This window comes from Mycobacterium sp. E2733, assembly GCF_001667585.1.
Taxonomy (GTDB): Bacteria; Actinomycetota; Actinomycetes; order Mycobacteriales; family Mycobacteriaceae; genus Mycobacterium.
Genome location: NZ_LZJZ01000021.1, coordinates 1 through 56,891, shown reverse-complemented (window position 1 = coordinate 56,891; position 56,891 = coordinate 1). Strand labels below are relative to the sequence as shown.

The 56,891-nt window shown below is 66.9% G+C and carries 53 protein-coding genes (1 of these 53 running past the window's edge); 24 read left to right on the top strand and 29 right to left on the bottom strand.

Annotation, left to right across the window (positions count from 1 at the left end; genetic code table 11):
- Positions 1-145 carry the final stretch of an SDR family NAD(P)-dependent oxidoreductase gene (locus A5678_RS04420; RefSeq protein ID WP_068039001.1) on the top strand. Its footprint begins 620 nt before the window's first position, so the window shows 145 of its 765 coding nt (coding positions 621-765); its start codon lies beyond the left edge, outside the window; it ends in the stop codon at positions 143-145.
- A 4-nt stretch (positions 146-149) separates the two neighbouring features.
- On the top strand, positions 150-1,430 hold the full coding sequence (locus tag A5678_RS04415) for a hypothetical protein (protein WP_068038998.1): 1,281 nt from the start codon (positions 150-152) through the stop codon (positions 1,428-1,430).
- A 1-nt stretch (position 1,431) separates the two neighbouring features.
- Here A5678_RS04415 and A5678_RS04410 read toward each other — a convergent pair whose 3' ends face one another.
- The 6 genes from A5678_RS04410 to A5678_RS04385 form a co-directional block, all read right to left on the bottom strand.
- Entirely contained in the window at positions 1,432-2,742 is a 1,311-nt protein-coding gene (locus A5678_RS04410) for an HNH endonuclease signature motif containing protein (RefSeq protein WP_068039352.1), read from the bottom strand.
- Between the two features lie 129 nt (positions 2,743-2,871).
- The gene (locus A5678_RS04405) at positions 2,872-3,984 is read right to left on the bottom strand and encodes a Xaa-Pro peptidase family protein (RefSeq protein WP_068038996.1); all 1,113 of its coding nucleotides are present in this window, start codon (positions 3,982-3,984) and stop codon (positions 2,872-2,874) included.
- Complete coding sequence (locus tag A5678_RS04400; protein WP_068038992.1) at positions 3,974-5,206, bottom strand: Xaa-Pro peptidase family protein; 1,233 nt, start codon at positions 5,204-5,206, stop codon at positions 3,974-3,976. Before A5678_RS04400 ends, A5678_RS04405 begins: the two co-directional genes overlap by 11 nt.
- Positions 5,206-6,384 (bottom strand): amidohydrolase family protein, encoded by a 1,179-nt coding sequence (locus tag A5678_RS04395; RefSeq protein WP_068038988.1) that lies wholly within the window; start codon positions 6,382-6,384, stop codon positions 5,206-5,208. Before A5678_RS04395 ends, A5678_RS04400 begins: the two co-directional genes overlap by 1 nt.
- Positions 6,378-7,601 carry a cytochrome P450 gene (locus A5678_RS04390; protein ID WP_068038985.1) on the bottom strand — a complete coding sequence of 408 codons (1,224 nt, stop codon included), beginning with the start codon at positions 7,599-7,601 and terminating at the stop codon, positions 6,378-6,380. The genes A5678_RS04395 and A5678_RS04390 overlap by 7 nt, the downstream gene beginning before the upstream one ends.
- Before the next feature lie 38 nt (positions 7,602-7,639).
- The gene (locus A5678_RS04385) at positions 7,640-8,317 is read right to left on the bottom strand and encodes a TetR/AcrR family transcriptional regulator (protein WP_068038982.1); all 678 of its coding nucleotides are present in this window, start codon (positions 8,315-8,317) and stop codon (positions 7,640-7,642) included.
- Between the two features lie 146 nt (positions 8,318-8,463).
- On the opposite strand from A5678_RS04385, the gene A5678_RS04380 reads away from it, so the two are divergent.
- Positions 8,464-8,958 (top strand): nitroreductase family deazaflavin-dependent oxidoreductase, encoded by a 495-nt coding sequence (locus tag A5678_RS04380; RefSeq protein WP_068038979.1) that lies wholly within the window; start codon positions 8,464-8,466, stop codon positions 8,956-8,958.
- Here A5678_RS04380 and A5678_RS04375 read toward each other — a convergent pair.
- From A5678_RS04375 to A5678_RS04365, 3 genes are all read right to left on the bottom strand, one after another.
- On the bottom strand, positions 8,955-9,446 hold the full coding sequence (locus A5678_RS04375; protein WP_068038976.1) for a DUF2231 domain-containing protein: 492 nt from the start codon (positions 9,444-9,446) through the stop codon (positions 8,955-8,957). The two genes, A5678_RS04380 and A5678_RS04375, sit on opposite strands and share 4 nt — an antisense overlap.
- Before the next feature lie 33 nt (positions 9,447-9,479).
- Positions 9,480-10,100, bottom strand: a complete 621-nt coding sequence (locus A5678_RS04370) for a hypothetical protein (RefSeq protein ID WP_068039349.1) — start codon at positions 10,098-10,100, stop codon at positions 9,480-9,482.
- Between the two features lie 117 nt (positions 10,101-10,217).
- Positions 10,218-11,042, bottom strand: coding sequence for a SigB/SigF/SigG family RNA polymerase sigma factor (locus A5678_RS04365; protein WP_068038973.1), 825 nt, complete (start codon positions 11,040-11,042; stop codon positions 10,218-10,220).
- A gap of 686 nt (positions 11,043-11,728) precedes the next feature.
- On the opposite strand from A5678_RS04365, the gene A5678_RS04360 reads away from it, so the two are divergent.
- From A5678_RS04360 to A5678_RS04350, 3 genes are all read left to right on the top strand, one after another.
- Positions 11,729-12,628: an SDR family NAD(P)-dependent oxidoreductase gene (locus tag A5678_RS04360; protein ID WP_068038971.1), complete on the top strand. Its 900-nt coding sequence runs from the start codon at positions 11,729-11,731 to the stop codon at positions 12,626-12,628.
- 188 nt (positions 12,629-12,816) lie between these two features.
- A complete protein-coding gene (locus A5678_RS04355; RefSeq protein WP_068038968.1) occupies positions 12,817-13,602 on the top strand; it encodes a heavy metal-binding domain-containing protein in 786 nt (261 codons plus the stop codon).
- Positions 13,602-13,982, top strand: a complete 381-nt coding sequence (locus A5678_RS04350; protein ID WP_068038964.1) for a DUF5073 family protein — start codon at positions 13,602-13,604, stop codon at positions 13,980-13,982. Before A5678_RS04355 ends, A5678_RS04350 begins: the two co-directional genes overlap by 1 nt.
- Before the next feature lie 15 nt (positions 13,983-13,997).
- Here the strand turns inward: A5678_RS04350 and A5678_RS04345 are convergent, their stop codons facing one another.
- The 3 genes from A5678_RS04345 to A5678_RS04335 form a co-directional block, all read right to left on the bottom strand.
- Positions 13,998-14,624, bottom strand: coding sequence for a cutinase family protein (locus tag A5678_RS04345; RefSeq protein WP_068038963.1), 627 nt, complete (start codon positions 14,622-14,624; stop codon positions 13,998-14,000).
- A 97-nt stretch (positions 14,625-14,721) separates the two neighbouring features.
- Positions 14,722-15,198: a hypothetical protein gene (locus tag A5678_RS04340; protein ID WP_068038960.1), complete on the bottom strand. Its 477-nt coding sequence runs from the start codon at positions 15,196-15,198 to the stop codon at positions 14,722-14,724.
- 37 nt (positions 15,199-15,235) lie between these two features.
- Positions 15,236-15,907 (bottom strand): TetR/AcrR family transcriptional regulator, encoded by a 672-nt coding sequence (locus A5678_RS04335; protein ID WP_068038957.1) that lies wholly within the window; start codon positions 15,905-15,907, stop codon positions 15,236-15,238.
- Between the two features lie 177 nt (positions 15,908-16,084).
- Here A5678_RS04335 and A5678_RS04330 point away from each other — a divergent pair, with 177 nt between their 5' ends.
- On the top strand, positions 16,085-17,851 hold the full coding sequence (locus tag A5678_RS04330; RefSeq protein ID WP_068038955.1) for an amidohydrolase family protein: 1,767 nt from the start codon (positions 16,085-16,087) through the stop codon (positions 17,849-17,851).
- Positions 17,852-17,869: 18 nt separating this feature from the next.
- Here A5678_RS04330 and A5678_RS04325 read toward each other — a convergent pair whose 3' ends face one another.
- The gene (locus tag A5678_RS04325) at positions 17,870-18,433 is read right to left on the bottom strand and encodes a TetR/AcrR family transcriptional regulator (protein ID WP_197502027.1); all 564 of its coding nucleotides are present in this window, start codon (positions 18,431-18,433) and stop codon (positions 17,870-17,872) included.
- Between the two features lie 201 nt (positions 18,434-18,634).
- Between A5678_RS04325 and A5678_RS04320 the strand changes: the two genes are divergently transcribed.
- Positions 18,635-19,195 carry a bifunctional 2-polyprenyl-6-hydroxyphenol methylase/3-demethylubiquinol 3-O-methyltransferase UbiG gene (locus tag A5678_RS04320; protein WP_068038949.1) on the top strand — a complete coding sequence of 187 codons (561 nt, stop codon included), beginning with the start codon at positions 18,635-18,637 and terminating at the stop codon, positions 19,193-19,195.
- A 90-nt stretch (positions 19,196-19,285) separates the two neighbouring features.
- Positions 19,286-20,131, top strand: coding sequence for an enoyl-CoA hydratase/isomerase family protein (locus A5678_RS04315; protein ID WP_068038944.1), 846 nt, complete (start codon positions 19,286-19,288; stop codon positions 20,129-20,131).
- Here A5678_RS04315 and A5678_RS04310 read toward each other — a convergent pair.
- Genes A5678_RS04310 through A5678_RS04275 form a run of 8 tightly spaced genes read right to left on the bottom strand, consistent with a single transcriptional unit; the run spans position 20,128 to position 28,759 of the window.
- Positions 20,128-21,825: an FAD-binding protein gene (locus tag A5678_RS04310; RefSeq protein ID WP_068038941.1), complete on the bottom strand. Its 1,698-nt coding sequence runs from the start codon at positions 21,823-21,825 to the stop codon at positions 20,128-20,130. The two genes, A5678_RS04315 and A5678_RS04310, sit on opposite strands and share 4 nt — an antisense overlap.
- On the bottom strand, positions 21,822-23,213 hold the full coding sequence (locus A5678_RS04305; protein WP_197502026.1) for an SRPBCC family protein: 1,392 nt from the start codon (positions 23,211-23,213) through the stop codon (positions 21,822-21,824). Before A5678_RS04305 ends, A5678_RS04310 begins: the two co-directional genes overlap by 4 nt.
- Positions 23,214-23,217: 4 nt before the next feature.
- On the bottom strand, positions 23,218-24,753 hold the full coding sequence (locus tag A5678_RS04300) for an acyl-CoA synthetase (protein WP_068038937.1): 1,536 nt from the start codon (positions 24,751-24,753) through the stop codon (positions 23,218-23,220).
- Positions 24,754-24,774: 21 nt separating this feature from the next.
- A complete protein-coding gene (locus tag A5678_RS04295; protein ID WP_068038934.1) occupies positions 24,775-25,644 on the bottom strand; it encodes an enoyl-CoA hydratase-related protein in 870 nt (289 codons plus the stop codon).
- A gap of 20 nt (positions 25,645-25,664) precedes the next feature.
- Entirely contained in the window at positions 25,665-25,901 is a 237-nt protein-coding gene (locus A5678_RS04290; RefSeq protein WP_068038931.1) for a lipoyl domain-containing protein, read from the bottom strand.
- On the bottom strand, positions 25,894-26,904 hold the full coding sequence (locus A5678_RS04285; protein WP_068038928.1) for an alpha-ketoacid dehydrogenase subunit beta: 1,011 nt from the start codon (positions 26,902-26,904) through the stop codon (positions 25,894-25,896). Before A5678_RS04285 ends, A5678_RS04290 begins: the two co-directional genes overlap by 8 nt.
- Positions 26,905-26,906: 2 nt before the next feature.
- The gene (locus A5678_RS04280) at positions 26,907-27,890 is read right to left on the bottom strand and encodes a thiamine pyrophosphate-dependent dehydrogenase E1 component subunit alpha (RefSeq protein ID WP_068039342.1); all 984 of its coding nucleotides are present in this window, start codon (positions 27,888-27,890) and stop codon (positions 26,907-26,909) included.
- Between the two features lie 5 nt (positions 27,891-27,895).
- Positions 27,896-28,759, bottom strand: coding sequence for a mycofactocin-coupled SDR family oxidoreductase (locus A5678_RS04275; protein ID WP_068038925.1), 864 nt, complete (start codon positions 28,757-28,759; stop codon positions 27,896-27,898).
- Positions 28,760-29,035: 276 nt separating this feature from the next.
- Between A5678_RS04275 and A5678_RS04270 the strand changes: the two genes are divergently transcribed.
- From A5678_RS04270 to A5678_RS04260, 3 genes are all read left to right on the top strand, one after another.
- Positions 29,036-30,262, top strand: coding sequence for a CaiB/BaiF CoA-transferase family protein (locus A5678_RS04270; RefSeq protein WP_068038921.1), 1,227 nt, complete (start codon positions 29,036-29,038; stop codon positions 30,260-30,262).
- 125 nt (positions 30,263-30,387) lie between these two features.
- On the top strand, positions 30,388-31,752 hold the full coding sequence (locus tag A5678_RS04265; RefSeq protein ID WP_068038918.1) for a wax ester/triacylglycerol synthase domain-containing protein: 1,365 nt from the start codon (positions 30,388-30,390) through the stop codon (positions 31,750-31,752).
- 239 nt (positions 31,753-31,991) lie between these two features.
- A complete protein-coding gene (locus tag A5678_RS04260) occupies positions 31,992-32,279 on the top strand; it encodes an ANTAR domain-containing protein (protein ID WP_068038914.1) in 288 nt (95 codons plus the stop codon).
- A 93-nt stretch (positions 32,280-32,372) separates the two neighbouring features.
- Here the strand turns inward: A5678_RS04260 and A5678_RS04255 are convergent, their stop codons facing one another.
- Positions 32,373-33,119 carry an IclR family transcriptional regulator gene (locus A5678_RS04255; protein ID WP_068038912.1) on the bottom strand — a complete coding sequence of 249 codons (747 nt, stop codon included), beginning with the start codon at positions 33,117-33,119 and terminating at the stop codon, positions 32,373-32,375.
- A 67-nt stretch (positions 33,120-33,186) separates the two neighbouring features.
- Here A5678_RS04255 and A5678_RS04250 point away from each other — a divergent pair, with 67 nt between their 5' ends.
- Complete coding sequence (locus A5678_RS04250; RefSeq protein ID WP_068038909.1) at positions 33,187-34,527, top strand: FAD-binding oxidoreductase; 1,341 nt, start codon at positions 33,187-33,189, stop codon at positions 34,525-34,527.
- The gene (locus tag A5678_RS04245; RefSeq protein WP_068038905.1) at positions 34,527-35,357 is read left to right on the top strand and encodes a hypothetical protein; all 831 of its coding nucleotides are present in this window, start codon (positions 34,527-34,529) and stop codon (positions 35,355-35,357) included. Before A5678_RS04250 ends, A5678_RS04245 begins: the two co-directional genes overlap by 1 nt.
- A 23-nt stretch (positions 35,358-35,380) precedes the next feature.
- Here the strand turns inward: A5678_RS04245 and A5678_RS04240 are convergent, their stop codons facing one another.
- The gene (locus A5678_RS04240) at positions 35,381-37,138 is read right to left on the bottom strand and encodes a DUF4407 domain-containing protein (protein WP_068039339.1); all 1,758 of its coding nucleotides are present in this window, start codon (positions 37,136-37,138) and stop codon (positions 35,381-35,383) included.
- 194 nt (positions 37,139-37,332) lie between these two features.
- Between A5678_RS04240 and A5678_RS04235 the strand changes: the two genes are divergently transcribed.
- Both A5678_RS04235 and A5678_RS04230 read left to right on the top strand, forming a co-directional pair.
- Positions 37,333-37,890, top strand: coding sequence for a hypothetical protein (locus tag A5678_RS04235; RefSeq protein ID WP_068038903.1), 558 nt, complete (start codon positions 37,333-37,335; stop codon positions 37,888-37,890).
- A 119-nt stretch (positions 37,891-38,009) separates the two neighbouring features.
- Positions 38,010-38,438: an SRPBCC family protein gene (locus A5678_RS04230; RefSeq protein ID WP_082945377.1), complete on the top strand. Its 429-nt coding sequence runs from the start codon at positions 38,010-38,012 to the stop codon at positions 38,436-38,438.
- Positions 38,439-38,456: 18 nt separating this feature from the next.
- Here the strand turns inward: A5678_RS04230 and A5678_RS04225 are convergent, their stop codons facing one another.
- The 5 genes from A5678_RS04225 to malQ all read right to left on the bottom strand — a co-directional run bounded on the left by A5678_RS04225 (position 38,457) and on the right by malQ (position 44,432).
- Entirely contained in the window at positions 38,457-38,738 is a 282-nt protein-coding gene (locus A5678_RS04225) for a hypothetical protein (protein WP_068038900.1), read from the bottom strand.
- Between the two features lie 109 nt (positions 38,739-38,847).
- Positions 38,848-40,590: a molybdopterin-dependent oxidoreductase gene (locus A5678_RS04220; protein ID WP_068039333.1), complete on the bottom strand. Its 1,743-nt coding sequence runs from the start codon at positions 40,588-40,590 to the stop codon at positions 38,848-38,850.
- Between the two features lie 323 nt (positions 40,591-40,913).
- On the bottom strand, positions 40,914-41,378 hold the full coding sequence (locus A5678_RS04215; protein WP_068038897.1) for a nuclear transport factor 2 family protein: 465 nt from the start codon (positions 41,376-41,378) through the stop codon (positions 40,914-40,916).
- Positions 41,379-41,383: 5 nt separating this feature from the next.
- Entirely contained in the window at positions 41,384-42,265 is an 882-nt protein-coding gene (locus A5678_RS04210) for an LLM class F420-dependent oxidoreductase (RefSeq protein WP_068038894.1), read from the bottom strand.
- Between the two features lie 4 nt (positions 42,266-42,269).
- Positions 42,270-44,432 carry a 4-alpha-glucanotransferase gene (gene malQ, locus A5678_RS04205; protein WP_068038891.1) on the bottom strand — a complete coding sequence of 721 codons (2,163 nt, stop codon included), beginning with the start codon at positions 44,430-44,432 and terminating at the stop codon, positions 42,270-42,272.
- 401 nt (positions 44,433-44,833) lie between these two features.
- On the opposite strand from malQ, the gene eccB reads away from it, so the two are divergent.
- Positions 44,834-46,351 carry a type VII secretion protein EccB gene (gene eccB / locus A5678_RS04200; protein WP_068038888.1) on the top strand — a complete coding sequence of 506 codons (1,518 nt, stop codon included), beginning with the start codon at positions 44,834-44,836 and terminating at the stop codon, positions 46,349-46,351.
- Positions 46,348-50,517: a type VII secretion protein EccCa gene (gene eccCa, locus A5678_RS04195; RefSeq protein ID WP_068038885.1), complete on the top strand. Its 4,170-nt coding sequence runs from the start codon at positions 46,348-46,350 to the stop codon at positions 50,515-50,517. The genes eccB and eccCa overlap by 4 nt, the downstream gene beginning before the upstream one ends.
- A 32-nt stretch (positions 50,518-50,549) precedes the next feature.
- Here the strand turns inward: eccCa and A5678_RS04190 are convergent, their stop codons facing one another.
- Positions 50,550-51,722: a cytochrome P450 gene (locus A5678_RS04190; RefSeq protein WP_068038883.1), complete on the bottom strand. Its 1,173-nt coding sequence runs from the start codon at positions 51,720-51,722 to the stop codon at positions 50,550-50,552.
- Between the two features lie 247 nt (positions 51,723-51,969).
- Between A5678_RS04190 and A5678_RS04185 the strand changes: the two genes are divergently transcribed.
- From A5678_RS04185 to A5678_RS04160, 6 genes are all read left to right on the top strand, one after another.
- Positions 51,970-52,164 (top strand): ferredoxin, encoded by a 195-nt coding sequence (locus A5678_RS04185; RefSeq protein ID WP_066953924.1) that lies wholly within the window; start codon positions 51,970-51,972, stop codon positions 52,162-52,164.
- Between the two features lie 504 nt (positions 52,165-52,668).
- Positions 52,669-53,934, top strand: coding sequence for a PPE family protein (locus A5678_RS04180; protein WP_068038881.1), 1,266 nt, complete (start codon positions 52,669-52,671; stop codon positions 53,932-53,934).
- 167 nt (positions 53,935-54,101) lie between these two features.
- Complete coding sequence (locus A5678_RS04175) at positions 54,102-54,401, top strand: PE family protein (RefSeq protein ID WP_068039328.1); 300 nt, start codon at positions 54,102-54,104, stop codon at positions 54,399-54,401.
- A 7-nt stretch (positions 54,402-54,408) separates the two neighbouring features.
- Positions 54,409-55,641, top strand: a complete 1,233-nt coding sequence (locus tag A5678_RS04170) for a PPE family protein (RefSeq protein ID WP_068038878.1) — start codon at positions 54,409-54,411, stop codon at positions 55,639-55,641.
- A gap of 491 nt (positions 55,642-56,132) precedes the next feature.
- Positions 56,133-56,432, top strand: a complete 300-nt coding sequence (locus A5678_RS04165) for a PE family protein (protein WP_068038872.1) — start codon at positions 56,133-56,135, stop codon at positions 56,430-56,432.
- A 286-nt stretch (positions 56,433-56,718) separates the two neighbouring features.
- The coding region (locus tag A5678_RS04160) for a WXG100 family type VII secretion target (protein ID WP_197502025.1) at positions 56,719-56,891 on the top strand (173 nt) is incomplete at its 3' end.

Below are 56,891 nucleotides of genomic sequence, written 5' to 3'. Positions count from 1 at the left end.
GCGGGAGGCCTTCGAGCGCCAGACCGCCGGGATGGTCATGCTGCGCCCCGAGGACATCGCCGACGCGGTCCTGTTCATGGTGACCCGTGACCGCCGGGTGGCCGTCAATCACATGCTGGTGCGCGCGGCCGAACAAACCTGGTGAGCAATTGACTTCGCATTGGGCCGTCGGCGACCGGTACGGGTTGGCGTTTCCGGCCGACCCCGCGGCGCTGGAAAGTGGTGCGGCGCGGTTTCTCACCGAGGCGTTCCTCGCCTCGGGTGCGTTGCGCGACAACGGCGTCGCGCGCGTTTCCGGGTTTCGTGAGGTGGCCGGCGGTAGCACGGGACGCAAGACCATGCTCTCCGTCGAATACGCCAAGCCCGCCCCGGACCTGCCCGCCGACCTTTTCGTCAAGTTCTCGCGCGACTTCGACGACCCGGCGCGTGATCGCGGCAAGACCCAGATGGAGGCCGAGGTGTGGTTCGCCGCCCTGTCCCGGGCTCCGGAATTTCCGATCGCGATACCCCACGCGCTGTTCGCCGACTATCAGCGCCAGACCGGCACCGGAATACTGGTCACAGAGCGGATCCGATTCGGCTGCAACGGGATCGAACGGCAGTATCACAAATGCCTCGACTACGAGATGCCCGAGCCGCTCGGACACTATCGAGCGCTGCTCACCGCGCTGGCCCGGCTCGCCGGCACCCACCGATCCGGGTGGCTGCCCGCCGAGCTCACCGCACACTTCCCGGTGGACGTCGCGGCCGCGACGGTGGGGGATCGGGCGCTGCTGTCCACCGAGAAGCTGGAGCGCCGGGTGGACCGACTGGCGGAATTCGCAGAGATCCGCCCCGGGCTGCTGCCCGCTTGTTCACCGGAGCTCATCGCACGCATGCGCGCGGACGTGCCCCGGTTCGCGCGCCACGAGCACACGGTCGCGGGCCTGCTGGCCGACGACTCCGACTATGTCGCGCTGTGCCATTGGAACGCCAACATAGACAACGCATGGTTTTGGCGCGACGCCGACGACGGTCTACGCTGCGGCCTGATGGACTGGGGATGCGCCAGCCAGATGAATCTCGGCATGGCGATCTGGGGAGCCATGTCCGGCGCCGAAACCGACGTGTGGGACTCTTATCTCGACGAGCTGTTGCAGCTGTTCGTCACCGAGTTCCATCGTTGTGGCGGACCGGAACTCGATCCGGTTCGGTTGCTCCGACACACACTGTTGTACGCGGCGGCGATGGGCGTCGCCTGGCTGCTGGGCGTGCCGGCGTTGATCCGCAAGCGATTCGAAGCCATACCGGACAGTCGACGCCATCCACTGATCAGGGACGACGAGGGCATACGCGCGCCACTGCAGATGCTGTCGAACCTGCTGTTCCTGTGGGATCGGCATCGCATCAGTGATCTGCTCGACGAAGCGCTGGCAGGGACGAGCCCCTGAGCTACGGCTCGTCGTCGTCATCTTTATCGCGCAGCAGTTTCTCGGGGTGATGAAAAGTGTTGCTGCGCGGTCGGCCCCGGTCCAGATGTGGGGGTGGAAGCCACTCGGTGTCGCCCTTGGCATTCTTACGGGTTGTCCAGCCGCCGGGTTTGAGCAGGCGATGGTGGGGTCCGCAGGCGAAGGTGATGCCGTCGACGTCGGTGCGCCGACATTTGGCCCAGTCGGTGACGTGATGGACCTCGGAGTAGTAGCCCGGGACGGTGCAGCCGGGTGCAGAGCAGCCGCGGTCCTTGGCATACAGCACGATTCGCTGGCCGGGGGAGGCGAGTCGTTTCGTGTGATAGAGGGCCAGGGCTTTTCCCTTGTCGAAGATCGCCAAATAATGACGCGCGTGGCGGGCCAGCCGAATCACATCGCTCATCGGCAGGATGGTGCCTCCGCCGGTGAGGCCACGCCCGGCGGCGGCTTCCAGCTCTTGCAGCGTCGTGGTGACGACGATGGAGGCCGGCAAGCCATTGTGCTGGCCCAGCTTTCCCGACGCCAGCAGCGCACGGTTCGCCGCCAGTAGCGCGTCGTGGTTGCGTTGGGCCGCGGATCGGCCGTCACGGTCGATCGCATCCTGGCTGGGCGCGCCGTCCACGCAGGGCGCGTCGTCCAGTGGGTTGCACATGCCGGGCGCGGCGAGCTTGGCCAACACCGCCTCCACGGTGGCGCGGGCTTCGGGGGTGAGCAGGCCGCGCAACTCCGACATGCCGTCGGCTTGCTGCTTGCCCAGGGTCAGTCCACGACGCCGTGCCCGGTCGTCGTCGGTGTAGGTGCCGTCTGGGTTCAGGCAATCGGCGATGTGATCGGCGAGCTCTGCCAATTGCTCGGGGCGGTACCGCGTTCCGTGCGTTGCAAGGTCGGCTTCGACGGCCTGGCGCGTGGCGAAGTCCACCCAGCCGGGCAGCTGATGGAAGAACCTGCGGATCACCGCCACCTGTCCGCCGCCAAGCCTCCCATCGCGTTGGGCGGCGGCGGTGGCCGGCAGGATCGGATCCAGCGGTTCCCCGGTCAGCCCGCGCCGGGGACCCAGGTCGGTCGCCTCTTTGATGCGCCTCGACGCTTCGGCGCGGCTGACCAAAGTTGACTCGGCGATCGCGTGGGAGAGCTTGCCGCCCAGCTCCTCTGCGGTGGCCTGGCGGGTCAAGTTGTTGATCAGCGGATGCTCGATAGCCGGCAGCTGGCGGCGCACCTTCTCGCAGCGCTCCAACATCGCCAGCTGCTCCCGGGTGGCCAGATCGTCGCCTTCGTAGCCGACAAGATCGCCCATGGCAGCGTCGATGGTGTCGAATGCTGCCAACACGGCCTCGCGATCAATACTCACACCTTGAAACTATCGGCGCCCACCGACAAAAACCGCCTCGCTGAGACCGCTGGAGCTGAAGTGACACAAATGATTTCAGCGGTCAGACCACGACGGGCTGGTCGTCATCACCTCTACACCGTCCCCGGTGATGTGAACGGTGTCCCGCCGGAATACCGCCCCGACGCCGTCCTGCCACACGTAGCCGGTGATCGCCAACACCATGCCGGCCTCCAGCCGGTCGTGTTCGCCGGCGGCCAGCAGCGTTTGGGACACCACGGGTGGATCGAACCCCAGCCCCAACCCGTGCGCTATCGGCATCGGCGGAATCGGTTCGCCGGCCGCCTGATAGGCCGCCACCAAGTCCGAGGTGGCCGCGCCAGGTCGACAGGCCGCAAGCATGTTGTCGTACAACACATCCGAGCGGCCGAATAGCTCCGGGGCAGAATCACCGGCCGGCCAGGTGCGGCCCACCTCCGCGACATAGCCATTCGCCAGGGCCCCGGCGGCTAACGCGACCAGGTCGCCCGCTCGAACCTCGCCGGAACCGGCGCGGCGCCACGGCTCTTCCTTTGACGTCACCCAGGCGGCGTCCTGGGTGGCCGGCGTGCTCACCCCGCCCGCGGCCATGGCCTCCATCATGGCCCCGGCCAGCGTCCGCTCCGACACTCCCGGCGCGAATTCGGCCAGGGCAGCGGCGAGTCCGCGTTCGGCGACGCGCAGTGCGGTGTCCATCGCAGCGACTTCGTCGGGCGTCTTGATGCGCCGCGCCGCGCGCATCGCCGGCTCGGCGTCGACGAGCTCGGCGTTGGGGAACGCCTCCGGCAGCAGGGCGGCGAAAGTGGGTGTGATCGCATCGGTGCCGACCCGCCGAGCCGTGTCGGCACCGTCGATCTTCTTCAGCACGTCGATGAGCGTCATCGGGTTCCAGGCCAGTCCGTAGAGGTGATCGCGCCCGATCTCCTCCGGCACCCCCTCGTCGTCGGTGCTGTTGAGGTAGATGTCCCCGGAGGCGCGCACCACGGCACACATGGGACCGAACGGCCGCGTCCCGGCTATCCACAGCTGCGGTGCGCCGGTGACGTAACGGATGTTGGCCTGCCGCCCGAGCACCAGGATGTCGAGCCCGTGTGCGTCCATTTGGGCCAGTGCCCGCTCCCGACGGCCCGCCCGCAACGCGCGGGGGTCGGGCAAAACCTCAGTCGCCATAGGGGGAATAGGGGTAGTCGGTGATCGGCAGGTAGCCGTCTTCGGTGATCACCACGATCTCCTCACTGCGATAGCCGCCCGTGCCGTCCTCCCACACGACGGGTTCGAGAACCAGCACCATCCCCGGCGTGAAGACGAAGTTGTCGTCGAATTCTTCGCCGAGATCCGTTCCGATCATGGGCGCTTCGGCGGGGTAGGTGCCGATGCCGTGGCCCAGGTAGAAGTGCGGCAACCACGGTTTGCGGCCACCGTTGGCGGCGATCGCCGCCCGCGCCAGATCACCGGAGGTGACACCGGCTTTGGTCACCGCGAGCACCGCGTCCAGGATGGCGCGCCACTGCCGGAACTGATCCTGCTGCCGGGGCGTGGGCTGTTCGCCGACCACCCAGGTCCGGCCGAAATCGGAGCAGTAGCCGAGGTAGGTCATGCTGATGTCGGTCCAGAGCACATCCCCGGCGGCGAGTTCACGATCCGTGGGCAGCAGCGGCAGCGCAAGATCGCCATGCGTCGTCCACACCCCGGCTTCGCGCGAACTCGGCATGACCTGCCAGATGGCCTCGAGCATGTTGGTGGTGGCCCCCAACTCGAATGCGCGACGCACCAGCGTGGCCGAGAGGTCGATCTGCCGCACTCCCGGCGCCAAGGCCCGCTGCACATCCACGATCGCCTGTTCGGTGATGCGGGCCGCGCGGCGAAGGCAGGACAACTCGTCTCGAGTCTTCACCAGTTGCGCATTGCCGAGCACGATTGCCGCATCCGTCGGCACGCCCGCGGGAAACAGCGTGGGCCCGGCCCTGCGCATCGCCCCGGTCAGCTCGTCGACGGCGACGTTCGCACCCGGCGGGATCAGCCCGGCCAGCTCGCGCGCGAATTGCTCGACGCCATGGTCGAATTCGAGGTAGACAGGGCCGTGCAGATGATCGTCGGGTACTGGTGATGCCGCGGACGCTCCACCGCGGAAAGGCATGAACAGGTGCGGATGTTCGTCGTCGGCGAGCACGACCGCGACCGGGCGCTCCACATGTGAGAGGCCGGCATCCAGCAGCGGCCAGCTGGCACCGGTCGCGTACCCGACGTACCCGTTCATCAACAGGATCAAAGCGTCGACACCGTGGTCGGCCATCGCCGACCGCAGCCGCGCCCCGGTTTCTGCACGCATGCGCGCCCGGTCCGGCTCCTCCGGTATGTCGATCACCGCGCCACCAGCTGTGAAAGAAGTCATCACAGACCCAGGAAGTTTCTGATGTTTCCGCTGACGACGCGGACGGCGTCCTCGGGACCTACGGCGTCAACCACCGCGGCCAGCGACCGCTCCGAATAGCCAAAGGTGCTTTCGTTGTGCGGGTAGTCGGATGACCACATCGCCTTGTCGATGCCGATCTCGTCGATCTGGGCAAGCCCAAGGCCGTCCACCATGAACGAGGCGCACATGTGGGCGTCCCAGTAATGCCGGACCTCGCGTTCGGGCTGATGTGCGAGCATGTGTCGATACGAGGCCAGGACGTGCTCGGCGTCTTGCAAAGCCGGTGGGACCCAGGCGATACCGCCCTCGAACCAGCCGACCCGTAGCCCTGGATGACGGTCGAGGATGCCGCCGAAGACATACTTGGAGAACATCTCCCGGAACGAGTCGATGTTGACCATCATCGCCACCGCAACGCTGTTGACCTCGCTCGGAACCTTAGGCTGGCTCTCCCCGATGTGGTGGGTGAGCGGCAGCCCGGAGTCCTCGATTTCCTCCCACACCGCGCTCATCGCGGCACCCGAGAAGTCGATGGCGTGGCCGTTGTCGTCGATGCCGGGGCTTATCGGCATCAAAAACGTCTTGAGTCCCAAGGATTTCAGCTCGGTCAACGTGCGCCGGGTGCCGCGCGGGTCCCACCAGTTGATCAGGCCGACACCATAGCAGTGGCCGCAAGAGCGTTTCTGGAACGCGGCGATGTGCTCGTTGTAGATGCGAAAGATGCGCTCCCGCAGATCCTTATCGGGATAGTGGAACAACGCCAACACCGCGTTGGGAAACACGAGTTCCTTGTCGACGCCGTCTTCGGCGAGCTCACGCAGGCGGGCGTCGATGTTGCGGCTGACGGCTCCGGCCAGGTCGTCGTACTGCATCAGCACCGCGCTGAAATCACCGACCACCATCGACTGCCCCGGCCGGCCGAGCAGGTAGGCGCCGTCCTCGTACCAGATTCGCGGCGCGTAATCCTTCAGGTCGTCGGGGAAGTGTTCGTAGAAGATGTCATCGGCCACCGAGATGTGGTTGTCGGCGGAGAACACCTCGGTGCCGGGGGGCAGGCCGGTGCTGGCGCCGATAGCGTGGCCGCGACGGTGCTTGGGCGCTCCGATCACACCCTCCGGGTAAGGGGTGCGGGTCTGCAGCCGCCCCGCCTTCACCATGTCACCGGAAGCTCATAGAGCCCGTAGGCCAGCGCGTCGTGCTTGAACGGCAGCTCTTCCACCGGCACTGCGAGCCGCAACGTCGGGACGCGGCGCAGCAGGGTGGGCAGGACGATCTGCAGCTCCATCCGGGCCAGCTGCTGCCCGACGCACTGGTGGCGGCCGTAACCGAAGCCGACGTGCGGGCCGTCCTCCCGGCGCAGGTCGAGCCGCTCGGGATCGGGGAATTGGCGGGTGTCCCAGTTCGCCGGCGCGACGTCGAGGATGATGCCCTCGCCTGCGCGGATCGTCTCGCCGCCGACCTCGATGTCCTCGACGGCGATGCGGCGCTGTCCCGTCTGAATGATGCTGAGGTAGCGCATCAATTCCTCGACCGCGACCGCGATCGCCTTCGGATCGTCGCTGTCGCGCAGCAGCGCCAGCTGGTCGGGATGGTCGAGTAGGGCCGCGATGCTCAGGCTGATCATGTTGGCGGTGGTCTCGTGGCCGGCGATGAGCACGCCGGTGGCCAACTGCGCGGCCTCGCGTACGCTGAGCTCTTCGGCGTTGACCCGCTCGGCAAGGTCGGACACCAAATCTTCCGAGGGGCTTTGCATCTTGGCCCGCACCAGATTGGCCAGGTACTTCGCCAACGACGCGGCGCCCTGGGCCGTGTCCTCCTCGGTGGCGTAGCGGCCCATGCCCCGTTGGGCCTGGGCCTGGAAGAAGTCGGCGTCCTCGTAGGGCACGCCCAGCAATTGGCTGATGACCAGCGAGGGGACGGGCAGCGCCAACGTGCTGACGATGTCGCCCGGCTTCGGGCCGGCCAGCAACGCGTCGATGTGATCGTCGGTGATCTTCTGCACCGCCGGCCGCAGCGCCTCAACCCGCTTGAACGTGAACGGTTTTGACAGCATCCGCCGAAACCGGGTGTGTTCTTCGGCGTCGGAGGTGAACACCGACCGAGGGCGCTTGTGCACCGTCGCCAGCATGCCCTCGTTCCAATGCGGATATCCGGGCAGTCGGTCGTCGACGCTGGCGCGCGAGTCACTGAACAACGCCCGGATCGCCTCATAGCCGTGGATCAACCACGGTGTGCTGTCGTCCCAGATCCGGACGCGGCTCAGCTGCTTTTCGGCGTTGAGCTCCAACACTTCTGGCGGCGGGGCGAACGGGCAACCCGGCGCCCGCGACATCGGGAACTCCGGAATGTCCGTGGCGGTCGAGACGTCGGTCATCGTTCTCCTTGCTGCTGGCCTGTTCTGGTCTTGGTGGACTAGCCGGTTGCCGCGCCGACGTGGACCGGTGCGCGCCACAGGGCGACGATGGCGTCGACCAGGCCCTCGCCGGCGACCGGCCAGGCCGAACGTGAACGTGGTCCGTGCTCGGCCAGGGCGCTCTCGTGCTCGGCGCAGGTGTGCATGAGCAGGTTGCGCACCATGACCATGCGTTCGGAACGCACCCGCCTGGGCAGGTCGGGGAGGCAGCGATTGATGCCCTCGATGGTCCGCACCAGCAGCGGCGACGCGAGTGCGTCTTTGGTGACTACGTGGCGGTAGGTGGGGTCGGCCATGGCCTGAGCGGCGAAGCGGGCATACCAGCTGGGCGTGCCGAGCGCGTGCAGGTGATCGGTGAGCGGCCGCACCAACGCGCCAACCCAGTCACGCAGGTCGGTCGAACCGTCGATGGCGGTCAGCATCTGCGCCCGGAGTTCCTCGATGGGATCCCGATGCTTGCTCTCGATCGCCCGGAGCAGGTCCGTCCTCGTCCCGAAGTGGTAGCAAGCCGCGGCGTTGTTGCCCTGTCCGGCCGCCTCGCTGATTTGCCGGTTCGATACGGCATACATGCCGCATTCGGCGAACAGCACTTCCGCGGCCGACAGGATCGCGTCCCGGGTGCCGCTCGATCTCTCGGACCGGGCGATCCGCTCGGCGGTCATCGCCCCAGTGAACACGGCGTACCGGATTAAATCAAGCAATTTATTTAACCGGCGTGGCATTGTGGCGACGCGGTAGGCATCCGCAGTCGAATCCCCTTCCGGTCAAGGTGATTTCATCGCTCCGACGCCCAGACGGGGCCGCACGGGAATACAGTCACCGTATGAATCCGCTGCAGCGGGTGCTCGGGAACCCGACGGCCTACCGCCGGCTCGTCCTCAGTGGCCGGCCGGTCGCGGAAACCCTGGAGGCGCTGCCGCGGTTCGCGACGGGTGGGCGGCTCGGCGTCTTGGACCTCGCCGGCCTGCCGAACGTGCGGATCACCACGTCGGGTCGCAAAACGGGCCTGGCCCGCACGGCAACCGTGCAGTACGTGCCCGTCGGCAATGGGCTGTTGCTGATCGGTTCCAACTGGGGCCGGGACCGCCACCCGTCGTGGTCAGCGAACCTTAAAGCTAGGCAACGGGTTACCGTGCGCAGGCGCGGAGAGGGCTCCGTCGCGACCGTGCGGTTGCTCACCGGCGTGGAGCGCGACGAAGCGTGGTCGACGGTGCTGGCGCACTGGCCGAACTATCAACTCGCCCAAGAACGCGCGAGTCGGCGGCAGTTCCGCCTGTTTCTCCTCACGCCCACCCAACAGTGTCGCGGCGGGAACTAACCCGGATGCGGCTTTTTCAGATGCGCAATCTCGTCACCCCAAACCGATTGGGCCCCTGCATCACCCACGCGGTAGATCTGGACCATCGCAGCAACGGCGACGGCGAGCACCAGTATCGCGATAGTCGCCCGGACGACCACACGGCTCTTGTCCGAGCGGCGCTCGATCAGGCGCATCACCACTAGCACCAGCGCGGCCGCCAACAGTGCGGCGGCGAAGTAGGTCATCGTGCCGCCCAGGGAGGCGTGCTTTTGCAGGATGGCGCTGGGTTTTGCCCTCAGGTCGTAAAGCCATTCCCCTGCGTCTACCGTGATGGGCGTCAAAACCATGGTGGCGACAGCGAATATCAGTGCGAGCCACAACAACGGGCCCCGACGCGCCGTCGGCCAAAACACGCACACGATCTCCAGCACGGCGGTCAGCGGCACGAGCACGACCACGAAGTGCAGCAGCAGGACATGGGCGGGCATGCCGTTGATGACGGTCATTTGACTCCTTGGTGGGGGGAGGTCAGTTCGCGCTCAGCCGCCGAGCCCCTTCTTGATGGCCGCGTCTTGTTTCTGGCCCACGTCGTTGACGAAATCCGCGGGGGCCAGGGTGTCGGGCGGCCCGTCGAACTGCAGCGTGACCAAGGCCCTGCCCTCGGTGAACAGCAGGATCGTCACGCCCTTGCTCTTGTCCGGATTGTTACCCAACAACATCGTTCCGCCCGTTCCGACGTTGGCGGCTTGCGTTGTCGGGTTCTTGATCACGTCACCCTGAGCGCCCTTGGCCGCGTTCAACGCATCCGTGGCGGCGCCGGGGTCCGCGAAGACCTGAATAGTGTCCTTGATGACGTGGCTGCCGTCCTCGTCCTTGAACGTCGTCGCGACGCCCGGCTGACCATTCGGGTTGCTGGTCGGCGGGGTAGCGGTGAACGGTATCGGCGCGTTGATGTCGCTCGCCTGGATCAACAGTCCGGTGTACTCGCTCGGCTGCGCGGCGGCCGACAGAGGTGGTGTCGAGCTGTGCGCGCTACTAGTCGAGCTGGACGACGACGGCTTCGAGGGCGACGACGTCGGATTCTTGCCGCATCCCGCCACCGCCACCGCCAGCGCCGTCGTCACCGCGACGCCCGCGGCCACCGCCCGTGAAGTCGTCATCGCTCGAGCTCCCTTCCAGGCGGCCTCCGGCGCCACCGTCGAGTCGTTCCCGAATCGCACAGTACATTGCGGCGCGGCGCCACCGTGGCGCCGAAGGCCCTGGGGGAGATGGCCGGGCTAGTCCAGTTGGTCGCGTAGGCAGCGCAACGTGGCGGCCAGAATGCGGGAGACCTGCATCTGCGACACCCCGATGCGCTCGGCGATCTGGCTCTGCGTCATCGATTCGAAGAATCGCATCCGCAAGACCTCGCGTTCGCGCTCGGGGAGCTCGGCAACCAGGACGCGCAGCGCTTCCCGGTTGGTGATGTGCTCGATCTGCGGGTCGATGCCGCCGACCGCGTCAGCCACCAGCCGGGGTGTGCCCGAGCTATCGGTGCCCACCGGCGCGTCCAGGGAATCCAGCCGGTAGGCGTCGCCCGCCACCAGGCATTCCACGATTTCCTCGCGGGGAACTTCCAGCGCCTCCGACAGCTCGCCCGCGGTAGGAGCGCGCCCCAGCTTCTGGGCCAGATCACCGGTCGTCCTGCTGATCTGCACGTGCAATTCACGCAATCTCCGCGGTACTCGCATGCCCCAGCTGTAGTCGCGGAAGTACCGCCGAACCTCGCCCATCATGGTCGGGACCGCGAAGCCGATGAAGCTGGGACCCTTGTCAGGATCGAATCTGTTGATGGCGTTCATCAGCCCAAGTCGCGCCACCTGGATGAGGTCGTCGAGACCCTCCCCACGGCGGGCGAAGTGGCTAGCCACATGGTCGGCCAGGGGCAGGCATCGGGTCACGATTCGTTCGCGCTGGCGACGGTAGTCATGCGACTCGGCAGGCAGCCGACGCAGCAACACGAACATTTCGACAACGTCGTCGTAGGAATCGTCGGCTTTCTTATCGCGGCACGGAGGCGTAGGGGTGGAAGCAGGACGGGCGGGAGCAATCACACTGGTCATAGGCGCACGCGCCCGTTCTCGGCGCGGCTGATCCTGAAAACTCCTGTGCATAAATATTTTTGCATCACTTGACTCACTCCTCTGAGTCGTGTGCAGCGGGGGACCGGCAGCTATCGCACGGTCGCCTCACGGCACCTGTTCCGCAGGACTGGTCGTTCATCGAACGCGCGCGATCACCGAAGGGGAGATGACTCGGGTCTTTGATCGCCGGAGCCATGTCAAGCTCAGTAGCCGTGCGGCTGACTGGCCGCTTTGAGCTAAACGGCGACACGTCCATAACGGACTTCGTTTAAGACTATACGCCCCATCGCACGCCCCTGCGATCGCTTACCCCGACTCGGTCCCGAAGTCTTTTCGAAACCGTTGCCGCCGCACGAACGGACGGCATGACAGCAAACCGATCCGCTCGCCCGAGCTGCGGCCATCCGCCGGGTAGAACTGTGCTTTCCGGCTATCTGTGCTCTGACCCGCTGGGCGGCCGCAAACCACGCGGCCCTCCATCGGCCATTCAGCGTAGCCAGTTGCCACCGGGTGGCGCGGATGTCCCGTGCCCGTTGAAGGTGTCGACAGCGGTTCTCATTCCTGTCGCGGCTGGGTACTGTTCGCCTAATGTTCGTGACCAGTCTTCAGCGCCCCGCTCTCGGTCCTGGCCGAGAGTCGTTGGGGCACAACGTTTTCTGACAGCGATGGCGGTGAATGCCAACGGGCGCCTGCTGGACGGGCTCGGCGTGGTGGTGGTCGGCGGCAGCCGAGGGATCGGGCGGGCGGTCGTCGAACTGCTCTGCGACCTGGGCGCCGGCGTGGTCGTCAACGGGCGCGACGCGGACGCGGTCGAGGAAACAGTCGCCGCGGTCACGGCGTTGGGCGGGCATGCCAGCGTGGTGGCCGGACCCGCGAACGACGAGCGCATCGCCGGCGTTCTGGTCGACGACTGTGTGCGCAGGTACGGACGGCTGGACGCCCTGGTCAACTGCGCGGGCATCGCTGAGCCGCCGGGCTCCTCGATTCTGAACATCTCGCCGGATGACTTCGACCGCCTGATCAGCGCCCACCTCGGCACCGCCTTCCACACCTGCCGGGCGGCGGCTCGCGTCATGGCCGCGCAGGGGCACGGCGCCATAGTCAACACCAGTTCGGTCGCATTTCTCGGCGACTACGGCGGCACCGGTTATCCCGCGGGGAAAGGCGCCGTGAACGCCCTGACCATGGCCATCGCCGCCGAATTGAGGGGTCGCGGCGTACGAGCCAACGTGGTGTGCCCCGGCGCCCGGACCCGCCTGTCCACGGGCGCCGAGTACGAAGAGCACATCGAGGAGCTGCACCGCCGCGGATTGCTGGACGAAATGACCATGCGGGCCTCGCTCGACAGCGCCCCGCCCGCCTTCGTGGCCCCGCTATACGCCTATCTCGTGAGCGACCTGGCGAGGGCCGTGACGGGCCAGATCTTCGTTGCTGCAGGCGGATTCGTCGGCAGCTTCGACCGGCCGACGCCGCGCGTGCTGGGCTACCGCGACCACCACGACGCCGAACCGTGGTCGGTCGACGATCTGCACTCGATGATCGGGGCCGCGCAAGCCGCGCGCTGAGGGGCCCGAAGCCGGGCCACAGCAAATCGATCTCGGCGGCGCCGTGCCGGTTGACGCGAGGGCAGCGCCCGGCGCGTCCGAGTGTGCCGTTATTTCGCCACCGGTGCACCGAAAGTCGCACGTTGTGGGTGTGCGAGCCGGTCCGGCGGCCTACGCTGTCGTGCGAACCGCAGGAGGGTGTTTTGACAATGCAACCGAACCCGCTCGACCCAGTTGCCAGCGAACGGCTGTCGCACGCAGGCAACGTGTTCACCTCCGATCTGTCGATCAACGAATTCGCCCTGCTGCATGGGGCGGGGTTCGAGCCGATCGAACTGGTGATGGGTGTCTCGGTCTACCACGTCGGCTATCAGTTCACCGGGATCCGGCAACAATCCGAACTGCCCGTGCTCACCGACGCCACCTACCGGGCGCGCTGGAACGCGATGTCGCGGATGCAGGCGGAGGCAGATTCGCTGGGCGCGGACGGCGTCGTCGGCGTCCGCCTCGAATGGCGTCATCAGGGCGAGGGCGAGCATTTGGAGTTCATCGCCGTCGGCACCGCCGTGCGATACACGGAGAAGCCGGGCGCCTATCGACGTCCCAACGGGCAGGCGTTCACCAGTCACCTGTCGGGGCAGGACCTGACGACCCTCCTGCGGTCGGGATTCGCCCCGGTGGCGTTCGTGATGGGCAACTGCGTGTTTCACATCGCCGTACAAGGGTTCCTGCGCACGCTCGGACAGGTCGGGCGCAATGCCGAGATGCCCCAGTGGACGCAAGGGAGTTACCAGGCCCGCGAACTGGCGATGTCACGCATGCAGAGCGAGGCCGAGCGCGACGGCGGAAGCGGCGTCGTCGGGGTGCATTTCGCCATCTCCAACTATGCGTGGGGGCATCACACCGTGGAGTTTTATGTTGCGGGAACCGCGGTGCGTCGCGGCGGTGAGGCGCAGACGCTGACGCCGTCGTTCGTCCTGCCCATGAGCGATTGATGACGAGCCTCGATCACGAACGCGTCGGCCAGGCCATCGGAACCGCCTTGGCCGGCCCCGGGGGAGTCGGGCTGGTGCTCAGGGTCTTCTGCGGGGTTCCCGGGGTAATTCTCGTTCCCGCCCGCCGCGGCTTCTTCCGGTCTCAGCCGGAACGGGTGCAGATCGGTGACTGGCGTTATGAGGTAACCCCCGACGGCCGGCTGAGCGCCGCCCACCTGGTGAACGGCATCGTCCTGGCCGAGGAGGTCCTTGCCGCCGGCGCGGTCGGACCGCACATCGCTCGCGCCCTCGGGCAGCTGGTCACCGGCTACGGCCCGACGATCATCCCCAACATCGATGCGGCCCTCGATGTCCTCGAGGCCGGGGCCGGACCCCGCTGATGCGGGCCCGCCGGCCTACAGCCGGCCGGCGGCGAAATCGGCCGCTTGGTCGACCATGCCCGCCTCGACGTACTGGCGGTGCGCTACGGGGTTTGCCGCGTCCGAACAGATCGGGTCGCCGGGCACGCACAACTCGATGGTCTTGGCCGCGTACGGTAAGCCGATCGTCACGGGCGGCTCGTTGATGATGCTCATGAACTGGCTCGACGGCTTTCCGAAGAGCGCGACCGCCGCCACGTGGCTGGAGACCTCGGCCGGCATCGGCTGCAGTGCCTGGACCAGGTGTACCCCGTCCGGCACCGCGCTTTCGGTGACGAAACCAACCACGGCCGCGCCCTGAGAGTATCCGCCCAACACCATCCTCGTTCGGGGGCAGGAGACCGCCATGTGTTCGACGTGCCCGCCCGCATCGCTGATGCCATCCACGGCCCTCGGGAAGTCCGTGGTCGCCGGGTAGTCGACCGGATACACGCCCAGCGACCTGCCGCCGACGCGCGGGCGCAGGCTGTCGACGAAGCTCTGTCCGATACGGCCGACGCCGGGCGGCTCGTTGGTACCCCGGGCGAACACCACCTCGACATCGGGGCACGGCTCGGCGGTCGCGACGGGAACGGCCGGGAGCGCCCAAAACGGAGCCAACACAGCACAAATCAGACTGACGAGACGATGCGCCTTCACAGCGTGAGTTTGACACAGGGTGACAAAGTCCGCGCGTTATGCGGCCGCAGCCGCCGTCGTGCTAGCGCGGTGCGTCCGCACCATGGGCGCGGGGTCGCCTGCGCGTGAACGAACCGGCGGCGCGCAGCACGCCGCGGAATGCGTAGGCGGCGGTCACGATGGTCAGGATGATGAGCAGGACGAACATGGGCAGCCAGTTGCCCCTGCTGTGGTCGACCTCCCACCAGATGATGGTGAACAGCACCACGCAGAGCAGGAGCACCACGTCCCGCCAGTTCCCCCGGTAAGACAACGCCGCCTTGCGCAGGGCCCGGCTCCGGTCCGCGGTGTCGATCAGATCGTCGATGCGGGCGTCGATGGTGCGTTGCAGCTCGGCGCGCCTCTGGGCGGCCTCCGGCGGCAGCCGGTCCAGCAAGTCCATGTCTTGCTTGATCAGCTCCCGATAATCCGGGCCCCGGAATTGCCCGGCGGCGACGGCCAGCATCGCGCCACCGAACACGGGCGCGCTATTCAGGGCGATCTGTCCGAGACCCGTCATGCCCGCTCCTTACGGTCGTCGTCGATGTCGGCGGGGGTCAGGATGCCTTGAAGGGCCGCCGGCGCGTTCGCGGCGGCTCGGGGCTTTGCAGCGCGTCCATCGCGCGCGTCATCTGTGGGTAGGCGATCGCCGGTCCGAGCCAACGTGTGAGATAGCGCCGCAGATCGGCACCGCTGCGTGGTGGACGCCCCGGGTCGGCGAGGAACGAATGCAGCACCCGCAGGCTGAATTCGTTCAATTCGTCGAGGCCGGCTTCGTCGAAACCGTAGCTCTCCCAATCGATGTCGTAGCGATGCAACATCGACCGGCCGAACGCCAGGGCGGTGTCCGAAATGATCGAGACCTTCTGCCCGCCGCGGTGGCGTTGGTTGAGCACGAATTCAACCTGGTTGTCCGAGGCCAGCTCTTCGATCGCGAACGCCATTCCTTCGGTCATCGCGACGACCGGGTCGGTGACCCCCTCCAGGTGGGCCGCCATCCGATCCAGGAATCCGTCGGCCGACCGCATCGCCGATGCCACCAACAGCGCCTGCGTTCCGGGGAAGTACCGATACACGGTCTGCCGGGTCACCCCCAGCGCTCGTGCCACGTCGGCGATTCGCATCGCGTCGCCGCGTTCCTCGATGATCTTTTCGGCGGCATCCAGGATGCGCTCGATCGCCTCCTCGTCGGAGGCGGGCGTGTTTCCTGCCCAACCGTGACTGCGCATTTAACGGGTGGCAAACCCGTAGCCGGTGATCCCCACAGCTGGATCATAGCGTCCGGTGGAGGGCGATCGATGCTGGTTAACAGCACGCGGGCCGCGAGGGCCGTGGGCGGACACTTTGGAAACTATGTATGATCGCGGCGGATCTTCCAGCGTCCGGCGCGGCAGAGAGGCCGAACATTGCAGTACGACACCGTGATCTTGAACGGACGCTGGTTCGACGGCACGGGTGCGCCGTCGGCGCGCAGAAACATCGGTGTGCGCGACGGCCGGGTCGCCACCATCACCGCCGAACCACTCGACACGGCCGGCACCGACGTCGTCGACGCGACGGGCCAGTGGGTGATCCCCGGCATCATCGACATCCACACCCATTATGACGTCGAAATACTCTGCGAGCCTGAGCTTTCCGAGTCGCTACGGCATGGGGTGACCACCGTGATGCTTGGATCGTGTTCGTTGTCCACGGTCTACCTGGACAACGTGGACGCGGGTGACATCTTCGGCCGGGTCGAAGCGATTCCCCGGCGCTATGTCATCGAGCACCTGGACGCGGCCCGCTCGTGGAGCAATCCGGCGGAGTATGTCGCCGAACTCGACCGGCGAAACCTGGGTCCCAACGTCGCGGCCTTCATGGGCCACTCCGACATGCGGGCCGCGACGATGGGGCTGGACCGGGCAACTCGCAAGGACGTCCGGCCGTCGGCCACCGAGCTGGCTCGGATGGAGTCGATGCTGAACGAGGCGCTCGACGAAGGCTTCGTCGGGATGTCGTCGCAGCAACTGCTGTTCGACAAACTCGACGGCGAGGTCTGCCGGTCGCGCACCCTGCCGTCGACGTACGCGAAGTCCCGCGAACTGCGCCGGTTGAACGCTATCTTGCGGCGGCGCAACAAGATTCTGCAGTCGGGACCGGACATCAAGAATCCGCTGTCGGTGGTGTCGCAGCTCGCGACGTCGCTGGGGTTCGGCCGGCCCCGGTTGAAGACCAGCCTGCTCTCGGCGGCCGACATCAAGGCCATCCCGCCGGTGATCCACCTCATGGACTCCCTTGCCCGAGTCGTGAACGCGCTGGGCGGTGACTTCCGTTGGCAGCATTTGCCGGTGCCGTTCGAGGTTTACGCCGACGGGATCTCGCTGGTGGTGTTCGAGGAGTTCGGCGCCGGTGCCGCGGCGCTGCACCTGCAGGGCGAGATCGAGCGCAATCAGCTGATGCGCGACGAGGACTATCGCCGCTGGTTCCGCGAGGACTACGACCAGAGGTTCGGGCCCCGGGTGTGGCACCGCGACTTCTTCGACGCCGAGATCGTGTCCTGCCCGGACGCGTCGGTGGTCGGCAAGTCCTTCGGTCAGGTGGGGCTGGACCGCGGCGGGCTGCATCCCGTGGATGCGTTCCTCGACCTGGTCGTGGAGCACGGCGAAAAGCTGCGCTGGCGCACCACGATTTCGAATCACCGCCCCGAGGTGCTCAAGAAGCTGGCGCAGAGCGAAACCGTCCAGCTGGGCTTCTCGGACGCCGGCGCGCACCTGCGCAACATGGCCTTCTACAACTCGGGACTGCGTCTGCTGCGGCACGTGCACGAGGCGGAGAAGCACGGCACCCCGTTCATGTCGGTCGAGCGTGCCGTGCACCGGCTCACCGGCGAACTCGGGTCCTGGTACCGAATCGATGCCGGCACCCTGCGCGAGGGCGACCGCGCCGACATCGTCGTGATCAACCCGGACAAGCTCGACGGTTCGCTGGATCACTACGCCGAGCATCCGGTGCAGTCGTACGGCGGCTTGTCCCGGATGGTCAACCGCAACGACGAAACCGTCAGCGCTGTGCTGGTGGCGGGACGGTTCGCGTTCGGTGCCGGCCAGGCCGCCCCGGCGCTGGGCAAGCAGAAGTTCGGCCGCTTCCTGCGGGCGGGCCAGACATCGGGGAGCTTGACGCCGGTCGCTTGATCGTTGTTGCGCAGCGGTTTACGCCACGGACGCGCCCAGGATGAGGTTGACGGCCGCGTCGAGTTGTCCCGCAATCTCCTCGAAGCTGACGAAGCGGGCGGTCATCAGGGCCCCGGAGAAGGTCATCTGCAGCGTGGATTTCACGGCGCGCGGCCAGCCCGGGCCCAGCGCGGCGCTGATGCGGGTGGCGACTTCGTGGCCTATCTGCTCCCGAATCGGCTGCACCGCCGGGTCGTCGGCCATCAGGGCCGCGCCGCAGGCGGCGGTCAGCTCCGGCTCGTCGGCAACCACGACGGCCATGTCGCGCAGCGTGGCGCTGACCCGCGTCTTGGTGGTGCCGTTGATGTCTGTATGCAGCGGCAGTTCTCGGAGAAAGCGCAGGTACACCGCCGCGACCAGTGCGCTTTTCGATGGAAAGTAGGTGTAGGCGCTGGCCGGCGACACTCCTGCGCGACTCGCGACCGAGCGCATGGTCAGATTGGCATACGACGACGCGCGGAGCTCCTCCAGCCCGGCATCGAGGACCTTGCGGATCGTCTGTTTGGGCCGGCGATCGGACCGGCGAGCCGCATCTTTAGACACCCGTCCAGTGTAGGAAGGCGGAGAGAGCGTGGACAACTTTCCTCGGGGTCGTGCCTGGCGGCCTATTCGCGTCCGGCGCTGTCGTTTTGCTACCACGCGCCGAGGGCGGTCCGGTGCCCGCAGCAGCGATTTACAGACAGCTGTCCAGAACGACCGCCTGTGACGGCGCGGTGGCGCCGCGATTGGCTCTAGAGTGACGGCATGGCCGAGGCGGACCGGCAGCGCTGGGACGAGCGGTACGCGACCAAAGCGTCCCCGTCGGTGGACGCGGTTGGACCGCCCGACTTTCTGGCACCCCACGTCGATGTACTGCCCACTGCGGGAAGGGCTCTGGACCTCGCGTGCGGAGCCGGACTCGGCGCGGTGTGGCTCGCGATGCGCGGGCTCGAGGTGGTCGCCCTGGACGTCTCGCCTGTGGCGGTCGGCCAGGCGCGCGAACTGGCTCAGCGCGCCGGGGTGAGCGATCGGTGCCGCTTCGAAGTCGCCGACCTGGATGACGGCCTGCCGGCCGGACCGTCCGTGGACGTCATACTGTGCCACCGATTCCGGGACCGGCGCCTTGATCACGCGATCGTCGAGCGCCTGGCACCGGGTGGGTTACTGGCGATCGCCGTGCTGAGCGAAGTGGGAGCCGCCCCGGGGCCGTTTCGCGCGGCCGCCGGTGAGCTACCCGCGGCGTTCGCCGAACTCGACTTAGTGGCGGCCGGCGAAGGCGAGGGCCATGCCTGGCTGTTGGCCCGCGCGGGGCGCGAAGGTTGCTGAACCGCAAGCATTTTCGCGGCGGAAATTGCGGTCCATCGGGATCGCAATTGGCGGTGCCATTTTGGCTCCCAGCCCGGTAATGTCACGCGCATGGAGCGGCGTGTCCTCGAAGCGGTCATCTATGAGCGCGAGCCGCCGATTGCGCGGATCATCCTGAACCGCGTCGACAAGGCCAACACCAAGGACGCGGTCCTGGTCACCGAAGTCGACGAATGCCTGCACGAAGCCGACCGTGACAAGGACATCAAGGTCGTCATCCTGAAGGCCAACGGAAAAGGATTCTGCGGCGGACACGTGGCACGCTGGGGCCCCGACGAAAATCCGTATCCGGACTTCGGCGAGACTTTCGAGGACCTGTACAAAGGCACCGCCGACCTGTTCCTGTGGCCGACGCTGTACCTGTGGGAATTTCCGAAGCCGACCATTTCCGCGATTCACGGCTATTGCATGGGCGGCGGAATCTATCTCGGCCTGCTGACCGACTTCTGTGTCGCGTCCGAGGACGCGTATTTCCAAATGCCGCTTGCCCAAAGCCTCGGCGAGCCCGGTGGGCACACCATGATCGAGCCGTGGTTGCTGATGAACTGGCATCGCACCATGGATTGGCTGCTGCTGGCCCCGACGCTCTCCGCGCAGGAAGCCCTCGACTGGGGCCTGCTCAACAAGGTGGTGCCGCCCGAAGACCTCGAAGAAGTCGTCGAGGAGATGGCGCGCAAGATCGCCCAAATCCCGCTGACCACGCTGATGGCGGTGAAGAACAACGTGAAGCGCGCGTGGGAACTGATGGGCATGCGGGTGCACCTGCAAGTGAGTCACATCCTGACGAACATGGTCGGGGCCGCCTCCGACGTCCAGGCGCGGCGGGCCGAGCTGAAGCAATCGGGCATGAAGCCACGCGATTTCGTCGGCCGCGACGAAAAGGATGCGGGGGCCTAACGGCTCGTGTCGCCCGCGACACTCCGGCCGCCGGCGTGGCGGGCGGCGACGTAACCGAACACCATTGTGTAGGCGATGCTTCCACCGGCACCTAGATAATTGCGGCCCATCACCGTCGCGGTGATGTTGCCCGTCGCGTACAGTCCGTCGATCACGCGGTCGTCCTCGTCGAGCACCTGGGCGTACTCGTTGGTGATCACCCCGCCGCACGTTCCGACATCGGCCGGAACGACTTTGGTGGCGTAGTACGGTGACCGCTCTAGCGGGCCGAGCGCGGCATTGGGGCGATAGCCGGGATCACCCAGGCAGTCGTTATAGGCCGACTGACCGCGCCCGAAGTCGGGATCGAGCCCCTTGACCGCAAAACCGTTGAAGCGCTTGATCGTCTGCTCCAGCGCATCGCCAGGGACACCCATCTTGCGCGCGAGATCACCGATAGTGTCACCCCGTACGACCGCGCCCCGCGTGAAGAGTTCTTCGGGAAGGCGACGCTTCTTGAACGGGTTGGCCCCCGACACGTACCGGCTGATGTAGCCCTCGTCGAACACCATCCAGCACGGCACCGCCTTGTTTGCGTACATCGCCTTGCCGACCTCGACGTACGAGTTGGACTCGTTGCAGAACCGCCGGCCGGTTCCGTCGACGTAGATGGCGCCGGGGCGCTGCCGCCCGCTGCCCAGAGCCTTCGCAGCGTCACCTCCGTCGGCGATGAACACCGATGGCAGCCACCAGGCCTCGTCCATCAGGTCGGTCTTGGCGCCCAGCCGGATCGCGGTCTGCAACACCTCGCCGGTGTCACCGGCGTTCGCGATGGACCAGAGCCCCTCGTTGGGCTGCTCCCCGCTGTAGCGGCGGCGCATATCCGCGTTGCGGCTGAAGCCGCCCGCCGCGAGCAGGACGCCCTTGCGCGCCTGGACGTTCAGCGTCTCGCCGTGACGTGAGACGCGCGCGCCGACGACCCGGCCGTCCTCGACGACCAGGTCCTCCATTGCCGCGCCAGTCCAGATCGGCGGCTCGCCGCGCAGATCGATCAGCACCTTGAGCATCTGACCGATGAGCGACGCTCCGTTGGTGAGCATTTCCCGGCGGCGGAGCCGGGCGGCCCTGGTGCGCACGAAAACTCGCATCGCCACGGCGAAGGCTCGCGGTGAACGATTGAAGTACTGCACCGAACGCAGCTCGTTGGTCTTGAGGACGAATCCGCCGTAGGCCTTGGCCATCGAGGGCTGGACCTTGTCACGCCAGCTGCCCAGCGCGGCCGCATCGTAGGGGACGCACTCGATTGCGCGACCGGCCTCGTTGCCGCCCTTGTGGTTCGGGTAATAGTCGCTCCAGCCGGGGCACCGCACAAACCGAACACCCTTGCGGGTCAGGAAGTTGATCATTTCGTAGCCCGCGCTGAGGAACGTCTCGCGCCGGGCCGGCGACGAAGCCGGCCCGATGTCGCCGACGACGTCGTCGAAATAGGCCAGGCCGTCTTCGTGCGAGTCCGGGATGCCGTCGGCGCGCATGAGCGGGTTGTTGGGCAGCCACACCATGCCACCGGAAAGCCCGGTGGAACCGCCGACCAGGGGTTGTTTTTCGATCACCAGGGGTTCGATGCCTGAGTCGAGTGCCGCCAGCGCCGCCACCAGGCCGCCCCCGCCACTGCCCGCGATGAGCAGGTCGACGGAGCGGTCCCACCGGGTGGTCATCGTGCGCCCGCGCTGAAGCCGAGGTCGGCGACCGGGACGTCGATGGTGGTGTTGGTCTTCTGGATGGCGGGCACCAGGGCGTCGTACGGCAGGCCGGCGAGGAAGCCGTCTATCACGCGTTCGAAGTTGGAGATCAAGCCCTCGATGCGGCTGGACAGCCGCATGTACTCAAAGCCCTTGGAGTGCAGTCCTTTTTGTTGTCTAGGCAGGTTGGAGAAATCCTGGGCGGGTATCGGTGGCCAGCGCGGGTCGTCGGGTGCCATGGGTACGGGCGGCGTCGGCTTGGCCGTACTCTGCTCAGGTGGAATGCGGGTGAGTGACCAGATCTCGAAAAGCGTTTCCTCCGGACCCAGCGGCCGGATCCGGTATGACGAGGCGCTGCTGTACTGGGGAAGCAGAAAATAGTGGGGGAAAGCGAAATTGATCGCTTCGTCGATGCCGCGCCGCTGCAACTCGTTGAGGTCGGGAATGTCGCAGCCCCGGGCTCGGTGCCAGTGCACGATGGCGTCATTGAGGGTGCTGCGCCAGACGGCCATCGCCTCGGCCGGGTCGGCCGGCAGTTCCATGTCCTGCAGGCCCTCGGCGATGCGGACATCGTTCTCGTGGGTCATGCCGGCCATGCCTTCACCCAGGGTGCGCATGAAATACAGGTTGGTCTGGGCCAATCCGGGTGGTCGTGAGGTGTCGGGCCGCTTCGGCATGCTGGACGGCAGCAGTTGTGGGTGGGTCTGCGGGACGTGATAGCCCTCCATGAATGCGGCGGTCGCCAGTTTCCAGTTCACCGGCAACCGGCACGACTGCCACCACTCGACGCGCAGCGACTCCACTTTCCATGCGTCGTAGATCGATGCGAACGGCTCGAAGCAGTCGCGCAGCGGCGGTGCATCGTCGTCGAGGTTGATCCACGCGCACCCGCCCCAGACCTCGCACCGGACCGAGACCAAGCGAAGATCCTCCGGGTCCAGGTTGTGGTCGTCGAACTCTTCGGGCCTCAGCACGAAGGTGTTGCGTCCGTCGATGCCCCAGCACCATCCGTGAAACGGGCACACCAACGTGCGCCGGTTTCCATTGCCCTCCACAAGCTTCACCCCGCGGTGGCGACAGGCGTTGTGGTAGGCGCGTACGTTTTCCGCGTCCAGGCGGACCACGATGATCGACTCGTCAAGGATCTCGTACTCGACGTAGTCGCCGGGCTTGGGAATTTCTTCCAGACGGCAGGCCATTTGCCACACGCGCGGCCAGAGCTTTTCGGTTTCGAGGGCGTAGAACTCCGGGTCGTAGTAGCGCTGCTTGGGAATGCGATCGACGGCCTGGACCGCCCACGGCACCGGAAGCGGAGTCCAGTTGATTTGGCTGTCATGGGTGCTCTGGGTGGTGACCATTTTCATCCCCTCATAGGATCCGCGATGCCCGCCCCTGCCAGTAACGCTCGCGAATGCGTCTCTTGTACAGCTTTCCGTTCGGGTCCCGGGGCAATTCCTGGACGAACTCCACGGTGCGGGGGCACTTGTAGCCCGCCAGGTGCGCTCTGCAGTACTCGATGAGCTCGGCCTCGAGGGCGGGCCCCGCCGTGACGCCACCGACCGGCTGAACGACGGCCTTGACCTCCTCGCCGAACTCGTCGTTGGGAACACCTAAGACCGCCGCGTCGACGAGCTTGGGATGCATGATCAGCAAGTTCTCGACTTCCTGGGGGTAGATGTTCACCCCGCCGGAGACGATCATGAACGTGGACCGGTCGGTGAGGTAGAGGTAGCCGTCCTCGTCGACGTACCCCATGTCGCCCAGGGTGCGCCAGCCTCGGTCGTTGGACACCGAGGCGGTCTTGGCGGGGTCCTTGAAGTATTCGAAGTCGGGTCCGCCTTCGAAGAAGAGCTCGCCGGCGTGGCCGGCGGGCAACTCGACGCCGTCGTCTCCGATGACGTGCACCGGCGACATGGGTTTGCCCACCGAGCCGGGATGGGCCAGCCATTCCCCCGGGCCGATGGTCGTACCCGCGAACCCCTCGGTGCCACCGTAGTATTCGTGGATGATCGGCCCGAACCACTTCATCATGTGGTGCTTGACGTCGACCGGGCACGGCGCGGCCGCGTGGATGACGCAACGCAGGCTCGAGACGTCATACTTCTCCCGAACCGACTTGGGCAGCTTGAGCATTCGCACGAACATGGTGGGTACGAACTGTGCGTGCGTCACGCGGTGCGTCTCGATCAGCCGCAAGACGTTCTCGGCGTCGAACTTCCGCATGAGGATCGCCGCCGCCCCGACGCGGTTGACCGCCATGGTGTAGTTGACTCCGGCGGCGTGGTACAGCGGTGCAGGGGAGAGGTACACGCTTGACGGGCTCATCACGTACTTGTGGGTAAGCGCCAATTCCAGCACCGCCTGCGCCCAGGAGCCGTTGCCGTCGGTCGGGAGGGGCCGGCGGACGGCCTTGGGCCGTCCTGTGGTCCCCGACGAATACAGCATCTCCGATCCGTCCGACGCCGGCGGCGCGTCACCCGCGGTCGCCAGCGCGTCCTCGTACCCGCGCCAGCCGGGCAGGTCGCCCCCCACCACAAGGTGGGCGGTGACGGCGGCGTTGGCCGCGCGGACGTGTGCGGCCAGTTCGGGCATGGTCGCGTCGACGAACACGGCCCGCGCATCGGAGTCGTCGATGACGTAGACGACCTCGTCCGCGGTGAAGTGAGTGTTGACCGCGGTGTAATACAGGCCGGAAAGCTGGCAGGCCCAGGTGATTTCGAGGAACTCGGGTCGGTTGGGCAAGATCAGCGCCACGCCGTCGCCGGGGTGCAGCCCAGCGCCGTGCAGCACCGCGGCGACGCGCTGACTGCGGGCATACAGCTCGGAGTGCGAGATCGTGGCACCGCCCGCGACGATGAGGGCCGGCGCCTGTCCGGCCGTTGTGGCGTGATCGGCGAGGTCCACTGGGGCGAGCCCTGCGGAACCCTAAGTGGCCGTTGCGCCGTCGGTCGACGCGGCCGCGGCCTGGCGCCGCGCTTGCTCGGAGGGCAGCACTTTGTCCCTGAACACCGTCTGGATCAGCTCCTGGACGTCTTTGCTGATGGAGGCCAGGGCGACAAGGTCGTTCGAGCTCTGCCAGTGCACCCGCATGCCCATCAGCTCCCAGGCCCGCTTCAGGTTGGCCTTGGTGGCAAGCAGCGTGGTCATCGGGGCCTGCGCGATGTGGCGGGCGATCGCCTCCACGCGGTCGTCGAGCTGGTCACGCGGTACCACCTCGTTGACCAGACCCACCTCGAGGGCCTTCTTGGCGTCGATGACCTCGGCGAGGTACAGGTAGTAGGCCGCTCGCCGCCAGTTCATGAAAACCCAGGGCTCGATGGAGCATTCACCCGATGGCATGCCGAAGCCCTGCAGCGGCGGGTAGGAGAAGTAGGCGTCTTCGGAGGCGATGACGATGTCGGTGGTCAGCCCGTAGTGCGTGCCCCCGCCGACGCAGTAGCCGTGCACCTGGGCGATCGTCGGTTTGGAGAATTCCCACAAGTTCAGCACCGGCTTCACGAACAGGTCCGTCTGCGGCTTCCACGGCGTGCCCATGACTTTGGCGCCCTCGACGAAGGCCGGGTAGTCGACGGCATTGTTGCCGATGGCGTGTCCCGAGCAGAAGCCCTTGCCGTTGGCCTTGAGGACGAGCACCTTGATGTCGTAGTCGCGGTCCGCGTCCAGCAGCGCGGCGTCGACCTCTTCGGCCAGCTTCTGGTCCTGTGCGTTCGCCTTCTCCGGCCAGTTGAGGGTGACGCGGGCGATGGGCCCCTCTTTTTGGTAGATGATTCTCTCGCGAGTCTCGTTGAGATCCATACGTGCTCACCTTTCCTGGTTCATGAAGTGATGACGCCGATTTCGGCGCCGATGTCGTAGGTGGCCCCGACTTGGCCCGTCCAGTGCACGGTGCCCGACGCCCCGGCTTCGATCTCCTGTTCCACCTTCTCGGTGGCGATCACGTAGATGGGTGTGCCCGCGTCCACGTGCTGGCCGGCGTCGACCAGTAGGCCGGTGAGCTCGGCCTCGGACACGGCCACCGAGACACGTGGAATGCGAATGATGAAGTCAGCCATGCACTCTCGCCCCCGCCGGGGTCCTTCCAAAAGTCTTCAGCGCCGTCGCGACGATTCGCGCCGGGGAGGGGTACACCTGCGCCTCGAGCGCCGCCGCGGCCGGGCTGGGGACGAATCGGGCGGCCACCCGTTCGACGGGCGCGGCCAGCTCGGAAAACAGCTCTGAGTGCAGGATCGCGGCGAGCTCCGCTCCGGGGCCGGCGAATTGGACCGCGTCGTGGATGATGACGGCCCGGCGGGTACGGCGGGCGGAGTCGACGATGGTCTCGACGTCGAGCGGCACCAGGGTGCGCAGATCGACGACCTCGGCGCTCACGCCCTGTTCATTCAGCGTGGCCGCGGCGGTGAGGGCGTCGTGCACGCAGCGTCCGTAGCCGATCAGGCTGACGTCGGTGCCGGGTCGCTTGATCTCGGCTCGGCCCAGCGGGATTGAGAACGCGGGATCGACGGGGACGGGGCCCTTCTTGCCTTGCAGCCGAATGGTTTCGATGAAGAGGCAGGGGTCCGCGTCGAAGATCGCCGATGCCAGGAGACCCTTCCCGTCGCGCGGTGTGGACGGCACGATCACCTTCATCCCCGGGATGTGCATGAACCACGCTTCCAGGCTTTGCGAATGCGTGGCACCGGTGGCCAGCCCGGCGTAAACCTGGGTGCGGATGGTGATCGGCGCCGTCGTGCGGCCGGCGGTCATGAACCTCAGCTTGGCCGCGTTGTTGATCAGCTGGTCGGCGGCGATGCCGATGAAATCCATGATCATGATCTCGGCCACCGGCAGCAGGCCGTCGATGGCGGCGCCGATGGCCGCGCCGACGATGGCCGCCTCCGAGATCGGTGTGTCCAGGACGCGGTCGTGACCGTACTTCGTCGACAGGCCCGCGGTCGGCCCGGACGCGCCGGGATCGGCGATGTCCTCACCGAGCAGGAATACCCTGTCGTCGGCGGCAAGCGCTTGATCCAGCGCGAGGTTGAGCGCCTCGCGCATCGTCATCTCCGTCTCTTGCATGCTCATACCGGGAACTTGATCGGGGTCGCGTACACGTCTTGGTCCAGCTCATCGATGGACGGGGAATCCGCGCCCATCACGGTTTGCAGCGCCGTTTCCACCGCCGCCAGCGCGTCGGTGTCGATGTGGTCTAGTTCGTCCGGATCGCAGACGCCGGTGTGGGCGAGGTGGTCGCGGAAGCGGGGGACCGGGTCGGCTGCCATCGCGGCGGCCAGCTGTTGCTCGGGGATGTAGGGCATTCGGTCGCCGAAGTAGTGGCCCCGGAAGCGGAACGTCACGCATTCGATGAAGGTGGGGCCGCCACCGGCGCGGGCCCGGCGCAGCGCTTCCTCGAGCGCGGATTTGACGGCCAGCGGGTCGTTTCCGTCGACGCGCACCCCGGGCATGCCGTAACCGGCCGCCCGGTCGGCGACGTGCTCGAGCTTCATCGTGTCGGCCGTGGGCGTCATTTCGGCGTAGAGGTTGTTCTGGCAGACGAAGACGATCGGCAGGTCCCACAGCGCGGCCATGTTCGCCGCCTCGTGGAAGGACCCGGTGTTGGTGGCGCCGTCACCGAAGCTGACCACCGTGACGCGATCGGAGCCCTTGCGCTTGGCCGCCATCGCCAGTCCGACCGCCACCGGCGGTCCGGCCCCGACGATTCCGGTCGAAAGCATCACGCCCTTGGCGGGATTGGCGATGTGCATGGTCCCGCCCTTGCCGCGGCCGGCGCCGACGGTGCGGCCCATCATCTCGCCGTAGATCTCCTCCAGGGGGACGCCCTTGCCGATGAGGTCGTGCAGGCCGCGGTAGGTGGTCACCAGCTGGTCGTCGGGGCGCAGCGCCACGCCCATGGCCGCGGCGATGGCCTCCTGGCCGCGCGAGGGCCAGTACACGCACATGAACTCGCCCGTGCCAATGCCTTTGGACAGCCGGTCGTCGGCCGCCTTCATCAGCACCATCAGCTCGTACAGCCTGCGCTCGACGCCCGTCGGGGAATCGCCCATTGGTATCACGCACCCGACCACGGCTTGACCTTGAGGAAGCCGCCACCGTCGACGCGGAGCTGCTGCCCCGTGATGTAGCGGGCGGCGTCGGAGGCAAGGAACAGCACCGCCTCGCTGATGTCCTCGGGTTCGACGTAGGGGATCGGCATTGCCTGCACGAGCGGGAAAACCGGTTCGGCATCCTCGCGCGTCGGCTCCTTCAGGTCCGGCCGGAAGGCCCGATAGATCGGCGGGCTGTGCAGCATGTCAGTGTTGACGTTGGTGGGATGCACCGCGTTCATCCGGATGGAGAACCGCGCAAGCGCCAAGGCAAAGTCGTTGACGTAATGCGCGGCAGCCAGTTTCGCGAAGGCGTACCCCGCGCCGCCGGGACCCCCGTCGATGCCCGTGGTGTTCATCGACGACATGAACGCGGCGTTGGAACCGATCACAATGATCGACGCGCCGGCTTGCAGATGCTTGAGGCTCGCATGCACCAGATTCAGCACGCCGACCAGGTCCACGTCCACGGCGTCGGCGAACGCCTGCGGCGGCAGCCCCGCGGTCAGCGGGCAGATGCCCGCGTTGGCGACGACGACATCGAGATGCCCCAATTCGGCGACGCCCTGATCGATCGCGGTGGACAGGGCCACCCGATCGCGAACGTCGGCGACCGCGGTGAACGCGCGCTGCCCCTCCTTCTCGACCAGCCGGGCCGTCTCTTCGAGGTCTTCCCGCCGGGCCAGGGGATACTCATTGGTCTCGATGTCGGCACACACGTCCACCGCAATGATGTCCGCGCCCTCGGCGGCCAGCATCCGCGCATGCGAACGGCCTTGGCCGCGCGCCGCGCCGCTTATCACGGCCACCTTGCCGGTTACCCTGCCCATCGCCCGTCCTTCGTCCGTGTATCTACAGCGCGATCCAGGTTGGGGCCCAAGGGTATTCGCCGGCATCGGCGCCGGTGCGGGCGGAATGACTCGGCCGGCCGCTCGTCCCCGCCGGGAAACGCGCGGTCACCGGTGCCGAATCGGGCCAACGGTCGGATCCATCGCATCTCTTCCACCAAAAACTGCGCTGACCTGCAGCTGGGCTATCGCTACGCCCTAGACTAGCTAGAATATCTAAAATAGCAAGGAATGACCGGTCGACCGAGGGAGTTGGCGATGTCTGACGTACGTGTCCTGCACGGGGTGCGAGTGGTCGAGTTGGCGTCGTGGACCTACGTACCGTCGGCGGGCGCGGCCCTGTCGGACTGGGGCGCCGACGTGATCAAGGTTGAGGGCGTTGCCTCGGGTGACCCCGGACGCGCGCTGGTCGTCGGCGGGTTCACCCGGCAGGCGGCCCGCCCGGACGCCGACTTCATCCTCGAATTGGGAAACCGCGGCAAGCGCAGCATCGCCATCGACATCAAGTCCGAGACCGGTCGCGAGCTGTTCGGCCGCCTGTTGGCGAGTGCGGATGTGTTCCTTACCAATTGGCTGCCCGGCGCGCTCGAGCGGGCCCGGCTCACCGTGGACGACATCCGCTCGTTCAACCCGAAAATCATCATCGCGCGTGGCACCGGTCTGGGGGTGCGGGGCCCCGATCGGGATCGCGGCGGGTTCGACGCGGCCACCTACCTCGCGCGGGGCGGCGTCGCTTACACGCTCACGCCGTTCGGAACCGACACACCCGCGGTGCAGGGTCCGGGGTTCGGCGACCTCCAGGGCGGGGCGACGCTCGCCGGTGGCGTATGCGCCGCGCTGTTTCACCGCGAGCGCACCGGTGAAGCGACGGTAGTCGACTCCTCGCTGCTGGCTCAGGCGATGTGGGCGATAGCGCCATCCATCTCGGCGGCCGATTTCTTCGACATCGACGGGATTCCGGGCGCACCGCCGGGGCTGGCCATCAACCCGCTCGTGAACAGGTACAAGACCCGCGACGGCAGGTGGATCCAGTTGGTGTTCCTGCAGCCGGACAAGTTCTGGGCGGGGTTCTGCGAACGCATGGGCCTGGCTGAGCTCATCACCGATGAGCGATTCGTGCCGTCGAGCAACCTGATAGCCAACGCCGCGGAGGCCACGGAGATTTTGGCCAACGTGTTCGCCCGCCACGACCTTGCCCACTGGCAGAAGGCGCTCGAGGACGAGCCGGGCGTGTGGGGCGCCCTGGCGACGCCGCGGGAAACCCTCAACGACCCACAGGTCGAACCGAACGGCTACGTGGTGACCAACGTCGACGACCACGGGGAGAAGTACCGGATAGTCGCCGCGCCCGTGCAGTTCGACGAGACCCCGCCGGCGCCCGCGCGTGCGCCGGAACACGGGCAGCACACGGAAGAGATCTTGCTGGAACTCGACGTCGATTGGGACGACATCGCCAGGGCCAAGGATCTCAAGGCGATTCTGTAGGGCGGCGCGCCGGCCGGGGGCAGTCGACGAAAGGCGCTATCTGTGGGGACCAAAGTCATCGGCTGCCGCCAACCCGATGACCCGGGGCGCCCGCAGTCGTACGTTCGGTGCAAGGAGCCACCGACATGACTGCATTCATGCGCGCCACCGACGCGTTTACCTGGGCGATGGAAACTGACCCGCGGCTGCGCTCGACCGTGGTCAGCGTCGTACTTCTGGACCGGCCCCCGGACTGGGACGAAGTGCGGAAGCGATTCGACTTGATCAGCCGCACGCTGCCCATGTTCCGGCAGCGGGTGGTGCCATCGCCTACGGGGATCCCGCCGCGGTGGGAGAACTACCGCGACTTCGACCTCGATTACCACCTCCGGCGAGCCACGGTCTCGGCCCCCGGAACCCTTGACGACGTGCTCGAGATGGCTCGATTGGCCGAGATGCAGGATTTCGATCGGGCCCGCGCGCTGTGGGAAACGACGTTCGTCGAGGGGGTGGAAAACGGCGGCGCGGCCGTGATCTGCAAGTTTCACCACGCGCTCACCGATGGGGTCGGCGGGGTCGAGATCGCGATGCATTTGTTCGACCTCTCAGAACATCTGTATCCCGTTGAACCGATGCCGCCCGAGCCAGAGGTCGCGGGTCCGGCCCTGTTGGGGGGATACCGCGACGCCGTGCGCTACGACACCGGCTTGCTCAACAGCGCCGTGACGGGCGCGGCCTCCCTGGTGCCGCGGTTGATTTACGACGGCGTTCGGCGGCCCGTCGCCACCATCCGGTCCGCGGCGACCACCGCGGCATCTGTGTACCGAACCGTCCGGCCGATCAACCGAACCGGGTCACCGTTGGCGACGGACCGCGGCCTGATCCGGCACCTCGGGGTGCATCAGGTGCCGACGCGGCCGCTACGGGAAGCGGCGCACCGCTGCGGCGGGGCGCTGAACGACGCTTTCGTCGCCGGGGTGGCGGGTGGACTACGCCTCTACCACGAGAAGCACGGCGTCGAGGTGAACGACCTGCACATCACGATGCCGATCAGTTTGCGCACCGAAGCCGATGGCATCGGCGGGAACCGGATCACGCTCATGCGCTTCGACGTGCCCGTCGGCGAGGCGGATCCGGCGAAGCGGATCGCCGCGATACGGCAGCGCACCGCGGCGGTTCGCAACGAAAGATCGCTGCCGTACACGCAATTGATCGCCGGGGTGCTCAATCTGGTGCCCCGGTGGTACATCGGCTCGGTTCTGCGCCACGTCGATTTCGTGGCCAGCGATGTGCCGGGCGTCCCAGTGCCGGTCTTCCTTGGCGGCGCCCCCGTGCGGGCACAGTACGCATTCGGTCCAACCATCGGTGCGGCAGTCAACGTCACACTTCTCACCTATGTCGACACGTGTGGTCTCGGTTTGAACGTCGACACCACCGCGATACCCGACTACGACGTTTTCCATGACGCTATCGTCGGCGGGTTCGATGAATTACTGTCCTTGGCAGGCTGATTAGAATGGATTCCGGCGCCGAACAGGCGATTCGCCGCATTGATTGATTAGCAACCGATTCCGAAACGGTCACAGGGCCGCATCGATCGTCGCGATGGGCTGGCACAACGCGAGCGATCGACAAATCATGGCACAGGGCGCCTTTGAGGTTTGCGGCCGCGATGATGCGTAGCGCAGGAATTCCTCGGCCGCTGCGCGAGCGGCGGATTCGCGACGGTGCCGCAGGAGGTATCCACAATATGACGTCGAACTGGGTTCCCGCCCAGACTTCGTGTGGCCCACACTCTGGTCGCATCCTCGATACCGCGCGGGGCATTCTCATCGGCCTGCGCCGGTGCCCGTCGGAAGCGGCGCTGGACGAATTGCACAACGCGGCATTGCGGCACAAGGTGCCGGTATTCGCGATGGCGTGGGCCCTGGTACACCTGGCCGGCGACGGCGAAAAGACACCGAGCTTCACCGACGCGCAGTCCGCGGCTCGGCACGAGTGGGGAACGCTGTTCTCCTCCGCCGCAGTGCCCTGTTGAGCGGGCACCAAGACGTTGGGACGGCCGAGCTTTCGAGGGGTAACCCGGCCGTCTCAACTCCAATCGCTTCGGCATCAACCCGTTTTGCTGACGCTAGCGCGGCCAGGCCGCCGATTCGGCGGCCGCGCGCAACGCCGCCACTATGCGCTGTTCCTTCTCCCGGAAACGCTCCGTCGGCGCCGGCACCGAGATAGCGACCAGATTGTCGCCCACCGCGCGTCGTGCGATCGCGGCCGCCGATATTCCCGGCGTGTGCTCGTCGCGGTCGAAAGCGATTCCGGTGCGCCGGATCTCGGCCACGTCGGCGCGGAGGCGGTCGGCGGACTCGGAATCCAGGCGGGAGATCAGCGCCTCGGCGTCGGCGTCGTCGAGGGCCGCGAGGGCCGCTTTGCCGTTCGCGGTCGACTCCAGCGGGAACCGGACGCCGACGGCCGACACGGCCCTAAGACGATGTGACGATTCGATCTGGTCGACGAACCACATTCGTCGGCCCCGTAATACCGAGAGGTCGACCGTCTCCCCGTCGGTCGCGCGCGCCACCCGCTCGATCGTCGGCCGGAAGACCGCCGCGATGTGCGCGCCGTCGGAAGTGCCCAATCCCAGCAAGCGGTCGCCGAGGGAAAAGCGTCCCTGCGGATCGACACTGGCCAGCCCGACCTCGACCAGGCCCACCAGCAGCCGGCGAGCCGTCGACTTGGCCAGTCCGAGTCGCTCACCGAGGTCGACCAGCCGCAACCGCCCCGGCTCGGCGGCGATCTCGTCCAGCGCGGCGGCCGCGCGACGCAATACTTGGATGCCCTCGTCGCGGCCAGCTGCAAGTTTTTCCCCCGTGGACGGCATCGGTCCACTATAGTGTTCCGCATACCGGATCACAAAGATCCGTAATGCGAATCACAGGAGATTCCAGATGAGCGGGCTACCGGCCGGGCGGCACCATTTTCGCGGCGATGACGGCTACGAGGCGGCCCGTCGAGGCACCGTCTGGCACCAGCGGGTGCCGGAACGCTACCCGGAAGTGATCGTGCAGGCCGTTGACGCCGACGACATCATCGCCGGTATCCGCCACGCGAAGGCCCACGGGCTCAAGATCAGCATCGTGTCGGGCGGCCACAGCTTCGCGGCCAGCCACCTGCGCGACGGCTCCGTCCTGCTCGACGTCAGCCGCCTCGACGACGTTTCCATTGACGCCGAGCAGGGTCTCGCCCGAGTGGGTCCGGGCAAGGGCGGGAGTCTGCTCATGGCCGACCTCGAGGCGCAGGGTCTGTTCTTCCCCGGCGGTCACTGCAAAGGGGTCTGTCTCGGTGGCTACCTCCTGCAGGGCGGATACGGCTGGAACAGCCGCGTTTTCGGCCCGGCCTGCGAGAGCGTCGTGGGTCTCGATGTCGTCACCGCCGAGGGCGAACGGATTCACTGCGACGCCAGCAACAACGCCGACCTCTACTGGGCTGCCCGCGGCGCCGGACCTGGCTTCTTCGCCGTGGTCACGTCGTTCTACCTGAAGCTTTATCCTCGCCCCGGTGCATGCGGCACAAGCGTCTATGTCTATCCGTTCGAACTGGCCGACGAGGTTTTCACGTGGACGCGCGCCGTCAGCGCCGAAGTGGACCCCCGGGTCGAGCTGCAGGCCGTGGCCTCCCGCGGCGAACCGAACATGGGTATCGACAGCCCTGTCATCTCGCTGGCGTCACCCGCCTTCGCGGACTCCGATGCGGAGGCGGAAAAGGCACTCGCCCTGTTCGGCACCTGCCCGGTCGCCGACCGGGCGCTGGTCAAAATCCCCTACATGCCAACCGATTTGCCGACCTGGTACGACGTCGCGATGAGCCACTACCCATCCGACCACCACTACGCGGTCGACAACATGTGGACGTCGGCGCCGGCCGAAGACCTGCTGCCGGGCATCAGGACGATCCTCGACACCATGCCCCCGCACCCGGCGCACTTTCTGTGGCTGAACTGGGGGCCGTGCCCGCCCCGCCAGGACATGGCCTACAGCATCGAAGGCGACATCTATCTGGCCCTCTACGGTTCGTGGAAGGAGCCGGCAGACGAGGCGAAGTACGCCGACTGGGCGCAGTCCAACATGGCCGCGATGTCCGAATTCGCCGTCGGCATTCAGCTCGCGGACGAGAACCTGGGCCAGCGTCCGGCGCGGTTCGCCAGCGACGCCGCCATGGCCAAACTCGACCGTGTGCGCGCCGCGTACGACCCCGACGGTTTGTTCAACAGCTGGATGGGACGACTCTGATGGCCGGCGACCTGTATCTGGGGTATCGCGGGGGTGATGCGAAGACCCCGTTCGGCAAGTTCTTCACCCCCGAAATGGCCCCGCTGCCGAACCATATCGTCGAGGCACTCGCACACGGGCCGCAAGGCGCGATGGCGCTGTCGGCGTTCGACGACGCCGCGCGCGTCGCGGACGACGGTTACCAGCGGACCGAGAACGGCTACGGGGTCCTCGACGACGGCGGCTATCAGGTGTCGGTGCGTACCGACATGCCGGGGGTGACCCCGGAGATGTGGTCGTGGTGGTTCGGCTGGCACGGCTGCGACACCCGCCGCTACAAGCTGTGGCATCCGCGGGCCCATCTGCGCGCCGCCTGGAAAGGTCAACAGCAAGACGGCCGCGACGATGAGGCCGCGGGCCGTCGGGGCGCCGAACGCTACATCGGTCGCTGGTCGTTGATCAGCGAGTACATCGGCTCGACGATGCTCAATGGCGCAATCCAATTCGTCGATCCGGTGACGATGGGCTGCCCGCCCGACAGCGACGATGCAGTGGCGATCTGCGCCCGGCTGGGATCCAGCGAGGCCCCGGTGGACGTCGGATGGTTCATCCACCACATTCGGTCGACGCCGAACGGCGCGGAGATGCGGTCACGATTCTGGATGGGCGGACGGCACATCGAGGTGCGCAACGTCCCGGGAGTGGCATCGCGCGCCGTGCGCCCGATCGCCTCGCGGGTGCTTGGCAACGCGGAAAGCGGCGCTCGCAATCTGATGGTGCACTGCGCCCAGGAGATGAATCACCTGGCGGCCTTCCTGCCGGAACTCTATGCGGCCTTCGGCGACGAATAGGCCGGATTAGGACTCACACCAACCTATTTCGCTGGCGGCAACTGCCGCGGTCCCGCGGGTGAATCCAGTTCGGCCGGTCCCTCCCGCTTCGTCAATTCCCGGTTGTCGGTGCGCTCCGAGGCGCCCAGCGCCGGGCCGCGCCGCTCCTGACCACCCACCTGCCGGTGCGTGACCGCCGTGCGGTCCACGCGCGACGAGTCGACGAATCCCGTTTCGGGCGAAGGGGATTCATCGGTCTCTTCGGGTGGTGTGGGCCCACCGCCGGCGTCGGAACTTTCGGAGTCGACCGTCACTTTGTGTGTGCGCCTGAACGCGAACGTGATCTCCTCGACCTCTTCGAAGACCTGACGCGCGGTGCGCAGCGGTGCGGTCGTGGTGTCGATCACCCGGGCCACGAACGGCGGCACCAGCGGGCGGATCCAGCGCGCCGCGGCCTTGGTGGCGTCGGGAATCGACGGAATCGGGGTGCCACGCTCTTCGTGCGGCTCCACTTCGCGTGCGACGGGCGCCGGCAAGTTCTCCACAGCGGTGGTCTGCGTGGGGACGGGCGGACTGAGGGCCGCGCGGCTGGCGGCCTCGGCTTCCGCGGCGATCGGCAGGTAGATGTCTTCGTCGGCCGGCTCGAAGGTGCGCTGCGAAGGCGCCAGCACCGGGGGATCGAAAGCGTCCACGATTCGCCGGCGTTGCTGCTCGCGGTCGATCTCGGTCTGGGCCTCGATGGCAAGCCGGGCCTGGGTGAGTTGATGCTCGGCCCACATTATTTCCGCCTGGCGCCGAACCTCGGCGCGTTTGACCGCGATCGCCGTGTCCGCCTCGAGTTCCGCGCGCTCGCGCTCCGCGCGCGCCGCAGCGTGGCGATCGTAGGCGGTCTCGCCGCGCCACCTCCCCAGGATCAGCGGCAGCAGGTAGAGCAGCACGCAGAACGCGATGGTCAGCAGGCGCAACGTCAGCGCCCCGAAGTCGGCGGAGGTCAGGTCGTTCATCGCGACCCAGCGCGCGCCGAGGCCGCGATCGGCGTCCGCGATGACGCCGTGGCGTGCCTCGTCGAGCGCGTGCGCTTCGCGGGAGATCTCGGCGTCCAACCCGGGCGCTTGGCGATCCCGGGCCGCCAGCGCGTCGTCCAGCTCGCGCTGGGCGTCAGCGAGGAGCTCGTTGGCCGTGCGTGTTTCCGGCCCGGCGCCGGGCACACCGGTGATCCGGGTTTGCGGGCACGTGGGAGTGGGGTGGTACTCGCAACGCGCAATGACCAGGGCCTGATCCTGCTGCTGGTGCGCGCGCTCGACGTCGGCGTCGAGCGCGCCGCGCGCACCCCTGGTTTGTTGCAGGGACGCCGTCGCCTGCGCGACCGCCGGCGCGGAGCCGGCGTTGCGCAGGGCGCGTTCGTCGAGACGGTGATCGATCGAGCCGGACAGCAGGACGACCGCGGCCAGTTCGCCGACGGTGACGCCGAGGGCGGCCGTGACCGCCGCGCGCGCTGCCAGCCCGGCCCGGCCCCGGCCGGACCCGGACGCAACCGCGCGGGTGACCGCGCCGACCAGCAGGCCGAAGACAAGGGTCAATGGCACGGCCGACACGAGTGACCAGCGAGCGGACTCGCTCACCGCCAGGGCCGCGACGAGCCACGCCAGCAGCGCGCCGAACAACACCACCGCTCCGGTCACGGCGTGCGTGGAGCGCTCGTGGCGCTCGTCCAGCTCCCGCCGATGCCCGCCGCCAAGCCAGGTGAGCAGGCCAGCGGGCGACAGGTCCGAGCGCTGCTCGGGGACTTCCTGTGCGCACATCAAAAACACCTCCCAATCCAACAAGCCTCCCAGGCGACCACCCGCGGGATCGAATCGAAGCGCCCACCCTGTGGCGTGCTTCACAATGCGGCCCGGGTCGCCGGTGATCCCAGCGGGGGGTACCGAACGCGGATTTTTGCGACGCGTGCAGATCAACGACCGTTCAGGCGGCCGACATGAGACGGTATAAGCCTATGGAGACTCACGATTATGTCACCTACGAGGAGTTCGGACGCAGATTCTTCGAGGTCGCCGTCACCCCCGAGCGTGTCGCCGCCGCATTTGCCGACATCGCCGGCAACGAGTTCGCCATGGAGCCCATCGCTCAGGGGCCCGGCGGGATCGCGAAGGTCAGCGCGAACGTGAAGATCCACGAGCCCAAAGTCACCCGCCGCCTGGGCGACAGCATCACGTTCGTCATCCACATCCCCCTGTCGATCGACCTGCTCCTCGACCTCCGGCTCGACAAGCAGCGGTTCGTCGTCTCCGGGGACATCGCGTTGCGGGCCACGGCGCGAGCCGCCGAACCGCTGCTGCTGATCGTCGACGTCGCGAAACCGCGGCCCTCCGACATCACCGTCAACGTGTCGTCGAAGTCCTTCCGCGGCGAGGTGCTGCGCATCCTCGCGGGCGTCGACGGTGAGATCCGCCGATTCGTCGCCCTGTACGTCGCCGAAGAGATCGACTCGCCGCAGTCGCAGGCCGCGCAGATCATCGACGTGGCGAAGCAATTGCAGGAGGCCTGGCCCTAAGGACGCGGCGAACGCGTAGGCCCGGCCCCGCCGGGGTACTCAGTTCACGTTGCGCGCTGGTCGGCTGCGCTGCCAGTCGGCGCCAACCGCAATCATCGTCTGGGGAGGAGCGACAAGACGTGGCACGAGTAGACGTTTCGGTGTCGTCGGATGTGGACCCGGAGGCCGCCTGGAAGCTGGCCTCCGACCTGAACAGATTCGACGAGTGGATGACGATATTCGCCGGGTGGCGCGGACCCATTCCCGACCAGATCGAGGAGGGCACCTGCGTCTCGTCGTGCGTGAAGGTCAAGGGATTCCGCAACGTCATCCACTGGACGGTCACCCGCTACGACGAGCCGAACTCGATTGAGCTGCAAGGCCGCGGTCGCGGTGGGATCCGCCTCCGGGTGGCGATGACCGTCACTGACAGCAAGCCCGGAACCGATTTCCATCTCACCGCCGACCTGCGGGGTGGATTGCTCAGTGGCCCGATCGGCGGGTTGGTCGCCCGGGTCCTGCGCTCCGATGTGGAAAAGTCCGTGAAGAACCTCGCCGCGCTGCAATAGGCGGCGCAACCAACCGCGTTACCGCGCCACGTGGCCAATCGGCCAGTCGCGCTCCGCTTGGCGAATCCGCCTGCGGTCCATGCCAAGCCAGGCCAGGCCGGCCCCGAACGCGAGCATGGCGACGATCGCGGCGGCAACGCCCGCGCCGGCGTCTCCGAGGGCGAAGGTGGCGACGCACATCACGACTGCCAAGACGGCGGCCCCGACGATGAGCAGCCCGGGCGTGCGCTCCAAGCCTCGCCCCGGCTCGGCTTCACGCCGGCGAATGGTCGGACCCTGGTCGGCAGGGCTGTGGCTCATGGGCGTCTCTCCTCGGGTCACTTCCGTTCGGCCGCTTCCGTTGTGCTACCCGGATTGCCGTCGGGACAAACGACCTGAGGCGTCGCGCCGAGGGGTTCGGCGCGACGCCCTACAGCGTCTGGTGCCGCCCAAAGTACTTATGGTCCTCGCTGTAACCGCCGTAACCGCTTCCGATGTCGCGGTAGTCGGCCACGAACTCGATCCCCTTGATCCACTTGACGAGTTTGAAACCGTGCTGCAGTTCGTTGCGCAGCCGCAGTGGCCTGCCATGCATGTAGGGGAGGGGTTGGTCGTTCATGTTGTAGGCGAGCATCGTCATGTGATGGTCCATCTGGCCGATGTGGTGGGCGTTGTAATAGATGCCGCCCGTCGCGCCGAGGCCCATCGAATAGAACACCGCCCATTTGGCTTCGGGCAGCGGTTTGACGATGTCCATGATCGTCTTCATCTGTACGCCACCCCATTTGGCGACGCCCGACCACGCCTGGATGCAGAAGTGCTGGCTGATCTGCTCGTGGTAGGGCAGCGCCATCAAGTCCTCGAGCGAGAACTCCATCGGGTGCTCGACCAGACCGTAGACCTTGAGCCGCCAGTCCCTGAAGTCGTTGGCTTCCAGCTCTTTGTACTCGACGGTCTCCGGCAGGCGGCCGTTGCGCCAGTGATGCGGCGAGATGTCCTTTTCGGTGAAGGCGCCGGGCTTGGGGTCGAGCTGCTCCAGCATTCGCTGGAACGGGCCGACGAGCGCGTACCCGACCCGCTGGATCACCCGCGGATGGCGAATGGTGAAGGGAGTCGCCCAAACCCACGCGATCGCCGTCACCACCATGGCCGCGGCGAAAATCCCGAAGCCCACCCAGCTGTTGTCGTCGCGGGAGGCGAACATGTGGTTGAGGTTTCGCAGTGCGCTCGTCGTCAACACCATCGTGACGTGCACCAGGATGAAGAACAGGAAGTAGACCAGCACCACGAAATGCAGTGACCGCGCGTGCTGAATGCTCAGCCGCTTGCTGAGCCAGTGCACGCGCTGCGACAGCGCGGGCGACATTCCCAACCCGGTGAGCAAAGCCGCGGGCGCCGCGATGAATACCGTGGTGAAGTAGGACAACAACTGCAGGCCGTTGTAGGCGACCCAGCCGTTGTCGGTCGGCCAGTCCAGGGACAGGTACTGGATGGCCACCGATGCAGCGTTGGGGAAGACGTCCCAGCTGGTGGGCACGATGTGCCGCCACTGACCGGTGGCGAACAGCAACACGTAGAAGACCGCACCGTTGACGAGCCACAGCACGTCCACACCGAGGTGCCACCACCGGGCCAGCCCGATGGAGTGGCGGAACCCGGGCAGGCCCAATTGCGGTGGCAGGGCGACGGTGTCGGCGTTGGCAGTCCACAGCTCGTCATCCGGGACCGGCGGTCCGACCCGCAGCCACTCGTCCTTGCCCGGGGTGGCGTTGCGGCTGAAGTAGAGCCGGGGATGGTCGCAGAGGATCTGAATCCCGGTCCGGATGATGAACATCATCATGAACAGGTTGAAGAAATGCGTCCACCCGATCCAAGCCGGCAGGCCGGGCGTGACATTGGAGCTGTCCGTCCCGGGGTGACGCTGGATAAACGACTGGACGGCCGGCATGTTGTGCAGGCCCTTGCCGACCGCCACCCCGGCGATCAGCAGGGCAAAGCCGATGGGGATCAACCAGAGCAGGTTGAACCACCGGTCGCGGCCGATGCGCAGCTTCGGGGCGGTCGCCCGCCTGGTGAGATCGAAGCCGCCGCCGTAGGTTTCGACGTCGATGATGTCTTCGGCGGTGTGGATCTCGTTGCGGAAATCCGGGGAGGACTCCAGCGGTGTGCCCACTGCCAGTGTCGATACGTTGCCGTTCGGCGCTTCCCGTTTTCCGGTGATTCCGGCGGTATTGACGGCCAGGTTCCGATGTTCGGTGTTCGTCACGCGGCCGAAAATACACGGATCGACTTGTATTAATTGGACACGATCAGGAAGAAACGCGCCGACGGCGGCCCCGCTTCGGCCCACCGCTGCCGGCTGCCGCCCGGGGTGGGCAAAATCGATCTCGCTCCCGAAGGGGATAACCGCACTTGCTTAACGAACCGCCTGTTTGCGCCGCAGATTCGGTTCATGGGGGGTCGCTGTGAGTTTGCGCAAAGTCTTCTGCAAGGTCGCTAGATCGTGTCGTGTGGACGCACCCGGCGCGCCGAACGGATCTCAAGCGCGTTGATGGTCAACGCCCGACGGCCGATCAACCATCCGTCGGTCAGCTCGTATTCGTCGTCGTAGCGCAGATGCCAAATCACGTCGGCGAATTCGTCGCCGCGCCGGTCCCAGTGGTGCGCGATGCACGCAACGCGCCCACGCGCAGTGCCCGGCCCGGTGACGGCGTAGACCTCGCCGATGATGGCGTGCTCGGTGCGCGCGACCGCCGCGACGGTAGCGACGGCGGCGGCGATCGCGCGTCGCCCCCGATGCGAATGAATCGGCTCCAGCGCCTTAGGCGGTTCGGGCACCGTCAGCACGGCGGTATCGGTGAAAAGTGCTGCGACGGAATCGAATCGTCGCTCGTCCACGTTGGCCGCGTATCTGTGCACCAGGTCGCTGAGGGCTGATCGGTCGTCGGCTGACAGGCTCATCGGGGTCACGCGATCAGCGACAGCCGCTGCGCGCACGCCGACAGCATGTCCCTGGCCTGCTCGATGTCGGCGGTCGGCGGCATCGCCAACACGAGCCGGTCGGCGCCCTGATCGACCAGGCTGCCCGCCCGCTCGGCGTCGATCTTGTTGACGGCGTGGCCCAATGACACTTCCAGGGCCGCCGGATCGCGGCCCGCCGACGACGCCTCGTCGCGCATGATGGCGATCAACGACGCCAGCCGCGACCCCGTCGCGCCGAGCGGTTGGAAGCCGTTCGCCAATCGCCCGGCGCGCCGGGCGGCCGCGCGGCTGTGTCCGCCGATGTGAACGGGAAGCCGTTCTCCGGCAATGGGTTTCGGATAACACATGACATTGTCGAAGCTGAAGAACTCACCGTGGTGCGACACCCCGTCCGGTTGGTCGGACCACAGTGCCCGTAAGACGGCCAACTGCTCGTCGGCGCGTCTGCCGCGGTTCTCGAAATCCGCGCCGCACGCCTCGAGCTCCTCCCTGAGCCATCCCACGCCCACGCACAGCCGCAGCCGGCCGCCCGACAACGTGTCCACGGTGGCGGCCCGCTTGGCGAGGACCACCGGATGGTGGTTCGGCAGCACCAACACGCCGGTGGCCAGCCCGAGGGTGGTGGTGCGGCCGGCCAGGAACGCCAGCAGATCGAGCGGGTCGGGGATGGGGCAGTCGGCCGCCAGCCCGACACGTCCCGAACTGTCATACGGGTAGACGCTGTCGTAGCGGGTGACCAGCACGGTGTGCTCCACAACGACGATCGACTCGAACCCGCACTGCTCGAGGTGGCCCGCGAAGGCCGCCATCCACTCGGGATCCGCGGTGACGCCGTCGGCGACCGGCGCCACGACTGAGACCTTCATGGCCTCAGAAGCTAACAGGCGCGCTCTCGACGGCCGCGGGCGCGATTGCACTGCGCACGGCCTCGGCCAGGGTGGCCGCCCGGACATCGGTGAACACGTCCTCGAGCAGCACCGGGCGCCCGGCGGGGCCGGTCAGCGGAATCCGCCAGTTGGGGTATTCGTCGGTGGTGCCGGGCTGATTCTGGGTCCGGCGGTCGCCGACCGCGTCGGTCAGCGCCACGCCCACCAACCGCGACGGCGTCCGGCCCAGGTACCGGTACAAGGCGAGCACGATTTTCTCCGCGTCGTCTTCGCCGTCGTCGAGCAACCCCACCCGGCGCAACTCGGCCAGCCAGGCCGCCAGCTCGGCCCGGTCGCTGGCGAGTTCCTCCTCGGCGGATCGGGTCAACAGGCCCAGGGCTTCGCGCAACCGCACGTGGTCGCCCGCCAGATAGCCGGCGGTCGGCGGCAGATCGTGGGTGGTCACCGAGGACAGGCAGTACTCGCGCCAGCGCTCCGCAGGCAGCGGGCCGCCGTTGCCGTCCCGGTCCAACTCGAACCAGAGGATCGAGGTACCGAGCAAGCCGCGCAACAGCAGGTAGTCGCGCACCCACGGTTCGACCGTGCCCAAATCCTCGCCGACGACCACCGCTCCGGCGCGGTGCGCTTCCAGGGCGACGATGCCGACCATCGCGTCGTGGTCGTAACGCACGTACGTGCCCTCGGTGGGCGCCGCCCCCTCCGGGATCCACCACAGCCGGAACAGTCCGATGATGTGGTCGATGCGTACGCCGCCGGCATGCCGCAGCACCGCGCCTATCAACGCCCGAAACGGCCGATATTCCTCGGCGTCGAGCCGGTCGGGCCGCCAGGGCGGCTGGGACCAGTCCTGGCCGAGTTGATTGAACTCGTCCGGCGGCGCGCCGGCGGTGACGCCTAGCGCCAACACATCCTGCAGGGCCCACGCGTCGGCGCCGTTGGGATGCACGCCGACGGCGAGGTCGTGCATCACGCCCAGCGCCATTCCGGCCCGGACCGCCTGCGAGTGCGCGGAGGCGAGTTGCTCGTCGAGTTGCCACTGCAGCCACCGATGGAAATCGACTGCCTCCGAATGCTTTTCGACAAATTGATCGACGCCGGGCGCGCGGGGATGCTGGAGCGACTTCGGCCAGCAATGCCAATCGTCGCCGTACTTCTCGGCCAGGGCGCACCAGGTGGCGAAGTCGTCGAGTGCGGTTCCCTCGCGGGCGCGGAAGGCTTCGTAGGACAACTCGCGGCCCGCGGATCGCGGCACCCGATGCAAGAGCTGGAGCGCGGCGCACTTCGCCGCCCACGCGCTGTCGCGATCGATGGCGTCGAGCCGGGCGGCTCGCTGTTGCACGTCGGAACGCAGCCGCCGCACCCGGCTGCGTTTGGGCAGCTCGGCGAACTCCGGAATCGCCTCGACGTGAAGATAAATGGGACTGACGAAGCGCCGTGATGTCGGCAGGTAGGGGGACGGCTCCATAGGGGCCGTCGGCGCGGCGGCGTGCAGCGGATTGACCAATAGATAGTCGGCGCCGTGCCGCGACGCCGACCAGACGGCGAGGTCGGTCAGATCCGTCAGATCGCCGACGCCCCACGATTGTTTGGAGCGCACGCTGTAGAGCTGGGCGGCCAGGCCCCAGGCCCGCCGGGCGCCGAGCCGCTCCGGCAACCCGAGCCAGTCCGGCGTCATGATCACCGCGCTGCTGCTCTCCACGCCGCCGGAACGCAGGTGCACCCGGTGATAGCCCAGCGGCAGATCGGCCGGCAGCACGAAGCTGGCCTCGCCGACCCAGCGCCCGTCCAGGTCGAACGGCGGGGTGAAGTTGTCCACCTGCTGGATCCCACCGCGGACCGTGCCGTCCTCGAGCTGCAACCAGACCTCGGCGGGATCACCGTGGGTCACGTGCGCCCAGAACCGCGTCGGCTCACCGGTGCGACCGACGATGGTCGCCGGCAACCGACGCGCCCAATACGACCGGAGCTTCGCGGTCAGCGCCACGTTGCGCTCCTGCTCGGTGCCGGCCGGGACGCCCAGCGCGGCCAACACGGCCACCAGCGTGGCCGCCGAAACCGGCACCCGCCGCCCGGTCCAGTCGTCGTACTCGGTCGCGATGCCGTACCTCCGGGCAAGTTCGACCAGTGACGGCGCGAGCTCACTCATACCGCTCATCTTGCTGCCCGAATTCGCCGCCCGACCAATCGGGGAGTGGTGGCCCGTTTCGCCCGCCCGTTGCGCACTCATTCGTTCGCTGAGGGCACAAGCTCAACAGGACGAGTGGGCCATTCGCCATTACGATGCCCTGAGGAGACATGAGTGTCCGGGCGGGGATCGGCGGGGGAGCCCGAAAGGGCCAGTTCAACGGTGCCTGGTGCGTTACCGCGCCAGCAAACGCGGCGAGGTGAGGGCGTCCGTAGAGATGTACACAAAGTGATGTAGATGTGAACGCACGGCGCCGCGTGGCGAGGTCGCTACGTGTGACTTACCGTTGTCGATGTAATTCGCGCGGCGGACATTTTCAGGGACAATATCTAAGCGTTCTAGCAGACCGGATGGTGAATTAAGTGGCGCAAGAGAGTCGCGGGCAACGCGGGTCGGGGTATGGCCTCGGGTTGTCGACGCGGACCCAGGTGACCGGCTATCAGTTCCTCGCTCGCCGCACCGCAATGGCTCTCACCCGGTGGCGCGTCCGCATGGAGGTCGAGCCGGGACGGCGCCAGACACTGGCCGTGGTGGCCTCGGTCTCGGCGGCGCTGGTGATCTGCCTGGGTGCCTTGCTCTACTCCTTCCTCAGCCCGGCCGGCCAGGTCGGAGATTCGCCGATCATCGCCGACCGTGACTCCGGCGCGCTGTATGTCCGCGTGGGTGACAAGTTGTACCCGGCGCTGAACCTGGCGTCGGCGCGCCTGATCACCGGCCGGCCGGACAACCCGCACCTGGTCAAGTCCAACCAGATCGCCAGCCTGCCGCGCGGCCCTCTGGTGGGCATCCCGGGTGCGCCGTCGAACTTCCACACCGCCACCCCGTCCACCTCGTCGTGGCTGGTGTGCGACACCGTCGCCACTTCGACCGGGGTCAGTGCGCCATCAGGCGTGACGGTGACCGTCATCGACGGGAACCCCGACCTCAGCAACCACCGGCGCGTGCTGAGCGGGTCGGATGCCGTGGTGCTGAGCTACGGCGGGGACGCGTGGGTGATCCGCGAGGGACGCCGGTCACGTATCGACGCGACGAACCGATCGGTGCTGTTGCCGCTGGGCCTGACGCCCGAGCAGGTCGGCCAGGCGAGGCCCATGAGCCGCGCCCTTTTCGACGCCTTGCCGGTGGGCCCGGAACTGACCGTGCCGCCGGTGCAGAACGCCGGCGCCGCCGCCTCGTTCCCGGGCGCCCCCGGTCCGATCGGCACGGTGATCGTCACGCCGCAAATCAGCGGGCCGCAACAGTATTCGCTGGTGCTGGCTGACGGTGTGGAGACGCTGCCCCCGTTGGTGGCCCAGATCCTGCAGAACGCCGGGCCCGGCAACACCAAGCCGGTGACCGTGGAACCGTCCGCCCTGGCGAAGATGCCCGTGGTCAACAAGCTCGACCTGTCCTCCTACCCGGACGCCCCGCTCAACGTGGCGGACATCCGCGAGAACCCGTCGACCTGCTGGTGGTGGCAGAAGACGTCCGGGGAGAACCGGGCCCGCATTCAGGTCGTGTCCGGCGCGACCATCCCGGTCGCGGCCAAGGACGAGAACAAGGTGGTCTCGCTCGTCAAAGCCGACACCACGGGCCGCGTGGCCGACCAGGTCTTCTTCGGGCCCGACTACGGAAACTTCGTGGCCGTCACCGGCAACGACCCAGGCGCCAAGACGACGGAATCGCTGTGGTGGCTGACGGACGCGGGCGCCCGGTTCGGGGTCGACGACACCCGCGATGTCCGTGAGGCCTTGGGTTTGAAGACCAAACCGAGCCTGGCGCCGTGGGTGGCGCTGCGGCTGCTCCCGCAAGGTCCGACCCTGTCCCGGGCGGACGCGCTCGTGGAGCACGACACCCTACCGATGGATATGTCCCCAGGAGAATTGGCGGTACCTAAGTGAAACGCGGGTTTGCGCGGCCGACACCGGAGAAGCCTCCGGTCATCAAGCCGGAGAACATCGTCCTTCCGACGCCCTTGAGCATTCCGCCGCCGGAGGGCAAGCCCGTGTGGCTGATCATCGTCGGCGTACTGGTGATCGGCCTGCTGATCGGCATGGTCGCAATGGTCTTTGGCAGCGGCTCGCGCGTGTTCGGTGGCGCGGGCGCCATCTTCCCGATCTTCATGATCGGTGGTGTCGCGATGATGATGTTCGGCGGCCGCTTCGGCGGCCAGCAGCAGATGAGCCGGCCCAAGCTGGACGCGATGCGCGCCCAGTTCATGCTGATGCTGGACATGCTGCGCGAGACCGCCCACGAGTCGGCCGACAGCATGGACGCCAACTACCGGTGGTTCCACCCGGCGCCCACCACGCTGTCCGCGGCGGTGGGGTCGTCGCGGATGTGGGAGCGCAAGCCCGACGGCAAGGACCTCAACTTCGGCGTGGTGCGAGTCGGCGTCGGCATGACCCGACCCGAGGTGACCTGGGGTGAGCCTCAGAACATGCCGACCGACATCGAGCTGGAGCCGGTGACCGGTAAGGCGCTGCAGGAATTCGGGCGCTACCAAAGCGTCGTCTACAACCTGCCCAAGATGATCTCGCTGCTGGTCGAACCCTGGTATTCGCTCGACGGGGAGCGGGAGCAGGTCCTGGGACTGATGCGGGCGATCATCTGTCAGCTGGCGTTCTCGCATGGCCCGGACCACGTGCAGATGGTCGTCGTCAGCTCGGACCTGGACGAGTGGGACTGGGTGAAGTGGCTTCCGCACTTCGGCGACCCGCGGCGTCAGGACGCCGCGGGGAACGCGCGGATGGTCTACAGCTCGGTGCGTGAGTTCGCCGCCGAGCAGGCCGAATTGTTCGCCGGCCGTGGCTCTTTCACGCCCCGGCACGCGAGTTCGTCGGCGCAGACTCCGACGCCCCACACGGTGATCGTCGCCGACGTCGTCGACCCCCAGTGGGAGTACGTGATCAGCTCCGAAGGCGTCGACGGGGTGACGTTCTTCGACCTGACCGGCGCCTCGATGTGGACGTCGGTTCCCGAGCGCACCTTGCGGTTCGACGACAAGGGCGTGATCGAGGCGCTGCCGCGCGACCGTGACACCTGGATGGTGATCGACGAGAAGCCGTGGTTCTTCGCCCTCACCGACCACATCAGCATCGCGGAGGCGGAGGAATTCGCCCAGGCGCTGGCTCGCTGGCGGCTCGCCGAGGCATACGAGGAGATCGGCCAGCGGGTGGCCCACATCGGCGCCCGAGACATCATGTCCTACTACGGGATCGACGATCCGGGCCACATCGACTTCGAGTCCTTGTGGGGCAGCCGTAACGACTCGATGGGCCGTTCGCGGTTGCGGGCGCCGTTCGGTGTCCGTTCCGACAACGGCGAGCTGCTGTTCTTGGACATGAAGTCTCTCGACGAGGGCGGTGACGGCCCGCACGGCGTCATGTCCGGTACGACCGGTTCCGGTAAATCGACCCTGGTGCGAACCGTGATCGAGTCGCTGATGCTCAGCCACCCGCCGGAAGAGCTGCAGTTCGTGCTGGCCGACCTCAAGGGTGGGTCGGCGGTCAAGCCGTTCGCCGGGGTGCCGCACGTGTCGCGGATCATCACCGACCTGGAAGAGGACCAGGCGCTCATGGAGCGCTTCCTGGACGCCCTGTGGGGCGAGATCGCCCGGCGCAAGGCGATCTGCGACAGCGCCGGTGTCGACGACGCCAAGGAATACAACTCGGTCCGTCTCAGGATGCGGGCGCGGGGCCAGGACATGGCGCCGCTGCCGATGCTCGTGGTGGTCATCGACGAGTTCTACGAGTGGTTCCGCATCATGCCGACGGCGGTCGACGTGCTCGACTCGATCGGCCGGCAGGGCCGCGCCTATTGGATCCACCTGATGATGGCGTCGCAAACCATCGAAAGCCGCGCCGAAAAGCTCATGGAGAACATGGGTTACCGGCTGGTGCTGAAAGCGCGTACCGCCGGTGCGGCGCAGGCGGCCGGTGTGCCGAACGCCGTGAACCTGCCGGCGCAGGCCGGTCTGGGCTACTTCCGGCGCAGCCTGGAAGACATCGTCCGGTTCCAGGCCGAGTTCCTGTGGCGGGACTACTTCCCCCGCGGCCTCACCGACGACGGTGAGGAAGCGCCTGCGTTGGTGCACAGCATCGATTACGTTCGCCCGCAACTGTTCACCAACTCGTTCACCCCGCTCGAGGTGAGCGTGGGCGGGCCGGACCTCACCCCGGCCGCGATCACGAACGGCGAGACGCTTGAAGCCGACGGTCTGCCGCGCGACGACGACGACGTCGAGGGCATCCGGGTGCCGAAGGTCGGCACGGTCATCATCGATCAGCTGCGCAAGATCGACTTCGAGCCGTACCGGTTGTGGCAACCGCCGCTCAACCAGCCCGTCCCCATCGACGAATTGGTCAACCGGTTCCTCGGCCACCCGTGGCAGGAGAACTACGGCACGGCGCGCGATCTGGTCTTCCCGATCGGGATCATCGACCGTCCGTTCAAGCACGACCAGCCGCCGTGGACGGTCGACACCTCGGGTCCGGGCGCAAACGTCCTCATCCTGGGCGCCGGCGGTTCGGGCAAGACCACGGCCCTGCAGACCCTGATCTGCTCGGCCGCGCTGACCCACACCCCCGAGCAGGTCCAGTTCTACTGCCTGGCCTACAGCAGCACCGCGTTGACCACCGTCGCCCGGCTGCCGCACGTGGGTGAGGTGGCCGGTCCGACGGATCCGTACGGCGTGCGCCGCACGGTGGCCGAACTGCTGGCGTTGGTGCGCGATCGCAAGCGCACCTTCCTCGAGTACGGCATCGCCTCGATGGAGGTGTTCCGGCGCCGCAAGTTCGGCGGTGAGCCCGGCCCCGTCCCCAACGACGGGTTCGGTGACGTCTACCTGGTGGTCGACAACTACCGGGCGTTGGCCGAAGAGAACGAGGTGCTGATCGAGCAGGTCAACCTGATCATCAACCAGGGCCCCTCGTTCGGAGTCCACGTGATAGTCACCGCGGACCGCGAATCCGAGCTGCGGCCCCCGGTGCGCAGCGGTTTCGGCTCCCGGGTGGAATTGCGGCTGGCGGCCGTGGAAGACGCCAAGCTGGTGCGGTCCCGGTTCGCCAAGGACGTTCCGGTCAAGCCGGGCCGCGGCATGGTTGCGGTCAACTACGTCCGACTGGACTCCGACCCGCAGGCCGGTCTGCACACGTTGGTGGCCCGGCCCGCGCTCGCCACCACGCCTGACTATGTGTTCGAGTCCGGCAGCGTCATCGACGCGGTCATTCGCCTCACGAGCGGTCAGGCCCCGCCGGTGCGCCGGCTCCCCGCCCGCTTCGATGTGGAGCAACTGCGGGAGCTGGCCGCACGGGACACCCGCCAAGGGGTCGGCGCGGGCGGAATCGCCTGGGCCATCTCCGAATTGGATCTGTCGCCGGTCTACCTCAACTTCGCCGAGAATGCGCACCTGATGGTGACGGGTCGGCGCGAATGTGGGCGTACCACCACGCTGGCGACCATCATGTCGGAGATCGGCCGGCTGTACGCGCCGGGAGCCAGCAGCGCACCCACGCCTCCGGCCGGCCAGCCGTCGGCACAGGTGTGGCTGGTGGACCCACGACGTCAGCTGCTGACCGCACTGGGTTCGGACTACGTCGAGAAGTTCGCGTACAACCTCGACGGCGTCCAGGCGATGATGGGCGAGCTGGCCGCGGTCCTGGCCGGACGCGAACCGCCGCCCGGCCTGTCCGCGGAAGAGTTGTTGTCGCGGTCGTGGTGGAGCGGTCCGGAGATCTTCCTGATCGTCGACGACATCCAGCAGCTGCCGGCCGGTTTCGATTCACCGCTGCACAAGGCCGCGCCATGGGTGACGCGGGCGGCCGACGTCGGGTTGCACGTCATCGTCACGCGCACCTTCGGCGGTTGGTCTTCGGCGGGCAGCGACCCGATGTTGCGGGCCCTGGCCCAGGCAAACGCTCCGTTGCTGGTGATGGACGCCGACCCGGACGAGGGATTCATCCGCGGAAAGATGAAGGGCGGCCCGCTGCCCCGCGGTCGAGGCCTGCTGATGGCAGAGGACACCGGCGTGTTCGTACAGGTGGCGGCGACGGAGTTGCGGAAGTAAGACGGGATGCCGCTGCGCCGGGGTTGGCTGGATCAGCCCCAGCGCAGCGGTAATTCTTTGAGCGCGAAACTTTTTGACGGGTAGTTGATCGCGGGAACATAGTCCGCGGGAAGGTCGAAGTCGGGAATCTGCTTCAGCCATTCCCCGACGACCACCGTCAGTTCGATCCGCGCCAGGTGGGACCCCAGGCAGCGGTGTGGCCCGCCCCCAAACCCCCAGTGCCGGTGGACCTTTCCGTCCATGACCAATTCATTGACCGACGTCGCATCGCTGTCGTCGCGATTGACGGCGGCCATGCACAACCGCACTGAAGTGCCAGGGGGCAGCGTCATCCCGCCAATGTTGACGTATTCGGTGGTGATCCGGGGCGCCACCGGCGCCGAGGGTTCCAGCCGGACGATCTCCTCGATGAAAACCCGGATCTGCCTAGGGTTGTCGCGAAGCAACTCGCGCAGCTGTGGTCGGCGCGCCAATTCGAACAGGCAGAACCCGATCGCCGCGGTCACGGTGTCCAGGCCCGCCAGAATCAGCAGGTGGCTCATGCCCAGCAGTTCGAGGTCACTGAAGTCACCGTCACTGGCCATGATCCGAGACAGCATGTCGGGGCCCGGGTTCTGCCGGCGTTGCTGGATCGCATCGGCCAGATACGCCAGCAGTTGCTCACTCTTTCCGATGTCAGCCTGGGTGATGTACGGCTTGTCGCTGACGACGGCGTCCTTCCAATCGATCAGGCGATCGCGATCCTGGATCGGCAGGCCGTAGAGGTCCATGAAGACTTGAAACGGGTACAGGTGGGCGAAGTCTGCCATCACTTCGCACTTGCCCTGGGCCGCAAGGGCAGCGATCATTTCGGCGGCGTGCCGCTCCAGCACCGGGCGGGAGTTGCTCAGCCCGAGCGGGCTGAAGAAGGGCTGCAGCACCTTGCGGTAACGCGTGTGCTGCGGGGGGTCAAAAGCCAGCGGCAACACCGGTAATGGGTGCCCGGGAGGCTGAAGGATCGTCGACGAGAACACCTTGGGATTGCGTAGCGCGGCCAGCACGTCCGCACGGCGCGTGATGTAGTAGTGGCCGTTCATGAACACCACCGGCCCGGCGCCCCGCAGCGTTTTCCACCCGACGCCCCGGTCCACGGCCATGGGAAGCTTTTCGAAATCGAGCCGCGGTAGGTGGAACGTGGCTTGCTGGCCTTGGCCAGGAGTGCTCATGGGCTCTCCGCTTGTCTGTCTGATCTCGGCAACCGCTGGGCGGGTCGTCGGCACCGATTTTCGCTGAAACCCAATATCGCATGTGTCGCAAAGGGACACGAATCCGACCGTTGGTCGGGAGCGGGGCTTACAGCGGCCGACCCCGCTTCGCGAGCATCTTCTACACTTCAGCGAGCGGCTGATCTCCGTCTCGATTCGTTCGGCGCGATCCCGCTTGTTCTGCGGAGCCGGGTAGGGAGGAAACCTGATGAGGGTTCGTCTCGAACAATCCAAATGCGTGGGCCACGCCCAGTGCTACGCCGTTGACCCGAATCTGTTCCCCATTGACGACTCGGGCTATTCGATCCTCGAGGAGCACGAGGTGCGGCCCGAGGATGAGCAGTTGACGCGTGACGGTGTGGCGTCTTGCCCGGAGATGGCGTTGATCCTCGAAGAGGACTGACGCCCCAACGCTCCACTGCGCCCGGCGAACTGGGCGCCGAACCGCATTTTTGGCAAACCCCGGATGAACAATCAGTTGCCAGAAATGAACGGCAGTCGACGGGGAGTGAACAGTGGCTGGCGTGGAATGAACAGTTGGCGTCGCGTATCGGCGCGCCCACGATAACGAACTAATCTCATGGACGAGCGACAGTTCGGAGAAGACCGTGAACTGTCGCTCGGTTGCTGACAGCAGGGGATCAATCGAGGCTAAAGGTGCACGTTGTTCCTGACCGGACGTCTGAGAAGTGTGGTGCGAGACCACATTTGGGCGTCGGGCACGGGATCGGCAGGATGCACCGGCCAGCCCGCCGACTGGGGTGGCAGACCGAGAGGTCTGAGTCGGTGATTCCGGGCGCTCAGCTACCTACGGGTGGCAATTGCTTACGAAGCCGTGACCACGGCCACCACTGATCCGATGCGACTGCCGCGATCGCCAGCGATCGCGGCCAACTGAGGAGAACAGGTGTTTGACTTCGGGGCGTTACCGCCGGAGGTTAATTCCGGTCGGATGTATGCGGGTCCGGGTTCGGGGCCGTTGATGGCTGCGGCGGCGGCTTGGGATGAGATTGCCGCGGAGGTGGGGGCGGCGGCGAGTGGGTATGGCTCGGTGGTTTCGGAGTTGACGGCGGGGCCGTGGGTGGGTCCGGCGGCGTCGTCGATGGTGTCGGCGGTGTTGCCGTATGTGAGTTGGCTTGGTGCGGTGGCGGGGTTGGCTGAGGACACGGCCAGTCAGGGTCGGGCGGCGGCGGCGGCTTTTGAGGCGGCGTTTGCGATGACGGTGCCGCCGCCGGTGATTGCGGCGAATCGGGTGTTGTTGGCGACGTTGGTCGCGACGAATTTCTTTGGGCAGAACACGCCGGCGATCATGGCGACCGAGGCGCAGTACATGGAGATGTGGGCGCAGGACGCGGCGGCGATGTATGGGTATGCGGCGGCTTCGGCGACGGCGTCGGCGTTGGCCCCGTTTGCTGCCCCGCCGAATACCACCACCCCCGATGGGATGGCCGATCAGGCGTTGGCGTTGACTCAGGCCGCCCAGCAGCCGGCGGGCAACACCGCCCAGACCGTGGCCTCGACCTCCTCACAACTGGCGAGCACACAGTTGATGACCGCTGCGGCGCCCCAGGTGGCGACCCAGCAGGTGACCACCACGGCCGCGACGCAGCCGGGGCCGTTTACCTGGCTCACCAGTGCGCTTCAGAACTTCTCGCAGAGCGGGTTGCCCACCCCGACCAACAACTACCTGGGGCTCAACCCCACGTTGTACACGGTGATCCTCAAACAAACGTCGGGTCTGGGGTATTTCTCGAATGGTCTGGCGCAGTTCAGTTCCTCGATCGCCCAGCAGTTGACCTTTGGTCCCGGTGGTAGCACCGCCGGTGCCGGCGGTGCCTGGTTCCCGACGCCGCAGTTCGCCCAGTTGGGCCTGGGCAACCTGGGCAACGTCGGGGGTGGCGCCGTTGCGGCCAGTGCCGGGCAGGCCACCCACGTGGGGGCGTTGTCGGTTCCCCAGCAGTGGGCCACGCTGACCTCCGCGGTCAGCCCGGCCAACGCCGCCGAGGCCGAGGCCGTTCCCGTGCAGACCGCCGGGGCCGGCGCCCCGCCGGGCAACGCCCTGCTGCGCGGCATGCCCACCGGCGCCCTCGGCCGACGCAGCGCCACCGCGGGCTACTCGCACAAATACGGCTTCCGCTACAGCGTCCTCACCCGCCCACCATCGGCCGGATAAGGAAAGCCCAGGTGAACGGAAGTTGTACATGAATGAACAGTCGGCACTAGGGAGGCGAGGCACCGCGTGACCCCATTAATCTCACCAGCAAGCCATGCCTGCGGTACGCCCACCGGCAAACCGTTCCTCGAAGGCCAGCGGGCCTAGAGACCAGGGGAGGGAATTTGATGTCGTTTGTCACGACGCAACCGGAGGCGTTGGCCGCGGCGGCGGGCGGTCTGCAAAGCATTGGTTCGACATTGAGCGCGCAGAATGCAGCGGTGGCGGCCCCAACGACGGGGGTGGCGCCGGCCGCCGCTGACGAAGTGTCAGCGCTGACGGCGGCGCAGTTCTCTGCGCACGCGCAGATGTATCAGGCTGTGAGCGCCCGGGCTACGGCGATTCACGAGATGTTCGTCAACACCCTGAGGATGAGCTCGGGGTCCTACGCGGTGACTGAGGCGGCCAACGCGGCCGCGACGGGTTAAGGAGTCAATGGTGTTGGATTTTGGGGCGTTTCCGCCGGAGTTCAATTCGGCTCGGATTTATTCGGGTCCCGGGTCGGGATCGTTGATGGCGGCGGCCTCTGCGTGGAGTGCGCTGGCTGCCGAGCTCAATGCGACGGCGTTGAGCTATGACAAGGTGATCACCGCGCTGAGCAGCGAGGAGTGGCTGGGTACGGCGTCGGCGACAATGGCGGCGGCGGTGCAGCCGTACGTGACCTGGATGACGACGACGGCCGCGCAGGCGGAGGAGGCGGCCGCCCAGGCGCGCGCGGCCGCGGCGGCCTACGAGACCGCGCTGGCCTCGTCGGTGCCCCCGCCGTTGATCGCGGCCAACCGGGCCGAGTCCATGCAGCTGCAGGCGACCAACGTCCTGGGGCAGAACACCCCGTTGATCGCCCAGCTGGAGGCCCAGTACGGCCAATTCTGGGCGCAGGATGCTGCCGCGATGTACAGCTATGCGGGTCAGACATCGACGGCGACCAAGATGACGCAGTTCAGCGCGGCGCCCAAGATCTCCAACGAATCCGGCACCGCCACCCAAAGTGCCACGGTCGCCAACGCGGCGACCAACACCACGGCCGGCAACGCCTCCAACACTGTGTCCAAGACGCTGTCAAGCCTGGCGCAGCCGACCACCACTGCGGCCCCGAAGCTCCTGACCCAGTCGACTCAGGCGACGGATCCGTTCAGCGAGATCTGGTTCCTGCTGACCGGCCAGTCCGTCTTGCCGAACAACCTGGGGACGGCCGTGAACGGCTACAGCCCGTTCGCGAGCTTGTTCTATAACACCGAGGGTTTGCCGTACTTCAGTATTGGTATGGGCAACAACTTCGTGCAGATCGCCAAGTCGGTGGGTGCGATCGGTGGTGCGGCTCCGGCGGCGGCCAAGGCGCTGCCGGGCCTGGGTGGCCTGGGTGGTCTGCTCGGTGGTGGGGCCGGTGCGGTGCACCCGGCGGCCGCGATCGGCGGTGCGGGTGCCACGTCGATCGGTGGCAAGTTGTCGGTGCCGGTGGCCTGGACCGGGGGTCCGGCCGTCCCGCCGATGGGGCACACGGCGATCCCGGTCAGCGCCATCAGCGCGGCACCCGAGGGGGCCGGGGGACCGGGCAACCTGCTCGGCGGCATGCCCCTGGCCGGTATGGGCACCGGCACCCACGCCGGCGCCGGACCCCGCTACGGATTCCGCCCCACCGTCATGGCCCGACCCCCCTTCGCCGGCTGATCACCCCCTGTGGAATGGCGTAGCCGCACGTCGACCGGGCACCAAAGGGTGAGCAAACGAATGCGCGTGGAGGCGCCGCCAGACTCGTGGCGCCGCTCACCGCGGCGTCCGTCCCCGCCGAAGGACCTACGGCCCCCGCTCGAGGGACTGAAAACCCTTTCAAGGGAGTCCTGGCGTCGGGGATCGTTTGGGCGGTCGCCGCTCGTGCGAAAGGAGTTAGCGAGCAACGAGATCTTATTAGTAACCGCGGTGCCGCGGCGGCTGGGAGATGACTACCAGCAACTTTGCCTGCCGGGTCTGTCACAGTTTGCTGTGACCGTACTGCGAGGTGCTGCGATCCAGGTCAGGCGCTGTTACTGTGGCGTTACCGAAAATGAATTCGCCGTACCGTCAAGTGAACAATTGCAAACAGGCGGCTTCCGAAAGCGCTTCAGGGGTCGCGGTCATCTAGTCTCTGCAGAGTCGGGGATTGAACTAGGAGGGAACCAAGTATGTCGTTCGTGACCACACAGCCCGAGGCTCTGGCTGCGGCGGCCGGAAACTTGCAGGCCATTGGCTCAACGCTGAGCGCTCAGAACGCGGCTGCCGCCGCCCCCACCACCGGGGTGGTGCCCGCTGCTGCCGACGAGGTGTCGGCGCTGACGGCTGCACAGTTCGCGGCGCACGCGCAGATGTACCAGGCGGTTAGCGCCCAGGCCGCCGCCGTTCACGAGGCGTTCGTGAACACGCTGTCGACAAGTTCTGGCTCGTACGCTGCGACCGAGGCAATCAACGCAGCTCAGACGGGCTAATCGAGTCGGCGGTTGATGGTCTGGGACGGGACGTCGTCGACGTGGAATCCCACCTGACCGCCCTGCAACCGATGATCTCGGGGGCTGACGGCCGGACAACTCAAACGCCGGAGTTCGGGTTTGACGTCCGTCTCACCGTGTTAGAGCAACCGGTGGCCGCCGGCTGACGGGAAGGGGGGATCATCCTTTTGCATTCGGCTCGGCGGTTCGCCAGCGCGTGACCGGTCCGGCCATTCGTCGTAAACACAGCAAGTATTTGAGTACTACGAATTAAGGAGACAGCCACATGGCAACACGTTTTATGACTGACCCGCACGAAATGCGGGCCATGGCGGGCCGCTTCGAGGTGCACGCCCAGACGGTTGAAGACGAGGCTCGCAAGATGTGGGCGTCCTCGATGAACATCGCCGGCTCGGGCTGGAGCGGTCAGGCGCAGGCCACCTCGTACGACACCATGGG

Coding starts and splice junctions, on each gene's coding strand:
- A5678_RS04410 (WP_068039352.1), bottom strand. CDS start 2,742: ATGGGCGATCTTGTCGGCTACGAAGGCGACGATCTGGCCACCCGGGAG.
- A5678_RS04405 (WP_068038996.1), bottom strand. CDS start 3,984: ATGGCGACTGAGGTTTTGCCCGACCCCCGCGCGTTGCGGGCGGGCCGT.
- A5678_RS04400 (WP_068038992.1), bottom strand. CDS start 5,206: ATGACTTCTTTCACAGCTGGTGGCGCGGTGATCGACATACCGGAGGAG.
- A5678_RS04395 (WP_068038988.1), bottom strand. CDS start 6,384: ATGGTGAAGGCGGGGCGGCTGCAGACCCGCACCCCTTACCCGGAGGGT.
- A5678_RS04390 (WP_068038985.1), bottom strand. CDS start 7,601: ATGACCGACGTCTCGACCGCCACGGACATTCCGGAGTTCCCGATGTCG.
- A5678_RS04380 (WP_068038979.1), top strand. CDS start 8,464: ATGAATCCGCTGCAGCGGGTGCTCGGGAACCCGACGGCCTACCGCCGG.
- A5678_RS04375 (WP_068038976.1), bottom strand. CDS start 9,446: ATGACCGTCATCAACGGCATGCCCGCCCATGTCCTGCTGCTGCACTTC.
- A5678_RS04370 (WP_068039349.1), bottom strand. CDS start 10,100: ATGACGACTTCACGGGCGGTGGCCGCGGGCGTCGCGGTGACGACGGCG.
- A5678_RS04365 (WP_068038973.1), bottom strand. CDS start 11,042: ATGACCAGTGTGATTGCTCCCGCCCGTCCTGCTTCCACCCCTACGCCT.
- A5678_RS04360 (WP_068038971.1), top strand. CDS start 11,729: ATGGCGGTGAATGCCAACGGGCGCCTGCTGGACGGGCTCGGCGTGGTG.
- A5678_RS04355 (WP_068038968.1), top strand. CDS start 12,817: ATGCAACCGAACCCGCTCGACCCAGTTGCCAGCGAACGGCTGTCGCAC.
- A5678_RS04350 (WP_068038964.1), top strand. CDS start 13,602: ATGACGAGCCTCGATCACGAACGCGTCGGCCAGGCCATCGGAACCGCC.
- A5678_RS04340 (WP_068038960.1), bottom strand. CDS start 15,198: ATGACGGGTCTCGGACAGATCGCCCTGAATAGCGCGCCCGTGTTCGGT.
- A5678_RS04335 (WP_068038957.1), bottom strand. CDS start 15,907: ATGCGCAGTCACGGTTGGGCAGGAAACACGCCCGCCTCCGACGAGGAG.
- A5678_RS04320 (WP_068038949.1), top strand. CDS start 18,635: ATGGCCGAGGCGGACCGGCAGCGCTGGGACGAGCGGTACGCGACCAAA.
- A5678_RS04315 (WP_068038944.1), top strand. CDS start 19,286: ATGGAGCGGCGTGTCCTCGAAGCGGTCATCTATGAGCGCGAGCCGCCG.
- A5678_RS04310 (WP_068038941.1), bottom strand. CDS start 21,825: ATGACCACCCGGTGGGACCGCTCCGTCGACCTGCTCATCGCGGGCAGT.
- A5678_RS04305 (WP_197502026.1), bottom strand. CDS start 23,213: ATGAAAATGGTCACCACCCAGAGCACCCATGACAGCCAAATCAACTGG.
- A5678_RS04295 (WP_068038934.1), bottom strand. CDS start 25,644: ATGGATCTCAACGAGACTCGCGAGAGAATCATCTACCAAAAAGAGGGG.
- A5678_RS04290 (WP_068038931.1), bottom strand. CDS start 25,901: ATGGCTGACTTCATCATTCGCATTCCACGTGTCTCGGTGGCCGTGTCC.
- A5678_RS04285 (WP_068038928.1), bottom strand. CDS start 26,904: ATGCAAGAGACGGAGATGACGATGCGCGAGGCGCTCAACCTCGCGCTG.
- A5678_RS04280 (WP_068039342.1), bottom strand. CDS start 27,890: ATGGGCGATTCCCCGACGGGCGTCGAGCGCAGGCTGTACGAGCTGATG.
- A5678_RS04275 (WP_068038925.1), bottom strand. CDS start 28,759: ATGGGCAGGGTAACCGGCAAGGTGGCCGTGATAAGCGGCGCGGCGCGC.
- A5678_RS04270 (WP_068038921.1), top strand. CDS start 29,036: ATGTCTGACGTACGTGTCCTGCACGGGGTGCGAGTGGTCGAGTTGGCG.
- A5678_RS04265 (WP_068038918.1), top strand. CDS start 30,388: ATGACTGCATTCATGCGCGCCACCGACGCGTTTACCTGGGCGATGGAA.
- A5678_RS04260 (WP_068038914.1), top strand. CDS start 31,992: ATGACGTCGAACTGGGTTCCCGCCCAGACTTCGTGTGGCCCACACTCT.
- A5678_RS04255 (WP_068038912.1), bottom strand. CDS start 33,119: ATGCCGTCCACGGGGGAAAAACTTGCAGCTGGCCGCGACGAGGGCATC.
- A5678_RS04250 (WP_068038909.1), top strand. CDS start 33,187: ATGAGCGGGCTACCGGCCGGGCGGCACCATTTTCGCGGCGATGACGGC.
- A5678_RS04245 (WP_068038905.1), top strand. CDS start 34,527: ATGGCCGGCGACCTGTATCTGGGGTATCGCGGGGGTGATGCGAAGACC.
- A5678_RS04240 (WP_068039339.1), bottom strand. CDS start 37,138: ATGTGCGCACAGGAAGTCCCCGAGCAGCGCTCGGACCTGTCGCCCGCT.
- A5678_RS04235 (WP_068038903.1), top strand. CDS start 37,333: ATGGAGACTCACGATTATGTCACCTACGAGGAGTTCGGACGCAGATTC.
- A5678_RS04225 (WP_068038900.1), bottom strand. CDS start 38,738: ATGAGCCACAGCCCTGCCGACCAGGGTCCGACCATTCGCCGGCGTGAA.
- A5678_RS04215 (WP_068038897.1), bottom strand. CDS start 41,378: ATGAGCCTGTCAGCCGACGACCGATCAGCCCTCAGCGACCTGGTGCAC.
- A5678_RS04210 (WP_068038894.1), bottom strand. CDS start 42,265: ATGAAGGTCTCAGTCGTGGCGCCGGTCGCCGACGGCGTCACCGCGGAT.
- malQ (WP_068038891.1), bottom strand. CDS start 44,432: ATGAGTGAGCTCGCGCCGTCACTGGTCGAACTTGCCCGGAGGTACGGC.
- A5678_RS04190 (WP_068038883.1), bottom strand. CDS start 51,722: ATGAGCACTCCTGGCCAAGGCCAGCAAGCCACGTTCCACCTACCGCGG.
- A5678_RS04185 (WP_066953924.1), top strand. CDS start 51,970: ATGAGGGTTCGTCTCGAACAATCCAAATGCGTGGGCCACGCCCAGTGC.
- A5678_RS04175 (WP_068039328.1), top strand. CDS start 54,102: ATGTCGTTTGTCACGACGCAACCGGAGGCGTTGGCCGCGGCGGCGGGC.
- A5678_RS04170 (WP_068038878.1), top strand. CDS start 54,409: ATGGTGTTGGATTTTGGGGCGTTTCCGCCGGAGTTCAATTCGGCTCGG.
- A5678_RS04165 (WP_068038872.1), top strand. CDS start 56,133: ATGTCGTTCGTGACCACACAGCCCGAGGCTCTGGCTGCGGCGGCCGGA.